The following is a 55,061-nucleotide window of genomic DNA, read 5'->3' on the forward strand; positions in this document are numbered from 1 at the left end:
AGTTCGCCGTGATTTATGCAGAACGCTTCACTGACCCGTATCGCTGAGATAGCATCAATAAGCCTGATAGAACCAACTATCACGCTTCTAACGCCTCAAACACAAAAATACTGACAGTCCCCTGTCCCGTTTCGCCAACCACACCGTCGCCCCCCCACACCCGGCATCCTCTACGACATGCCGCACCACCTCAAACCCATTCACCCCCAACAACTCCCTATACTCCGCCCCCTCCAAACTCCCGTGATACAACGGCCGTCCTTCAAACTCCCCAATCGCCTCACCCAACCCCGGCCCGCTCGTAAAAATCAACACCGCCCCCGGCGCAGCCAACCGCCCGAACTCCCCGAACATCCCCCGCTGATCCTCAGGCGACAAATGAAAAAAGCTATGCCAAGCGATCAACCCATCAAACGGCCCTGCGACCGCCATCCGCCGCATATCCGCAGCAATCCACTGATGCTCAGGAAACGCCGCCTTCGCCCGATTCAATAACGGCACCGACGTATCCACACCCGTAATCAGGCACCCACGCTCAATCAGATATTGAGCAATCGGCACCCCAAACCCACACCCAATATCCAGCACCCGCGGAATCGCCCCCGGCAGCAGCGCCAGAAACGCATCGAGCCACACGCGCTCGATCAGCTCAGACCCACGCAGCCGCACAAACGCGTCGGCATGCTCCCGATAGATCGACACCACGTCATCAGCAGGCGACTTGGACATCTTCAAACTCCCGTAACGGCGACCACAGAAAAACGAGCCTTTTGAATCGAGCGAATCAACCGCAAACGCCCGAATTCCCATGGAAGCACTCCCAAGCCTCCGACTCAATATCCTCAATCACCACCCCATCCTCACCCGCAATGGTGAACTGCTCCTGGCTATCGCCAATACTCGCCGCCCCATCCAACCCCAGCAGCAGCGAATACATCGTGTCCCGCAGCGCCAGATCCAAAACGCCACGCACGCCCTCAAGCTGCGCTGGCGACAACCCCAGCCCCCGCACCTTGGCCGCCACTGCACTCCCGCCATCCGCCGCCATGAACGTCTCCAGCAGCTCACCCCGCAGCGCATTCCAGTTGCCGACAAATTCCTTCGCGTCCATTCGATTCCCTTGATGTATCCCAACCCACGGCCGCATACCCAACCCCGACCGCGATCCAATCAACCAAAAAACAAGGGCCGCATAATCGCGGCCCTTGCATTCCCTACCTTCTAACCCTCATCAAGCCTTACGCACCTGCGCAATCAGCGCATCCAGCTGCTTCAGCATCGAATCCACTTCCTCAGCCGTCACATTCAGTGCGGGCATGAAGCGCAGCAGATTCGGACGCGGCGCATTCAGCAGCAGACCTTCCGGCGCCTGATTGCGCGCAGCTTCGACAATCGCCGGACCATCGTCACGATCCATCACCAGCGCGCGCAGCAGACCCATGCCGCGTTCGCCCTTCATGCCGTACTTGGCCGAGATGGCCAGCAGGCCTTCGGACAGTTGCTTGGCGCGGGCATTGACCGCGTCCATGAAACCCGGCGCGACCAGCGCGTCGAAGACGGCGACGCCGACGGCGGTGGTCAGGGGGTTGCCGTTGTAGGTGCCGCCTTGGTCGCCGTGCTGGAACACGCTGACTTCCTGGCGGGCCAGCAGGGCGGCCAGCGGCACGCCGCCGCCGATGCCCTTGGCCAGCGTCATGATGTCGGGGACGACGTCAAAGTGCTGGTAGGCGAACATCTTGCCGGTGCGGCCCATGCCGGTCTGGACTTCGTCGACGATCAGCAGCAGTTGGTTTTCATCGGCCAGCTTGCGCAGGCCTTGCATGAATTCCTTGGTGGCGGGCAGCACGCCGCCTTCGCCTTGGACGGGTTCCAGCATGATGGCGACGGTCTTGTCGTCGATCAGCTTGCGCACGGATTCCAGGTCGTTCAGTTCGGCCTTGGGGAAACCTTCGACCTGCGGGGCGAACATCTTGTCCCAGCCCGGCTTGCCCGACGCGGACATCGTTGCCAGCGTGCGGCCGTGGAAGCCGTGGTTCATGGTGATGATCTTGTAGGCGCCGTTCTTCTTGACCTGGCCCCACTTGCGCGCGAGCTTGATGGCGCCTTCGTTGGCTTCGCCGCCGCTGTTGGCGAAGAAGACGCGGTCAAAGTCGGACGCGCCGGTCAGGCGCTGAGCCAGCTCGATCGAGGGGATGTTGTAGAACGCCGGCGACGGGTTCATCAGCTTTTGCGACTGTTCGACCAGCGCGCGCTGCATTTCGGGCGCGGAGTGGCCCAGGGTGTTCACCGCCCAGCCCTGCACGAAGTCCAGGTATCGCTTGCCCGCGTGATCCTCCAGCCAGGATCCCTTGCCGCTGACGAACACGAGGTCCGGGCGGGAGGTGATCTCCATGAGGGTGTCGACGTTGAACTGGCTGAATTCCATGGCGGTTCCTGCGGGATGTAAGGACAGGGGATGAGGGAAATTTCGGGGGATTCCCCGGGGGGAAGCGCGAAAAGGCAAATGTAGCACCGACGGGGGGATGCTATCGTGACGCTACCCCTCCGATCTGCCCCGGGCCGGCCTCACAAGGGCTGCCAGCGCGGGCGCTCTATTTTATGCAGGCGATGCGCCCCTCGCGCGCAGTCCGCCGTCGCTTTTTACTGACCAATCATGAAACGTATTCTTTCCAGTCTTGCCGCCGGTCTGGCATTGGCCGCCGCCATGACGCCCGCTCACGCGGAATATCCCGACCGTCCCATCCGCCTGATCGTGCCGTTCCCGCCGGGGCAGGCGACCGACATCTTTGCGCGCGCGCTGGCCGAGAAGCTGGGCGCGGCGGTCAAGCAGCCGATCGTGGTGGAGAACCGCGCGGGCGCGGGCAGCAATATCGGGATGGAGCAGGCCACGCGCGCGGCGCCGGACGGTTACACGCTGGTGATCGCGGGTAGCGCGGCGGCGGTGAATCAGACGCTGTACAAGACCATCAATTACAGCCTGACGAAGGATTTTGCGCCGGTGTCGGGGGTGTTCTCGGTGCCGCTGATGTTCCTGGCGACGCCCGCGTCTGGGATTACGTCGCTGCAGCAGTTGGTGACGCAGGCTCGGGCGAATCCGGGTGAGTTGGCGTATGCCAGCGCGGGGATTGGCGGCACGCAGCATTTGTCGGCCGAGATGTTCAAAGCGGCGGCGGATATTGATATTCGCCATATTCCGTACAAGGGCAGTGGCCCTGCGCAGGCGGATTTTCTGGGGCATCAGGTGCCGCTGATGGTGGACTCGGTGACGGCGGGTTTGCCGCACGTTCAGAGCAAGAAGGCGGTGGCGCTGGCGGTGACGACGGCCAAGCGGCTGCCGCAGTTGCCGAATGTGCCGACCGTGGCGGAATCGGGTTATCCGGGGTTTGAGGCGATTGGCTGGGCGGCGGTGTTGGCGCCTAAGGGGACGCCTGCGGAGATCACCGGGGCGCTTAGCAAGCAGATCGGGCAGGTGTTGAATACGCCGGAGATGCAGAAGTTCTTCCGGGATCGTGGCGCGGAACCGATGCCGTTGACGCCTGAGGCGACTGGGACGTTTATGACGGCCGAGGTCGAGAAGTGGGGCAAGGCGGTGAAGCAGTCGGGCGCGCAGGTGGATTGAGCGCGTTCCTGGATTGACGACGCTGCAAGCCGTCCCTGAATCAGCGGCGGCTTTTTTGTTGCCGGTTACTGGACACCGCCCAGACCGCGCGCCTCGATTGGGTGGTTTTTCTGGATGATCCATCCAGCTTCAGGTGGTTTATCGGGCGCGGGCGCTTGCCTAAGCTCGTAGCTCCATCGACATCTGAAGGAGATTTTCCATGGCGGACCATTCGATCAAGGGCAAGGTCGCGATCATTGCGGGCGGGGCGAAGAATCTGGGCGGGCTGATTGCGCGCGACCTGGCGGAGCAGGGCGCCCGCGCGGTGGCGATCCATTACAACAGCGCAGCGTCGAAGGCTGAAGCCGAGGCGACCGTGGCGGCGGTGCAGGCGGCGGGCGCGAAGGCCGTGGCGTTGCAGGGCGACCTGACGACGGCGGCGGCGGTAGAGAAGCTGTTTGCCGATGCGGTTGCCGCAGTGGGCCGGCCGGATATCGCAATAAATACGGTCGGCAAGGTGCTCAAGAAGCCCTTCACCGAGATCAGCGAAGCCGAGTACGACGAGATGACGGCGGTAAATTCCAAGACGGCGTTTTTCTTTCTGCGCGAGGCGGGCCGGCACGTGAATGACAACGGCAAGGTGTGCACGCTGGTGACGTCGCTGCTGGGCGCCTTCACGCCGTTCTATGCGGCCTACGCGGGCACGAAGGCGCCGGTGGAGCATTACACGCGGGCGGCGGCCAAGGAGTTTGGGGCGCGGGGGATTTCGGTGACGGCGGTGGGGCCGGGTCCGATGGATACGCCGTTCTTCTATCCGGCTGAGGGCGATGATGCCGTGGCGTATCACAAGACCGCGGCGGCGCTGTCGCCGTTCAGCAAGACGGGGCTGACGGATATCGAGGACGTGGTGCCGTTCATCCGCCATCTGGTGAGCGACGGCTGGTGGATCACGGGGCAGACCATCCTTATCAACGGCGGCTATACGACCAAGTAGGCGTCAGACCAGGGAGAGCGGCATGCATATGGCGATGGTGATTGGAGGCGGCGCGGTGCTGTTGGGCGTGTTTCTGCTCTTCGGGAAATTGTGGGGCGGCGATGCGGCGGCGCTGGCGGTGGCGGCCAAGGCGTTCATTCCCGTCTGGCTGGTGGTGTCGCTGGTGAATATGTGGGTGGGCGTTACCCACGCCGGGTACACCGTGCGCGAGGAATTGCCGATTCTGGCGGTCGTGTTTCTGGTGCCGGCGGCGCTGGCTGCTGTGGCGATCTGGCGCAGCGGCTGACGCGGCCGGATCGGATCCCGATCAGCCCCCAATTGCGGCTATGCTTTTCATGCATTGCGCGCGCCCCCGGCATCGGGAAGGCGCGCGCTTCCCGTTGCACCGCCCCCCGCATCATCGCCACAGGCCGCTCATGGACCGATTCGACCAGTACCGCGTGTTTGCGCAGGTTGCCGAGATGGGCAGTTTCATCAAGGCGGCGCACGCGCTGGACGCGCCCCGCGCGTCGGTGTCCGCCGCCATCCAGCAACTGGAAACCCAGCTTGGCGTGCGGCTGCTGCATCGCACGACCCGGCAGGTGCGGTTGACGGCGGACGGCGAACAACTGCTGGAACGGGTGCTGCCGCTGCTGGCCGAAGTGGAAGACATCGACCTGTTGTTCCAAGCCAGCGAGCGGCAGGTGTCGGGCCGATTGAGCATTGACGTGCCGAGCCGCGTGGCACGCCGGCTGATTGCGCCGCAGTTGCCGGGCCTGCTGCGCCGGCATCCACGGCTGCAAGTGGTGCTGAGTTCCACCGACCGCGCCATCGATCTGGTGCAGGAAGGCGTGGACTGCGCGGTGCGCATCGGGGCGCTGCATGACAGCAGTCTGGTGGTGCGGCCGCTGGGCAGCATTGCGCTGATCAATTGCGCCAGCCCGGCTTACCTGCGCGAACACGGCGAGCCGATGCAGCCGGAAGATCTGGCCAGCGGACATTGGGCGGTGGGCTATGCGTCGCCCAAGACCGGGCGCGAATTGCCCTGGGAAACCGTGTCGCCCGATGGCGGCGTGCGCCAGGATCCAGTGCGCAGCCGGGTGGTGGTGAATAACGCCGAAAGCTATATCGCCTGCTGCCTGTCGGGGCTGGGGCTGATCCAGATTCCCCGGTTCGACGTGCAGCATCTGCTGAATGCGGGCGAACTGGTGGAGGTGATGCCGGCCGCGCGAGCGGCGTCCATGCCGGTGTCGCTGCTTTATCCGCACCGCCGCCAGCGGTCGCGCCGGCTGGCGGTGTTTCATGAGTGGTTCGAAGGGTTGATGGCGGGCTACGTGGACGCCTGAAGCCAAACGTCCAAACCGGTGCCTGCGCGCCCGCCTGCGGCGCATCCGCCGCACCATCGCGGGGCGTCTGCACGACCTTTGCCCGACGCCTCCCGGCACACGCGCGTGGCACGGACTTTGCTTTGACTCTCTTTGTATACCGACTTGGTGTGCAACGCATTGACCCAGCCGGGCAGTGCGGGCCCTGGAGAGTTCCTTATGAAACGCAGATCCCTGTTGCTGTCCCTTTGCGCCGCCGCCACGCTGCTGGCCGCTCCTGTGTCGCACGCCGACGCGCTGGACGATATCGTCAAGGCGGGCGTCATCAAGATCGCGGTGCCGCAGGACTTTCCGCCGTTTGGGTCGGTGGGCTCGGACATGAAGCCGCTGGGCTATGACATCGATACGGCACAGCTCATCGCCAAGCAACTGGGCGTGAAGCTGGAACTGGTGCCGGTCACCAGCGCCAACCGCGTGCCGTACCTGCAGACGAAGAAGGTGGACCTGGTGATCTCCAGCATGGGCAAGAATGCCGAGCGCGAGAAGGCCATCGATTTTTCCGACGCGTACGCGCCGTTCTTCAACGGCGTGTTTGGCCCGGCGGACTTGAAGGTCTCGTCCGCCGCGGACTTGGCCGGCAAGACCATTGGCGTCACGCGCGGCGCGGTGGAGGACATCGAGCTGACCAAGATTGCGCCCGAGTCCGCCACGGTAAAGCGCTATGAGGACAACAACGGCACGATCACGGCCTTCCTGTCGGGCCAGGTGCCGATGATCGCAACGGGCAACGTGGTGGCCGCCGCCATCCTGGCGCGCAATCCGCCCAAGAAGCCCGAGACGAAATTCCTGATCAAGAACTCGCCGTGCTACATCGGCCTGAACAAGGACGAACCGAAGCTGCGCGCCCGCGTGAACGACATCCTGGCGGCCGCCAAGCAGGACGGCTCGTTGTCGGCGATCTCGCAGAAATGGCTGGGCGCCGCGCTGCCCAAGGATCTGTAGCCTAAGCGGCGGCCGTCATGGCTTACCAGTACGACTTCGCCTCGGTGTTCGAGTACACGCCGGTGCTGCTCAAAGGCATCGGCGTGACGATCGAACTGATTGCGTTCGGCGCGGTGGCGGGCGTGGCGATCGGCATCGCGTGCGCGTGGGTGCGCACACAGGGGCCGACATGGCTGCGCGCGCCGGTCACCGCGTATGTCGAGCTGATCCGGAACACGCCGTTTCTGATCCAGCTCTTTTTTGTGTTCTTTGGCCTGCCGTCGCTGGGCATCCAGCTTGGCGAGATGCAGGCGGCGTGCCTGGCGATGGCGCTGAACCTGGGCGCCTACAGCACCGAGATCATCCGCGCCGGCATCGACGCCACGCCGCGCGGGCAGTATGAAGCGGGCGCGAGCCTTGCGCTGTCGCGGCTGCAGGTGTTCCGGCACGTCGTGCTGATGCCCGCGCTGATGCGGATCTGGCCGGCGCTGTCTTCGCAGATCGTGATCGTGATGCTGGGATCGGCGGTGTGCTCGCAGATCGCGGCCGAGGACCTGACGTTTGCCGCGAACTTTATTCAGTCGCGCAACTTCCGGGCGTTCGAGGTGTATCTGGTGACGACCGGCATCTATCTGGCGCTGGCGGTGCTGTTGCGCCAGATCCTGCGCATGACCGGGCGGCGGCTGTTCCGCAAGGCGGCACGATGACCGAATTTTCCACCTGGGACATCGTGCGCAATCTGCTGCTGGCGGCGCGCTGGACGATCATTCTATCGCTGGCGGCCTTTGCGGGCGGGGCGTTGATGGGCGTGCTGGCGCTCATGATGCGCACGTCGCGCGTGGCCGCGATGCGGCGCATCAGTTGGGCGTACATCGAACTTTTTCAGGGCACGCCGCTGCTGATGCAGTTGTTCCTGGCGTTCTTCGGCCTGTCGCTGATCGGCGTGGAGGTGCCGCCGTGGCTGGCCGCGGGCGCGGCGCTGACGTTGTGGGCGGGCGCGTTTCTGGCCGAGATCTGGCGTGGCTGCGTGGAGGCCATACCGAAGGGACAGTGGGAAGCGTCGGCCAGCCTGGCGCTGGGCTACGTGCAGCAGATGCGTTATGTGGTGCTGCCGCAGGCGCTGCGCATTGCGGTGGCGCCCACCGTGGGCTTTGCGGTGCAGATCGTCAAGAGCACGGCGCTGACGTCCATCATCGGCTTCACGGAACTGTCGAAGGCGGCCACGGTGATCACCAACGCCACCTTCAGTCCCTTCACCGTCTATGCCTGCGCGGCGCTGATCTATTTCGCGCTGTGCTGGCCCCTGTCGCGCCTCAGCCTCCGGCTGGAAAGGAAGTTGCATGCCCCTCATCGCCCTTGAAGACATCCGCAAGCGGTTCGGCGACAACGAAGTGCTGAAAGGCGTGACGCTGCGCGTCGAGCCCGGCGAAGTGATTGCCATCATCGGCAAGAGCGGCTCGGGCAAGAGCACGCTGCTGCGATGCATCAACGGGCTGGAGCAAATCGACGGCGGCGCGATCATGGTGGCCGATGCGCAGTTGGGCGACGATGAGCTGCGGCTGCGTGCGCTGCGGCTGAAGGTGGGCATGATCTTTCAGCAGTTCAACCTGTTTCCGCACCTGACCGTGGGGCGCAACGTGATGCTGTCGCCCATGGTGGCCAAGCGTGTCCCCGCGCGCGAGGCCGAGGACATGGCCCGAGCGATGCTGACCCGCGTGGGCCTGGCGCACAAGTTCGACGCGTGGCCGGACGAATTGTCGGGCGGGCAGCAGCAGCGCGTGGCGATTGCCCGCGCGCTGGCGATGCAGCCGCTGGCGCTACTGTGCGACGAGATTACGTCGGCGCTGGATCCGGAGCTGGTCAACGAAGTGCTGGCGGTAGTGCGCGAACTGGCGGCCGACGGCATGACGCTGTTAATGGTGACGCATGAGATGCGCTTTGCGCGCGAGGTCTGCGATCGCGTGGTGTTCATGCACCAGGGCCGGGTGCACGAGATCGGCCCGCCCGAGCAACTGTTCACTGCGCCGGCCACGGTGGAGTTGCGGCAGTTCCTGGGGATGACGAACCTGGCGTGAGCCGCAGGTAAAAATGCACCACCTGTCCTGGTGCGCATGCCTCTATCGCGGGTGCGGCGCGGTTCCTATATTGGACTTGTCCGCCGCCGGACTCCGGGTTTCCCCGGCGCGGTTTCACCCCACCTGAAACCTGAGGATCGATGACATGGACAAGGACCGCATCAAGGGCGCCGCCAAGGAAGTGAAGGGCGCGATCAAGGAAACAGCTGGCAAGGTGACGGGCAGCACCCGCACCGAAGCCGAAGGAAAAGTGGAGAAAGTCGAGGGTAAAGTGCAGCGCAATGTGGGCGAAGCGAAGGATCAGGCACGGGACTTGCTGGACAAGTAATTGCGGCTGCCGATCGGCATGACCGCAACGTCCAATGAACGCCCGAAGGAGAAGAAAATGACCCACCGTATTTGGCTTGCACTGATGCTCGCGATTACCGCCGTGACCGCCGGTTGCAACACGATGGAAGGTGCCGGCAAAGACATTGAAAGGGGCGGGGAAAAGATCCAGCAGCAGGCCAAGTAGGCGCTTGCGGGCTGTATCCAAAGGTCGGCGCGTTGACGGCGCGCCGGCCTTTTTTCGTTCCTGCGAATCGCGGGACGGGAGGACTTGAGGGGTGAACGGTCGATCGTGACCGTGCACCGCGCTAGCTAACCGCCCCCTCAGAAGGACCTATTAGCGCGAGAAGCCGCGCGCCGAGATTTCCCAGATGTCCTCGACCACGCCGTCCCGCACCACCACCAGCCCATCATGCAGGTTGAACGTGGGGTCCACGTGTGACGGCACCAGGCGCAGCACCGCGCCCAGGTCGGGCGCCTGCGCCCCCGGCTCCACGCGCACGACGCCGTGCTCATCATTGATGGCGGTGTACGTCAGACCCGGTTCGCCGAAGATGGCGGGCGGGCCGCATTCGGCCGTGGTGGATTTGAGCCCCGCGTCCAGGATCACCCGGTCAGGCGCCGGCTTGCTCATGACCGTGGCCAGCACGAACAGGCTGTTTTCAAACGCCAGCGGGCCGTCCCACTCGTTGGCGCCGTAGTCGCCGTCCATGAAGGCGTAGGAGCCGGCCTGCAATTCGGTATAGACGCCGCTGGCCGCATCGAATTCGGCGCTGCCCGTGCCGCCGCCAGTGATGGTGTCGCAGGCGATGCCGCTCTCGCGCAGCAGTTGCGCATAGGACGCGGCGATGCGCGCCGCCTGGCGGCAGACCTCGGCGCGCTCCTCGCGCGTGCGGTAATGCTGCACCGACCCGTGATAGGCCTGCAGGCCGGCGAAGTTCACGCCCGGCAGGTCGCGCGCCTGCTGCGCCAGCGCCAGCACGAGGGCGTCGTCCGACACCCCGCAGCGGCCCTGGCCGACATCCACTTCCACCAGCACGTCGATCTGCGCCTCCGCCTGCACCATGGCTTGCGACACCTGCGCCAGGTTGTGCGCGTTGTCGACGCACACGCTGACCTTCGCCACGCGCGCAAGTTGCCCCAGCAGCGCCAGCTTGGCGGGGCCGACGACTTCGTTGCTGATGTGGATGTCCTGGATGCCGGCGGCCACGAAAGGCAGGGCTTCGCTGACTTTCTGGCAGCAGATGCCGCGCGCGCCCAGTTCAAGCTGACGCAGGGCGATCTGCGGACACTTGTGCGCCTTGGCGTGCGGCCGCAGCGCGACGTCGTGGCGGTCGGCCCAGGCCTGCATCGCGCGCAGGTTGGCCTCGAAGGGCGTCAGGTCCAGCACGAGGCTGGGCGTATCGACGCTGGCCAAAGGATCGCCCGGTTGAGCGGGCGGGGGCAGCGCAATGCCGCGTATGACTTCCTGGGACATCCTGATGACTCCGTAGTCTGACTGCTTGAGAGGTAACACGCGCATAACCAAAGCGGGACCACCCATAACCAAACGGGCGATTCACCCCCAGGTAAACGATAGCCCCGTAACCATTGGCTACCAGTGGGCGGCATGACAGAATTTCATCATGAAAACGGCCCCCAAGGGGAGGCCCATTTCCGGCGCGGCAACGCTGCCGCGCCGGCGATGACAAGACGACCCAAGTCACCCGACAGACCTGTCAACAAGTACCGGAGAAGCTCGCATGAAACTCAAGCACTGGATCACCGCCCTGACCGTCGCGGTCGCCGCTGTCGGCGCCACCAGCTCGGCTCAGGCCCAGCAGTTTTTCCGCATCGGCACGGGCGGCACGGCGGGCACGTACTACCCGATCGGCGGCATCATCGGCAACGCCGTGTCGCAACCCGGCAAGCTGATCGCCACGGCGGTCGCCTCCAACGGGTCGGTCGCCAACATCAACGGCATCATGGGCGGCTCGTTTGAAGCCGGCTTTACGCAGTCGGACGTGGCGTTCTGGGCCTATAGCGGCACGGGCACGTTCGAAGGCAAGCCCAAGGCGCAGGACCTGCGCCTGATCTCCACGCTGTATCCGGAAAGCATCCACCTGGTGACGCGCAAGGGTTCCGGCATCAAGGGCGTGGCCGACCTGAAGGGCAAGCGCGTGTCGATGGACGAGCCGGGTTCCGGCACGCTGGTCGACGTGCGCCTGATCCTGGGCGCGTACGGCATGACCGACAAGGACGTGAAGGCCGAATACCTGAAGCCCAATCAGGCGGGCGACAAGCTCAAGGACGGCGGCCTGGACGCGTTCTTCTTTGTGGGCGGCGCGCCTGCCGGCGCCATCGCCGAACTGGCCTCCACGGGCAACATCGAACTGGTGTCGCTGGTGGGTCCGGAAATTGATGCACTGCGCGCCAAGCAGGAGTTCTTCACACCGGACGTCATCACCGCCAACACCTACCAGAACATCCCCGAGGTCAAGACGATTTCGGTGAACGCGCAGATGGTGACGTCGGCCAAGATCCCTGAGCAGACCGTGTATGAAGTGACCAAGGCGCTGTACAGCGACGCCACGCGCAAGACGCTGGACGCCGGCCACGCCAAGGGCAAGCTGATCACGCGCGAGAACGCGACCAAGGGCGCGGGCATCCCGTTCCACCCGGGCGCCGAGAAGTTCTACAAGGAAATCGGCCTGCTGAAGTAGGCCCCCCGAGCGCCTGCGGCGCCTGCCATTCGCGCCGCATCTGAGCAGGGCCGCCGTTGTGCGGCCCTGCTTGTTGAATCATCTTGAGAATCACCGCGATGGAAATCGATCACGAGAAAACCCAGAAGCTGGCGGAAAAGTACGATTCGGAAATCCGCTTCCGGCCGCTGGACAAGACTGCCACGTGGATCGTCTCGGGCCTGCTGGTCAGCCTCTCGATCTTTCATTACTACACCGCCGGCTTCGGTCTGCTGCGCGAAGCGACGCACCGCGGCGTGCACCTGGCCTTCGTGCTGAGCCTGATCTTCCTGGTGTTCGGCTTTTCCAAGTCGCATTACCAGCGCGAACCCAAGTCGACCTGGTATGCGCCGGGCGGCATTCCGCTGTACGACTGGATCATCGCGATCGCGCTGGCGCTGTCGGTGCTGTACATCCCGTACATCTTCGAGGACCTGGCGTTCCGCGTGGGCAATCCGCTGCCGCAGGACGTGCTGATGGGCTCGATTCTGCTGATCGGCCTTCTGGAAGCCACGCGGCGCGCGATGGGCTGGCCGCTGCCGATCATCGCGATCGTGTTCATGGCATACGCGATGTTCGGGCCGTACTTCCCCGGTCTGCTCAAGCACGCGGGCAATACGTGGTCGCAGGTCGTCAACCACATGTACCTGACCAGCCAGGGCGTGTACGGCGTGGCGGTGGGCGTGGTGGCGACCTACGTGTTCCACTTCGTGCTGTTCGGCGTGCTGGCCACCCGCATCGGGCTGGGCCAGTTGTTCCTGGATGTGGCCTCGACCGTGGCGGGGCGTTACGCGGGCGGGCCGGCCAAGGTGTCGGTGTTCGGCTCGGCGATGTTCGGCATGATCTCGGGGTCGTCGGTGGCGAACGCCGTGACGGTGGGGTCGCTGACCATCCCGGCGATGATTCGCGTGGGCTATCCGCGGCACTTCGCCGCGGGCGTGGAAGCCGCCAGCAGCACGGGTGGGCAGATCACGCCGCCCATCATGGGCGCGGCCGCGTTTCTGATGATTGAGTTCCTGGGCATTCCGTACCAGCAGATCGCGATCGCGGGCATTTTTCCGGCGTTCCTGTACTTCTTCGGCATGTTCATGCAGGTGCACTTCGAAGCCAAGCGCGAAGGCCTGCGCGGGCTGACCGCCGAGGAAATGCCCAAGCTCAAGCAGTCGTTCAAGATGCGCTGGCCCACGCTGATCCCGCTGGCGATGCTGATCGGCATGCTGGCCAGCGGCCGAACGCCGTATCTGGCGGCCTTCGCGGGCATCACGGGCTGCATCGTGGTGGGCATCCTCAATCCGTACACGCGGCTGCGGTTGCGCGACCTGTACGAAGCGTTTGAAACCGGCGCGAAGTACGCGCTGGCGGTCGGCGCAGCGGCCGGCACGGTGGGCATTGTGATCGGCGTGGTGACGCTCACGGGTGTGGGCTTCAAGATCTCGTACATCGTGATCGCCGCCTCGCAGGCGCTGGCGGCAGGCGCGGCGATCTTCCTGCCCGAGGCGTTGACGGACATGCAGTCGCTGACGCTGATCGCGGCGCTGGTGATGACCGGCATCGTCTGCATCCTGATGGGCTGCGGCGTGCCCACGACCGCCAACTATCTCATCATGGTGGCCGTCGCAGCGCCCACACTCGTGCAGTTGGGCGTGCAGCCCATTGCGGCGCACTTCTTCGTGTTCTATTTCGGCATCCTGGCGGACATCACGCCCCCGGTGGCGCTGGCCGCATACGCGGCGGCGGGCATGGCGGGCAGCGATCCCTTCAAGACCGGGAACACGGCGTTCCGGCTGGGCATCACCAAGCTGATCGTGCCGTTTGTCTTCGTGTTCTCGCCGTCGCTGCTGATTTCGGTGCAGGGGTTCACTTGGTACGAGTTCTTCGTGACCCTTTTCGGCTGCATGGTCGGCCTGGTGTTGTTGTCGGCGGCCTTGTCGCGTTTCATGCTGGTTGGCATGAAGAGCTGGGAGCGGTGGCTGTGCACGATTGGCGCGCTGCTGACCATCATTCCGGGCCTGACCAGCGGCATCATCGGGTTGGTGATCTGCATCCCCGTTTTCATCCGCCAGCTGGCGGGCCTGAAACTGGAGAACGCGCCCAAGGTGGCGTAACGCAGGACAAGTAAAGCAAAAAAAGGGGCGGACCCACGCGGGACCGCCCCTTTTTGCTGAATCAGCCATTTTGTCAGCATTTGGGTGCAAAATAGGCGTCCTTGCGTGCAAGGTGACGTAGTACAACATCCGCCTTTTCCCCGGTTGCCCGGCAAAATAAATCGGCGTAAAGTAAAATTCATGTTTGCTGGTCTGCCGATATGCGGGCCGACTGTGCAAACAGGCACAAACTGCGCCATATGTTCGATATCCTGGTCTATCTGTTCGAGAATTACTACACGCCTCAGGCCTGTCCTGCTGCCGATGTGCTCGCCAAGCGGCTTGCCGCTGCCGGTTTCGAGCACGAGGACATCGACGACGCGCTCGGTTGGCTGTATGGCCTTGCCGAGACCACCGAACGGTGCGTTGACCTGGCCCAGGCGCCCACGTCCGGCACCCGGATCTACACCGATAACGAATACCAACAGCTCGGCACCGAGTCCATCGGCTTCATCGCCTTTCTGGAATCGGCCGGCGTGCTGCCCGCGCCCCTGCGCGAGATCGTCATCGACCGGGGCCTGGCCTCGCCGGAAACGCCCGTGCCGCTCTCCAAGATCAAGATCATTGCCCTCATGGTTCTCTGGAGCCAGGAAGCCGAGATCGACAATCTGGTCCTCGAAGAGCTGCTCGACGAAGAAGGCGGGCGCCTGCTGCATTGAGCACGCGTTCACGCGCCACACTTCCAACCCCTCAGCCCGCGCTTGATCGTGCGGGCTGAAGTCTTGTCTACGTTCCCTTGAATTACGTTGGCCGCTTCGCCCCGAGTCCCAGTGGACCGCTGCATGCGGGCTCGCTGGCGACCGCGCTGGCGAGCTGGCTGGACGCGCGCGCGCAGCGCGGGCGCTGGCTGCTGCGCATCGAGGACGTGGACACGCCGCGCTCGGTGCCGGGCGCCGCGGACGTCATCATGGGGCAGTTGCAGGCGCTGGGGCTTGTCTGGGACGGCGAGATCGTCTGGCAGTCTCAACGCAACGACGCCTACCAGGCGGCGTTTGATGCACTTGCCGCGCGGGGTCTGATCTATGGCTGCGGCTGCACGCGGCGCGAAATTGCCGATTCGGCGCTGCGCGGCCAGACCGCGCCGGGCGCCGATGGCGAAAGACCGTATCCCGGCACCTGCCGTCACGGACTGCCGGCGGGACGCGAGGCCCGCGCCTGGCGGTTGCGCGTGCCTGAAGGGCTGGAGCGCTTCGAGGATCGCTGGCTCGGCGCGCAGGAGCAAGACGTGGCGCAGGCAGTCGGGGATTTTGCGCTGCGGCGGGCCGACGGGCTGTGGGCGTATCAATTAGCCGTGGTGGTGGACGATGCCGCGCAGGGTGTGACTGACGTGGTGCGAGGCGCCGATCTGCTCAGTTCCACGGCGCGCCAGCGCGTGCTGGGGCGCCTGTTGGGATTGCCGCCACTGCGCTACCTGCACGTGCCGTTGATTCTGGACCCGGCCAGCGGTTTGAAACTGTCGAAGCAGAATGGCGCACCGGCGATCGACACCAGCGCACCGCTGCCGGCCCTGCAAGCCGCGTGGGCGGCATTGGGATTTACGCCGCTGCCCGCTGCGGATGTCGCGTCATTCCTTCAGGACGCCACCGCGCGCTGGGCCGAGCGGTTTCCCGGCTGGCCGGCGGCTCTGCGCGACTGATTGCATCCGCGCGAATCCGGGTCAAACCGGCGTCCACCGGAACGCCCGGCACACTTAACGCTGCCTCCGTTCACAACGGCTGCAGATCCGCCCCCAGCATCCGCACCAGCAACGCTTCACCGTCGTCAGCCACGCGCAGCTCGCCAAAACGCGCGACTTCATACCGCGCCGCTTCGCCTTCCGGGAAGAACCACGCGTTGGTCACGATGCGCACGCCATTGCCGCGCACGCGATAGCGCAGCGGCACTTCGGTTTCGGCGTGCGGGTGAACATCGGGCTGGATGCGCACGGGCTGCGCTACGCCGCGCGCGTCCGGTGTCAGCATCACGTAGCCGTCGGGCTCGTACCCCATGACGCCGTCCACGTCGGTACGGTCCCCGCCCAGCCGCAAGCGCGTCACTTCGCGCCCGGCCGCGAAATTCAGGGCCATGTAGTCGCCCTGCATGAGCGAGCGCGGATCGACCGGGGCAAGCTCAAGAATGACCACCTTGCCCGACGCCAGCAGCTTTTCGCGCTCCCAGATGCCAAAGTTGGCCGCCGCCAGCACCAGCGCCAGACCGCCCAGAATGGCCGCGGTGCGCCAGCGCAGGGCTGGGGACACCGGCGGCATCGGGCGTGCCTGCACGGGCGCCTGCGTGCGCATCAGGCGCGGCACCAGCCACACCGCGGCACGCAGGACGAACAGCAGGACCGCCGCGCCACTCAGCCAGAGCGCCTTTTGCAGCAGCGGTAGTTCCAACTGGTAGTAATAGACACCCAGGTACGCCAGCAGGCTGGCCGCGCCGAAGATCATGACGCGCGACTGGTTCAGGCCGAACCCCAGCAACAGCCACGTCAGGGCGAATCCGACGCCCGGACTGGGCAGCCAGAACAGCGCCAGCAGCAGCAGACCGATCGGCACGCCCCAGGTGACGCCGCCGGTCAGCAGGCGGCGGCGCGGCCACAGGACGGCCAGCGCCGCAGCCATGGGCAGCAGCGCGCCCGCCACGATCAGGATGGCGGTCCGCGGCGCCAACTGCCAGATGGCGGGCAATTCAATAACCGAAATGCCGCTCGCCAGCCAGACCATGCCCTGCACGGACAGCAGGAAGGCCCACGCCAGCGGCTGCAGCGCATGGCCGCGCCGCGCGCCCACGCGGTGGCTGACGGTCAGGATGACGGCGGTCGCCCATGCGCCGATCACGCCGATGGGCAGCCACAGGAAGGTGGCCCGGGTCGCGTCGAACCGGATCCAGGCGTCCATCAGGTCTTCCTGCATGAGGTCGGGCGACAGGCCGCGCCAGATCAGCGCCGCGCTGGCCAGGGCGATCAAGAGACCGCTGAGGAATCGCAGGATCACGTCGGGACCCAGCGCATACACGGCAGCCGCCATCAGGAGCACGAAGAAGCTGGCGCTGGCGAACGAGGTCGAGCTGGACAGCCCGAAGATGATGAGGATCTGCCCCGTGAAGGCCATGGCCGTGCCGCATTGCCGCCAGAACGGACCGGCGTCGCTGCGCAGCACCGCCACGCCCGCGGCGCAAAGCACCAGCCCGGCGACCAGCGCGCCGCCTTCGGTGGTGATCAGATTGGAAAACGCGACGAACAGCAGCAGGAGCAGGGTGGCCAGCCAGGCGGACAATCCCAGCAGGCACTGCACGTACCAGGGCGGCTCGGCGCGCGGCACGGCGGCAGGGGCCAATTGCGCAACGGGCGCGCCCGAGTCGGCTGGGTCCACGGCGTTGCCGGCCGACGCGCCGGCGGGTTCGGCGTCTGCGGCGGGCACGGGGACCGGCGCTTCGTTGCTGAGGCCTCGCAACCAGCGGGCGGCGACGACGGCCTCGGCCATGAGCAAGGCGGCCAGCGGCAGCGCCGCCCACACGCCGGGCTCCAGCCGCCAGAGCCATTCGCCGACGACGCGCAGCGACACGCAGATGACGCCGGCGGCCAGCATGGCCAGGATGACGAGATCGCGCCGGCCGCGCTGATAGTAAAGACCCAGGCCCAGCGTGACGACGACCCACGCAATGCCGTTGTAGGTGCCCAGCCCGCCGACGATGGAGTCGCCGAACATCAGGGCCAGGACCAGCACGCTGATCGCGATGGCGGCAAGAATGCGTGGTCCGAAGACGGTGCTGGCGCGCCAGCGGCGCGCGGCCATTTCCCAGCCAAAGAGCATCAGCAGGTTCAGGACGGCCATGAGCAGACTGGGCAGACCCGGACCGCCAAAGATCATCATCCAGGTGAAGACGCGTTCACCCAGCCACAGCGCGGCCGCAAGATTGAGCACCAGCGCCCACAGCAGCCACACCGCCTGACTGCCCGCGGCAAGCGCCCACGGCAGCAGGAGCACTGCCCACCACGCGAACAGTTCCCAGGTATCGGCACCCGTCTGATATGTTTGGCCCAGCAGCGCGAGCAGCGCGCCGAGCAGAATGCCGGCCAGTGCAAGCAGCGCGCCGGGGATGCTGCGCCGCACGCCGGGCCGGGCGCGCAAGCGCAATCCGGACCACGCGGCGGCCAGCGCGCACACGGCCAGAAGACCCTGCACGCCGGCAAAGCGCTGCATTTTTGTCATGTCCTGCCAGTTGGCGGCAACCCAGCAAACGGCAGCGCTGCCCAGCAGCAAAACCCCTAGCCACAAGGTGCTTCGCGACAAAAATTGACGCCAAGCGTGCAGTTCGGATCCCGCTTTGCTTTCAGTGCCGACTTGCATCTGGCGAATCTCCGATCTTATTATCCGCGCTGATACGGCGGGACTACCGCCACTGGATACACATGAATAAAACGCTGATTATTGCCGAGAAGCCCTCGGTGGCCCTTGATATATCACGCGCCTTGGGAGGCTTTGCGCGCGAGGGCGACTATTTTGAAAGCGAACGTTACGTTCTCGCTTCCAGCATCGGCCATTTGCTCAGCTTGGTCGCGCCCAACGATCCGGTCAAGGGAAAGTGGAGCTTCACGCACCTGCCCGTGATTCCGCCTGCCTTCGAATTGGGCCCGACCGACAAGAAGTCCGCCGAACGCCTTAAGCTGCTTGTCCGCCTGGCCAAGCGCAAGGACGTGGACGCCATCATCAACGCCTGTGACGCGGGACGTGAAGGCGAACTGATCTTCCGCTACATCGTTCAATATGCGGGCGTGAAGAAGCCGATTCAGCGCCTTTGGCTGCAGTCGATGACCCAGGCCGCCATCCGCGAGGCCTTCGCCAACCTGCGCGACGATACGCAGATGAAGCCGCTGGAAGCCGCGGCGCGCTCGCGGGCCGAAGCCGACTGGCTGGTCGGCATCAACGGCACGCGCGCCATGACCGCCTTCAACAGCAAGGACGGCGGTTTCTTCAAGACCCCGGTCGGACGGGTGCAGACGCCCACGCTGGCCATCGTGGCCGAACGCGAAGAACGCATCCGCCGCTTTGTGCCGCGCGACTACTGGGAAGTGCGCGCCACCTTCGTCGCGGCCGCCGGTCTTTACGAAGGCCGCTGGATCGACCCGCAGTTCAAGAAAGACGAAAAAGATCCCGAAAAGCGCGAATCGCGCCTGTGGTCGGCCGCCGCCGCGCAAAGCGTAGTCGCCGCCTGCCGCGAGAAGCCGGGCAGCGTGACCGAAGAATCCAAGCCGTCCAGCCAGATGTCGCCGGCCCTGTACGACCTGACGTCGCTGCAGCGCGAGGCCAACGGCCGCTTCGGCTTCTCGGCCAAGACCACGCTGGCGCTGGCGCAGACGCTGTACGAACGCCACAAGGCGCTGACCTACCCGCGTACCGATTCGCGCTACCTGCCCGAGGACTACATCGGCACGGTGCAGGAAACCATGCGCGCGCTGGCCAAGGGCGGTTCCAACGCCGTGGGCGGCCTGGCGCGCCATGCCGACACCGTCGTCAGCCAGCAGTGGGTCAAGCCGAACCGCCGCATCTTCGACAACAAGAAGGTGTCGGATCACTTTGCCATCATCCCCACGCTGCAGATCCCGCACGATCTGAGCGAAGCCGAAGCCAAGCTCTACGACCTGGTGCTCAAGCGCTTCCTGGCGGTGTTCTTCCCCGCCGCGGAGTACCGCGTCACGACGCGCCTGACCGAAGTGCAGGGGCATCGCTTCCGCACGGACGGCAAAGTGCTGGTCAATCCGGGCTGGCTGACCGTCTACGGCAAGGAAGCCCAGGGCGAGGACGCCAATCTGGTGCCCGTGGCGGACGGCGAGACCGTGCGCACGGAAGAAATCGAAGCCGTCGGCCTGTCGACCAAGCCGCCCGCGCGCTTTAACGAAGGCACGCTGCTGTCCGCCATGGAAGGCGCGGGCAAGCTGGTGGACGACGAGGAACTGCGCGAGGCCATGTCCGAGCGCGGCCTGGGCACCCCGGCCACGCGCGCGGCCATCATCGAAGGCCTGCTCAACGAAAGCTACCTGCGCCGCGAAGGCCGCGACCTGGTGCCCACCGCCAAGGCGCGCCAGCTCATGACGCTGCTGTCGGGCCTGGACGTGGCCGAACTGACCTCGCCCGAACTCACCGGCGAATGGGAGCACAAGCTCAAGCAGATCGAGCAGGGCGGTCTGGGCCGCGAGGCCTTCATGCGCGAGATCGCGCAGATGACGCAGGTCATCGTCAAGCGCGCCAAGGAATACGAGCGCGACACGGTGCCGGGCGACTACGCCACGCTGACCACGCCGTGCCCCAAATGCGGCGCGGTGGTCAAGGAAAACTACCGCCGCTACGCCTGCACGGCCTGCGACTTTTCCATCGGCAAGCACCCGGGCGGCCGCACGTTCGAACTGCCCGAAGTCGAGGAACTGCTGGCCAAGCGCGAAATCGGTCCGCTGCAAGGCTTCATCAGCAAGATGGGCCGACCGTTCGCCGCCATCCTGCGCATCAGCGATGAGTACAAGCTGGAATTCGACTTCGGCCAGAACGACGAGGACGACAACGAAGCGGTGGACTTCTCCGGACACACGCCGGTGGGGCCGTGCCCGAAATGCCAGTCGCGCGTGTTCGAGCACGGCATGAGCTACGTCTGCGAAAAGTCCGTCGGCCCCGAGAAGTCGTGCGATTTCCGGTCGGGCAAGGTCATCCTGCAGCAGGAGATCTCGCGCGAGCAGATGGAAAAGCTGCTGACCAACGGCCGCACCGATCTGCTCGATGGCTTTGTCTCCAGCCGCACGAACCGCAAGTTCAAGGCGTTCCTGGTGCGCCAGCCGGACGGCAAGGTCGGGTTCGAGTTTGAGCCCCGCCCCGAGAAGCCGGGCCGCGCGCGCGCGCCGGCCAAGACGGCGACGAAGACCGCCACCAAGACGGCGGCCAAGACGGCTGCGAAGAAGGCGCCCGCCAAGAAGGCAGCGACCAAAACCGCCACCAAAACGGCAACCAAAACCGCCGCCAAGAAGGCCGTGAAAAAGGCTGCACCCAAGAAGACCGCGGCGTAATCTGCGCCGCGTCGCTCGACCGAACGCCCGGGAAACCGGGCGTTTTCCATTGTTGGGCAGCAATCGCTGGGGTATTGTTGACGCCAAACAGCTGCAACCCAGACACTTCGAGGACGACATGACCCGTAGCTCCGACTTCACCACCCGCCGCCGCGTGCTGGCTGCTGCGTCCGCCTTTGCCGGCATCAGCCTGCTCAATGGGCGCGTCGTTTTCGCGCAGCCCAAGCTCGGCAAGGTCGTGTACGGCCAGGGCAGCATCGACCCCTTTTTCGCGGCCGGCTATGTGGCGCTGAAGAAGGGCTTTTTCGGAGAAGGCGGCCTGGAGGTCGAGTACCTGAATTCGCAAAGCGGTCCGCGCACCAACCAGTTGCTGGCCGCCGGCCAGATCGTGTTCGGCGCCACGGCGGCCACCGCCGCGCCCGCACTGACCATCGCGGGCAAGCCCGCCGCGCTGGTGTTCGGCTTTGACCGCAAGCTGACGTACGCCAACGTGATCGTGCGCCGCGAAGACTTTGAAAGCGGCAAGATCAAGTCGCTAAAGGACCTGGCGGGCAAGCGCGTCGGCGCGACGCAGCCGCAGTCCAGCACGTGGCTGATGGCGCTGTACCTGATGCAGAAGGCCGGCGTGGCCGACAAGGTCGACATCCGCCCGCTGGGCGATCTGGCGACCATGCTGGGCGCGCTCAAGACCGGATCGGTCGCCGCCAGCATGGCCACCATGTCGATGATGGAACAGGCGCGCCAGGAAGGTTGGGGCGTGCCTATTTTCGACGCCACCACGGAAGCGTCGTGGAACGAGTTCATGGGCGGCGACGTGCCCGGCATCGCGGCGTTGACGCTGCAGGACACCATCCAGAAGCGGCCCGAGGTCGTGCAGGCCTTCGTGACCGCGATGGTCAAGGCGCAGGACTTCATCACGGCGAACAGCGCGGCCGCGATTACGGACGTGATCTACGACGATTACCTGAGCGCCTTCCCACGCCCCGCCATCGAGAAGACGCTGGGTGTCTACAAGGAGACGGTGTTCCTGAAGGACAACATCATCACCGAGGACGCGTACAACCGCATGACGGCCATCATGGGCGACGGCCGCCAGTTCTCGAATGAAGAAATCAAGACCGTGCCCTACGCCAAGTGCGTGAACATGAGCTTCGTGCGGAAAGCCCGGGGCCTTTGATGATTACGCTGGACAAGGTAGGCAAGGCGTACCAGTCGCGCCAGGGCACGACGCACGCCGTCGGCGAGGTCAGCCTGATGATCAACGAAGGCGAATTCGTGTCCATCGTCGGGCCGTCCGGCTGCGGCAAGAGCACGCTGCTGAACATGATGGCGGGCTTTCTGCGTCCCACCACCGGCACCATCAAGGTGGACGGGCGCGTGGTGGACGGGCAGGTGCCGCCGGCGCTGGGCTACATTTTTCAGAAGGACACGCTGCTGCCGTGGTTCAGCGTCAGGAAGAACGTGGCGCTGGGGTTGAAGTTTCAGGGCGTGCCCGCCGACCGGATCGCCAAGCGTGTCGCCGAGTTGCTGGAACTTGGCCACCTGAGCGCCTTTGCCGACGCCTTTCCGCACCAGTTGTCCGGCGGCATGCGGCGGCGCGTGGCGCTCTTGATGAGCCTGGCCGTCGAGCCTCGCATCCTGCTGCTGGACGAGCCCTTCGGCGCGCTGGACACGCACACCAAGACGCACCTGCATCGCGAGCTGATGGAGATCTGGCGCAAGCTGGGCCAGACGATTGTGATGGTCACGCACGACCTGGACGAGGCCATCCTGCTGTCCGATCGCGTGGTGGTGCTGTCCGGCCCGCCCAGCCGCGTGCTGCTGGACGAGCGCATCCAGATCCCGCATCCGCGCGACGTCTTCACCCTGCGCGAAACGCCGCAGTTCGTCTCCCACGTGCAAAGCCTCTGGAGCGTGCTGGGCCAGCAGTTCCGCGCCGCCGCCTGAACCGATACGCGTCATGACCTCGATTGATACCGCTGATACCCTGCAGGACCAGCTACGCCTGGACCGCCGCGCCGCCGTCGCGCGCCGCGTGCGCATCACCTTGTGGCAGGTCCTGATCCTTGCCGTCATCCTGGGCTCGTGGGAGACGCTGACGCGCATCCCGTGGTTTGCGCAGAACACGCTGTTCGATCCGTTTTTCATCAGCCAGCCCTCGCGCGTGGCCGTGCGGTTGTGGGAATGGCTGCAGCCCGGGCCGCGCTCGGTCTGGCCGCATTTGTGGCTGACGCTGCAGGCCACGCTTGTCGGATTGGTGGTGGGCGTGGGCAGCGGCTTCGTGGTGGGCATGACGCTCAGCCGCAGCCGCTTTCTGGCCGACGTGTTCAACCCGTTCATCGTGGCGTTCAACTCCATGCCGCGGATCGCGTTCGTGCCGCTCATCACCATGTTCTTCGGGCTGGGGCTGGCGTCCAAGGTGGTCACGTCGTGGTTCGTCGTGTTCTTTCTGGTGTTCTTCAACACCTACAAGGGCGGGCGCAGCGTAGAACGCGAGCTTGTCGATTTCTGCCGCACGCTGGGCGGCTCGCCGCGCCAGATCCTGTGGCGCGTGCGCATTCCGACGGCGGCGGCCTGGACGTTTGCCGCGCTGCCCAACGCCATCAGCTTCGCGCTGATCGGCGTGGTGCTGGCGGAATTCGTGGGCTCCACCACGGGCATGGGCTATCTGATGATCACCGCGCTGGCGACGCTGAACGCCACCGACATGTTCGCGGCGGTGACGCTGCTGTCCATTGTCGGCATCGCGCTGGTTTACTGTGTGACGTGGATTGAACGGCGGCTCTTGCACTGGGCGCCGGAATTCCGGGAATGAGCGAGGCCCGATTGATGAAGACACTTCCGTATCTGCGCAATTTCGACCTGACGGGACAGGTGGCGCTGGTGACCGGCTCGGCCCGCGGGCTGGGCTTTTGTATTGCGCGGGCGCTGGCCGGCTGTGGTGCGCGCGTGCTGATCAATGGGCGCAATGTTGAAGCGGTCAACGCGGCGGTGGGTGAGCTGACCGGCGCGGGGCTGGACGCGCATCCGCTGCCGTTTGACGTGAGCAACGACGCGGCGATGGCAGAGGCGTTCGAACGCATCGACAGCGAGCACGAGCGCCTGGACATCCTGGTGAACAACGTGGGCGCGCGCAATCGCAAGACGCTGCGCGACACCAGCCCAGCCGAAATCCGCGAGCTGATCGACACCGATCTGGTAGCTGGCATGCTGCTGGCCAAGTTCGCGGCCGAGCGCATGATGCGCCAGGGCGGCGGGCGGCTGATCGCGATTACGTCAGTGGTAGGCGAGCTGGCGCGCGCGGGCGACGCGGTGTATCCCGCGGCCAAGCAAGGGCTGACCGGCATGGTGCGCGCGCTGGCGGCGGAGTTCGGCCCGCACTACATCACCAGCAACGCCATCGCGCCGGGGACGTTTGCCACGGAAACCAATGCGGAGATGGTCGCGGACCCGCAGTTCGGCCCGCGCGTGGCCGCGCGCAATCCGACGGGGCGGTGGGGAGAGCCGGAGGAAATTGCGGGGGCCGCCGTGTTCCTGGCTTCGCCTGCGGCGTCGTATGTGAACGGCCACGTGCTGGTGGTGGACGGCGGGTTGTCGATTCAGTTTTGAGACGGCGCGGGTGTCAGCGGCTGCAAGGCGTCTGACACCCACTCCGGCAACGTCTCAGGTCGTCTCGTCCTGATACCAGACGCCTTCGGCCAGCATCATCTTCTGGTGGCCATGCCCCGCCGGCATCATCGGGAAGCAGTTTTCCTGCGCCGTGACCGCCACGTCCAGGAAGTACGGACCGTCATGCGCCAGGCACTCAGCCAGCGCCGCATCCAGCTTGGCAGGATCATCCACCCGTGCCGCGCCCCAGCCGAACGCCCGGGCCAGCGCCACGAAATCCGGCAATGACGCGTTGTAGCTGTGGCTGTAGCGGCCGCCATGGATCAGTTCCTGCCACTGCCGCACCATGCCCATGTAGCCGTTATTGCACAGCACGACCTTGACGGGTGTCTCGTGCTGCATGGCGGTGGACAGTTCCTGGATGTTCATCAGCACCGACGCGTCGCCGCTGACGCAGACGACCGTCTTGTCCGGATGCGCGACCTGCGCGCCGATGGCGGCGGGCACGCCGTAACCCATGGTGCCGGCGCCGCCGGACGTCAACCAACGGTTCGGCCGGTCAAAGCGCAGGTATTGCGCCGCCCACATCTGATGCTGGCCCACGTCCGTGGAGACGATGGCATCGCGGTCGGCCAGCGCGGCGTTCAGGCGCGACATCAGGTGCTGGGGCAGGATGGCGTCGGGCGCGGGCGTGAAGCCCAGGCAGTCCTGCGCGCGCCAGGCGTCGATGCGCTTGAACCAGGGCGCCAGGCGCGCGGGCTCGAGCGGCGTGTCGCCCAGCTCGGCGCGCAGCGCGCGCACCAGCGGCAGGCAGTCGCCGACCAGCGCCACGTCCACGCGCACGACCTTGTTGATCGAGGCGGGGTCGATGTCGATATGGATCTTGCGGGCGTGCGGGCAGAATTCCGACAGCTTGCCCGTGATGCGGTCGTCAAAGCGCGCGCCGATGCAGACGACGAGATCCGAGTTGTGCATGGCAAGGTTGGCCTCGACCGTGCCGTGCATGCCCAGCATGCCCACGAACTGCGGGTCGGACGCGGGGAAGGCGCCCAGGCCCATCAGCGTCAGCGTGCAGGGCGCGCCGGTGTGGCGCACCAGGTCGGTGAATGCCTCGCAGGCCTCGGGGCCGGCATTCACCAGGCCACCGCCGCCGTAAAAGATGGGCCGCTTGGCCTGCGCGATCAGCGCGGCGGCGCGGCGCACGGCCGACTGCGGCAGCTTGGCCGCCAGCTTGCCGGACTGGCGGCGCGCGCGCAGCGCGGCCAGCTTGTGCTGCGACGGCGCGTCAAGGCCATCGCTGTCGCGCGGCACGGCAAGCTGCACGTCCTTGGGAAAATCCACCAGCACCGGGCCGGGGCGGCCCTGGCGCGTCAGTTCAAACGCACGGGCCGTCACGCTGGCCACGTCGTCCACCGCGCGGATCTGGGTGTTCCACTTGGTGACGGAACGCGAGATGCCGATGGCGTCGCATTCCTGGAAGGCGTCGGTGCCGATCGCCGCCGTGGCCACCTGGCCGCTGATGCACAGCACCGGGATCGAATCGCACATGGCGTCCAAGAGGCCCGAGGTCGTGTTCGCCATACCGGGGCCGGACGTCACGAACACCACGCCCGTGCGGCCGGTAGTGCGGGCGTAGCCCTCGGCAGCATGGACGGCGGCCTGCTCGTGGCGCACCAGCACGTGGCGCAGCCGCGGCTCGGCGTACAGGGCGTCGTACAGGGGCAGGACCGCCCCGCCCGGATACCCGAAGACCGTATCGACACCGTGCGCAATCAGCGTGTCGAGCAGAATTTTCGCCCCGTTTTCAGGGGCGGCTTCGGTGGCGATTTCGGTGGCGGCCAGGGCGGCGGCGGCGGTGGGGTGCAGGCGATCGTTCATGCTATTCATCTTATTGGTAGATTCGAAGAATTTTTATCTTCTTTTCCACGGATAACAGGCGAACGGAGTAAATTCATCTTTGATTTGGAGGAATCAAAGAAAATGAACCTCGACAAGTTCGACTTGGCCATTTTGAAGGTGCTGCAGGACAACGCGCGCGCCAGCCTGAACGACATCGGCGCGGCGGTCGGTTTGTCGTCCACGCCGTGCTGGAACCGCATCAAGCGCATGGAAAGCGCCGGGGTGATTCGCGGTTACACGGTGGACATCGATCCGGCCAGCCTGGGCTTCATGGACACGGTCATCGTCCACGTGACGCTGGAAAGCCACAGCGAAGAGACACTGTACGAATTCGGGCGCGCGCTGGCTCAAATACCGGAGGTGCTGGAGGCGTTTCTGGTGTCGGGCGACTATGACTATTACATCCGCATCGCCGTGCGCGACACGCGGGACTACGAGCGCCTGCTGCGCGAACAGCTCTACCGCATCCCCGGGATCCGGCACAGCAAGTCCTGCTTCGTGCTGCGCCGGTTGAAGGAAACCAAGCTGCCGCTGACGGGGCCGGGGCCTGGGCCGGCGGCGTAGGGCAGCGCCATTGGCATAGGGCAGCGTCAGTGGCGTAGGGCGGCGCCAGTCGCGATGGGCGGCCCCATCGCCACGGCCGGCATTCCAACGTCCTCAGCGCAGCACGTAATCCACGGGCACTGCCGGCTCCGGCAGCGGCCGCACGCCCAGCCCTTCGAGCAGATCGATCTCGATCACACGGGCCAGCGCCGACAGCGGCAGGTCGTTTTCGTCCGCGCCGAAGGGATCTTCCAGCTCGTCGCCCAACGCGTCCAGGCCGAAGAACGTATAGGCGACGATGGTCACCGCGAGCGGCGTCAGGAACTCCAGCGTGCCCACCAGACCGAAGGGCAGCAGCAGGCAGAACAGCCATGCGGTGCGATGCAGCAGCAGCGAGTAGGCGAACGGACAGGGCGTGAACTTGATGCGTTCGCAGGCCGCCTGGATCGCGGCGCACTGCGCGACGCGCTGGGTCAGCCCCTGATACAGGATGTCGGTCAGTTCCCCGCGCCGCAGGCAGGCCGCGAGATCCCGGTTGATGGACAAGAGCAGCGCATCGGGCACGTTGCGGCAGCCGGCCAGCGAATCCAGTTCGTCCTGCTGCACCCACGGACGCACGGCCTCGACCATGTCCTGTCCGCGCAGCCGCGCCGCCAGCCCGTAGCCGAAACCGATGCAGCGCCGCACCAGCCGTTCCTGCACCGGATTGGCGGTGCTGGCCGCCAGCAGCACCGCGCTTTCACGCGCCAGGCTGCGCGCCTGCACGACGAGGTCGCCCCATTGCTTGCGGGCTTCCCACCAGCGGTCATAGCAGACGTTGTTGCGAAAGCCCATGAAGACGGACAGGGCCAGGCCGAAGAGCGAGAAGGGCACCGCGGTCAGATGCGCGGGCGAGAAGAACTGGCGGTGGTACATCCACACCACCACGCAGGAGAGCACCGTGATGACGATGATCCTGCTGAGGATGCGCGGAATGATGGAACCGCGCAGTACAAAGAACAAAGCCAGCGCGGAGGGCCGCGGACGGACGATCATGATGAATATCAAGCAAGGGACAAGGCGGCGCCAACTATACGCCTGTCATCGCGCAAAAAAGCCGCCGATATAATTCTGTTTCGTCTCACCGCCACCCTCGAGCCTCAATGACCACCGAAGACACTCCGATCAAGCCCTGGTATGCCGTCCGCCGCTCCAAGCTGCACGGCAACGGCGTCTTCGCCGCCCGCAAGATCCCTGCAGGCACGCGCATCATCGAGTACGGCGGCGCGCGCATCAGCGCCAAGGAAGCCGACCGCCGCCATCCCACGAATCCGGACGATCCCTTCCACACGTTCTTCTTTGCGCTCAGCTCCGGCCGCGTGATCGACGGTGGCGACGAAGGCAACGATGCGCGCTGGATCAACCATTCCTGCCAGCCCAACTGCGAGGCGCAGGAAGGCAAGCACGGCAAGCGCGTCTACATCGTGGCGCTGCAGGACATTCCGCGCGGCACGGAACTGTCCTACGACTACGGTCTGGTCCTGGACGGCCGCATCACGAAGGCGCTGAAGGAAGGCTACAAGTGCCTCTGCGGCACGCCGCCTTGCCGCGGCACGATGCTGGCGCTCCCCAAGAAAAAGGCGAAGAAGGCCGACGCGGACAAGGCCACCAAGACCGATGCCGGCAAGGCCAGGAAAGCCAACGCCGCCAAGACCGCGAAAACTGAAGCATCGGAGGCCGCCAAAGCCGCGTGACGGAAAAAGGGGCCCGTCGCCCCATTTCCCAAGACCCCAACCGCAATAAGCATATTCAGCCCCGCGCTGCGGACAGGCGTACAATCGACCGGTCGTTAACACGACATGCAGTACGTCTTCAGGGCGGGGTGCAATTCCCCACCGGCGGTATGCCATGCAATGTGGCGAGCCCGCGAGCGCCCGGCCAAGCTTTGGCCGGGGTCAGCAGATCTGGTGAGATGCCAGGGCCGACGGTCATAGTCCGGATGAGAGAAGATGTGCCGGCACATACACGGCTGCGCCGGGCGCGTTTGCGCCTTGCCTGGCCGTATTGCGTTCGGCTGTCGATTAGCCCTGAAACGTTTTTCGCCCCATCCTTTTGCGAGAGCGTTTCAATGTCCAACGTTGCCTTCACCCAGCAGTCCCCCATCCCCAGCCTGGCTTCGCAGCCCTTTGCCGTGCGCCTGTCGCGCGCGTTGCATCATCTGCGCCTGGGCCGTCCCGTCATCCTCATGGACGACTTTGACCGCGAGAACGAAGCGGACCTGATCGTCGCGGCCGACAAGCTGACCGTGCCCGTCATGGCGCAGCTCATCCGCGACGGCAGCGGCATCGTCTGCCTGTGCCTGCCCGGCGACACGCTGGATCGCCTGGAGTTGCCGCCGATGGTCCAGCGCAACCAGAGCCGCTTTGCCACGGCCTTCACCGTGTCGATCGAGGCGCGCGAAGGCGTGAGCACCGGCGTGTCCGCCGTCGACCGCGTCACCACGATCCGCGCCGCCATCTCGCCGTCGGCGCAGCCCGACGACATCGTCAGCCCCGGCCACGTGTTCCCGCTGCGCGCGCAACCGGGCGGCGTGCTGACGCGCCGCGGCCACACTGAAGGTTCGGTGGACCTGGCCGTGCTGGCCGGCATGCGCCCGGCGGGCGTGCTGTGCGAACTGATGAATGCCGACGGCACGATGATGCGCGGCGCGGCGCTGGATCGCTACGCCGCCGAGCACGGGCTGGTGGCGCTGACGATCGCTGAACTGGCCGACCACCTGCAAAAGCTCAAGGACGGCCAAGCCGAAGCGATCGACGACGAAGTGCTGGAGATGGCGGCGACGGTCTGAACGCACTCGTCGAACGCACCCGCGGCTGCGCCGGCCGCGGGCGGCGTCGACAGGGTGCGTTATTGAACGAGCATTTGAACGAGTGCGCGCGCCCCGATCGCGGGCATGAGCGGATGGCATAATTCGCGCGAAGCGATGCAGGTCCATGGCCGCCTGGTGGCCACGGCGCCCGACCACGATCGGCCGGCCTGTCATCGCGTGCCGCCAATTCAATGAGCCATTGCTCACGTTTGATTCTCGCCCTTTGCCTCACTCATGACCGTCATTCCCCAGCCCCGGAAATCACCGCGCCAACTCAGATCGCAGCAAACCGTCGACACCATTCTCCAGGCCACGGCTCAGGTTCTGGCCTCACACGGGTATGCCGGCACCAATACGAATCTGATCGCGGAAACGGCGGGCGTGAGCGTGGGTTCGCTCTATCAATACTTTCCCAACAAGAACGCGCTGATCGCCGCGCTGCATGACCGGCACGACAACCAGATGCTGGACGTGATCGACGACGTGCTGAACGGCAACCCGGCAGCCACGCTGCGCGAGCGCGTGGGCGCGATCGTGCAGGCGATGCTGCACGCGCATCTGCTGGAGCCCGCGCTGCACCGCGTACTGGAAAGGGAGTTTCCGCTGTTCGACCAGCCGCACGAGCACAGCCGTGCGGACCAGGACATCCACCGCCGCATGCGGCATCTGCTGGAGTTGCACCGCGCAGAAGTCGCGCAGCAAGACCGGGATCTGGCTACCTACGTGGTGTTGCGGATCATGGAGTCGCTGGTGCACGCGGCCGCGCTCGAGCCGCCCGCGGGCTTCACGCCCAAGCAGTTGGAAGGCGCGGTGGTCGATGCGGTCATGGGATACCTGGGCGCGTCTGGAAACGCCGCGCCGGGCAAGATGAGCAAGGCAGTCAAAGCGGCCCCGAAGGCGGCCAGGACGGTCAGCGCAAACAAGCCGGCCAAAGCCATCAAGACAGCCAGCGCCGCCAAAAAGGCGAAGCCGGCGCGCGCTTAGCTGCCAGACTCAGGCGCCGGACTCAGACGCCGGACTCAAGCGCCGCGCGCCATCCTGGCCAGGCAGTCCGCCGGGCCGCCCGTCACGATGCGCGCGCTGCACGCCAACATCAGGTTCAGATTCAGCCCGAAGTCCTCGACGGTATGGCCTTGCGCGTCGACCATGCGCGAGGCGCCGTCGTCCGCCGCCGCCCCCACCGCCACCTGATCGATCAGCGTGCCGGCCTGGGCGGTGTAGCCCCACACGGGCTTGCCGCAGGCGATCGCGTAGCCCACTTCAAAGGCCGTGCCCGAATCAGGCTCGGCGCCGCGAAACGGATTCAGGTTTGCCATCACCATGTCGGCGCGACGGATCAGCGCGACGTTCGCGCGGTAGATCCATTCTGCAAGCGCCTGCCCGGCAAGTTCCGGCGGCGCGGCGTTGTCCAGCGGGAACAGGCCCTCGAAACCGTAGGTGGCGCACAAGGTCTTGAGCCGTTCCCCGTGTGCCACGGCATCGGGCAGAAAGACATCGAAACCCGCCAGGTACACACTGCGCATGGCCCTTACTCCGGATCGGCGACGTTGAAGGCTTCGCCGGTGGCGAAGAAGGAGCCGCCGGCCAGGTAGTGCACCGACCGGCGCTCGTCGTCCGGAAAGTGCCAGCGGTTGCCGGAAAACACGTCCGGCGCCGCCCACGCGGCCACGACCTCGCCGATGAAGAGATCGTAGGCCTGCTGGTTGTGCGGTTCGGAAATGACCTTGCATTCCAGCCAGCCCAGGCAACCCTCGATAAGCGGTGCGCCGATCTTGCTGGCGGGAAACGTCGTCAGGCCGCTGGCATGGAACTTGTCGTCGTCGCGCCCGGACTGCGAACCCACGACCATCGTGGCGCGCGCTTGCGCCCGCGACGGAATGCACAGCGCGAACTCGCCCGACGCTTCGATGAGTTCGCGCGTCCAGGTGTTCTTGTCGACCACGACCAGCATCTTGGGCGGACTGAAGTCCAGCGGCATGGCCCACGCCGCGGCCATCACATTGCGGGCATCGCCGTGCGCGCTGGTGACCAGCACGGTCGGGCCGTGGTTCAGAAGGAGATAGGCGCGGGGCAGGTCAACGGGTTCGATCATGGACACCTAGAACATGCCGTTCTTGTTGGCGGGATTCTCGGGGATTTCCTGGCTGACGTCCCAGTGTTCGACGATCTTGCCGTCCTGGACGCGGAAGATGTCGACCACGGCCTGGCCGCGGTCTTCCGGCGAATCGCGCCACAGGTTGTGGATCATGACGAGATCGCCCTCGGCGATGACGCGCTTGATCTCGACGATGGCCTGCGGATGCTGCTCGAAGTAGCGCGGGAAAAAGTCGACCATCGGCCCGACGCCGTCCTGCATGTACGGATTGTGCTGCGTGTAGTTCGGGCCGACATACAGGCGGACCGCCTCGTCGACGTCGCGGTCCTGGAACATCATGCGGAAGAACGCAACGGCGATTTCCTTGTTCGATTGCGGCGCGGCGGCAAGCGCCGGCGCAGTTGCCACGCAACTGGCGGCGACCAGCAGGCAGGCGGCCAAGGATTTCCACTTCTTACGCATACAGGACTACTCAGATGACGCCGATCGGCGGCCTGCCAGTTTACAAACAAACGCGTCCGAGGATCAGTATCCGACGGTATAACGGCGGCGCGAATGCTGGGGCGTCTCGATCTCGTCGGCCAGGGCGATCGCGTAGTCTTCCATCGAAATCCAGCTCTTGCCGTCGTCGTCGGCCAGCAGATGGTCGTCGCCCACGCGGAACGTGCCAGTGCGCTCGCCGGGTTCGAACATGGCCGAAGGCGACAGGAACGTCCAGTTCAGCACCTTTTCCTGACGCAGGGTGTCCAGGAACACGACGCCCGCGCGGGCTTCGGGCTTGTAGGCATCGGGGAATTCTGGGGTATCGATCAGCATCTTGCCGGGTGCGACCAGCAGGCTGCCGGCGCCGCCCACCACCAGCAGACGCGGCACGCCGGCGTTCTTGACGGCGGCCAGCAGCGGCTTGGCGTCGGCGGACACGAAGCGCGTGGCGCTGATGACGGCGTCGTGGCCGGCCAGGATGGGGGTCAGGCCTTCGGGATCGGTGGCGTCGCCCTGGCGGACGGTCAGGCCCGGCTGCTCGTTCACTTCGCCTTGGGTGCGGGCGATGCCCGTCACTTGATGGCCGCGCTTGAGCAATTCGTCTGCCACGCGCGAACCCACGCGCCCGGTAATGCCGATCAATGCGATTTTCATGGTCTTGCTCCAGGAAGGAATGGGCCGGAACCAAGTGCCGCACGATTGCGGCGGAACAGGCTCCGGCTCAAGGCAAAGCCATACTATTCGGTCAAATGCGAACGAAAAACCCGTCAAACAGGAAGAGTTCTTTGCAATCCATGCACCAATGCGGTGGATGGCGGCGGGCGGCTGGGAATTGACCGGGCGTGCACGCAGCAGCGCCACGCCTGATCAGTGTGCGCCCGGCGGCCCCGCTTGAACAGGGGCCGCCCCCGCGATCAGCGGGCGGCGCGTTGCGCCTGATACACCTGCAGATGCGAATAGGCCACACGCAGGTAAGTCGCGTCCACGCCCAGCGTGCGGGCGCGGCGGACCATGTCGCCGACGATGTGGTCGGCCTCGACGGGCAGGCCCTGGCGCAGGTCGCGGAACATGGAGGCCGTCATGGGCTGGGTGCGGTCCGACAGCAGCTTGCGCACGGTGGCGTCCGCCTCGGGCCGCACGGTGTGACCGGAGGCTGCGGCCACCGCCTGCGATTCCTGCAGCAGACCGAGCAGGATGTCGACGCCGTCGTCGGTGGACGCGATCTCGCCGACCGAGCCGCGCATCAGGCAGGTGGCTGCGGCCAGCGTCGTCAGCATGACGTACTTTTCCCAGATGTCCTGATAGATGTTTTCGCTGAGGCGGCTGACGTATTCGCCGCCCACCAGCGCCTGCTCCAGCGCCACGCAGCGCTCGCTGCGGGCGGGGCCGGCGCGTTCGCCGAACACCAGGTTGGCGTGCTTGCCCAGGTGGACGACCTCGCCTTCGGGGCCGAGCGTGGCGTTGATCTGGCACAGGCCGCCCAGCACGCGATGCGGTTCGAACTCGCGGTCCAGCACGTCGTACTGAAGCACGCCGTTCATGATGGGCAGTACGGCGGTGTCCGGTCCCACGGCGGGGCGGATAGCCTCGATGGCGCTGTCCAGGTCGTAGGCCTTGCAGGACAGCACGACGACGTCATAGCTTTCCTGCAGCGTCTGCTGCGTAACCAGTTTGGGGTGCAGCGTGGCATCGCCCAGCGGGCTCTGGATGCGCAAACCGTGTTCGCGGATGCGCGCGGCGCGCGGCTCGCGCACCAGGAACGTCACGTCCGCGCCGGCCTGCGCCGCGCGACCGCCAAAGTATCCGCCGGTGCCGCCGGCGCCCAAGAACAACAACCGCATGCCTGTCTCCTGTTGGCTGCCCGCGTCACGCGCGGGCCGATGCGGGCATTATGCGCCCGGGCCACGCCGCCGCGCACTGGCGGCGGCCGATGGATCATGCGCTGGACGCTTCAGGCTTGCGGTTCGACGCTCAAGGCCTGTCATCCGACGCCTCAAGCCTGCTGTTCGCGTTCCGCCCAGGCCTCGTAGCCGCCGCGCAATGCCCAGATCTTGCGGTAGCCGGCCGCGCGCAGCCGCGAGGCGAGCAGGGCAGCCGACACCTCATTCGGGCACGCGCAATAGACCACGATGTCGGAATCGATCGCGCCGGGGTCCAGCGCTGGCAATGGCTGCTTCAGGTCCACAGCCACTGCGCCCGGAATGCGCGCGGCATCGCGCTGCGCCTCGGGCCGCACGTCGAAGACCAGCGCCTCGCGGCCGTCCTGGCGCCATTGCATCAATTCGTCGACCGATAGCCGTGGAATGACGCGCAGGCTGCGCAGCAGGATCTTGCGCCGCAGAAAGCGCGCCACGATGTAGAGCGCCAGCACGGCCGCCAACACCGCCAGCCCCATCGGGCCGTAGGTGCCCAGGATGTCCAGCACGTCGTTGATGACGCTGTGGAAGAGCCCGCCGAGCAGCAGCGCCGAGCCCACCCAGATCAGCGCGCCAGCCAGGTCATAGAGGAAGAAGCGGCGGTAAGGCGTGTTGGTCAGCCCGGCCATGACGGTGGACAGCGCGCCCGCGCCCGGCAGGAACTTGCACACCAGCAGCGCGCGCACGCCGATGCGCAGGTACAGCCGCTGCGTCTGCCGGATGCACGAGTCCTGCGACAACGACAGCTTGCAGACCACGCCCAGCAGACGCGACCCGTAGCGCCTTCCCGCCCAGTACCACAGGCTGTCGGCGATGAGGCACGCGGCCGTGGCGGCCAGCAGCGGCACGAGCCAGCCGGCGGCGCCGGCCAGCGCGCCGGCGGCGATCATCATGGGGTAGGCGGGCACCGGCAGACCGGCTTGCTCGATGAGGACGTTGGCGAACACGAGCCACCCGCCGTACTGTTCGAGCAGCAATTGAATATCTTGCATTGGGGTTTCCAGCTTGCCGCGCGCGGCGCGGGCGCGGCTCATGCGCGCAATTTTAGGCGCGCGGCCTCGCGCCTGGGGCATAGACCCTGCCGTCCGCGCGGCAACACTGCGTTCCATTGCAGTGCGTCGCACGACCCGCCGGTGTCCATCCATCGGGACACCACGCACCAAACTGGTGCCACGCTTCCCCGCGAGGGTGCCTATAATCCTGCCCGGCCATCAGGTTTCCCCGCCTCGTCGCGGGAACGCCCCGTGGCATACATATTGCTTCGCCAGGACAGGCTGAGAACTCGACCATTTGGCCGGGTGCGCCGCCTGGCGCTCCCATCCGATGACCGATCCCACGCCCCCGTTCACGCACGATCTGCCCGGCACGACTGCCGGCGGCAGCGGCCTCCGTGCGGCGGGCGGCATCCCCCCATCCCTCCATTTCCTGTCCTTCCCCGCGTAGGAGTCACCTGCATGAAATCCCTTTCCCTTTCGTCCGCCGGCGGCATCGCCCGCCGCGGCCTGCTCAAGCTGGCCTTCGCTGCCGCCGGCGCGCTGCTGTTCTCGGGCGCGGCCCTGGCGCAGGCGCCCGCCAAGATCAAGGTCGCCGCCGTCTACACGGTGCCGGTCGAGCAGCAATGGGTGTCGCGCATCCACATCGCGCTGTCCGCCGCGCGCGACCGCGGCGAGATCGACTACACGTTCTCGGAAAACGTCACCAACGCCGACTACGAGCGCGTGCTGCGCCAGTACGCCGAGCAGGGCAACAAGCTGATCGTGGGCGAAGCCTTCGCGGTTGAAGCCGCGGCCCGCAAGGTCGCCAAGGACTATCCGCAGACCGCCTTCCTGATGGGTTCGTCGGGCAAGCCGCAGCAGCCCAACTTCTCGGTGTTCGACAACTACATCCAGGAACCGGCCTACCTGACCGGCATGATCGCCGGCGGCATGAGCAAGACCGGCAAGATCGGCCTGGTGGGCGGCTACCCCATCCCCGAAGTGAACCGCCTGATGAACGCGTTCATGGAAGGCGTCAAGGAAGTGAACCCGAAGGCCGAGTTCACCGTGACCTTCATCGGCTCGTGGTTCGATCCCCCGAAGGCCAAGGAAGCCGCCTTCGCGATGATCGACAAGGGCGCGGACGTGCTGTACGCCGAGCGCTTTGGCGTGTCGGACGCCGCCAAGGAACGCGGCAAGCTGGCCATCGGCAACGTGATCGACACGCAGCCGCAGTACCCCGAGACGGTGGTGGCCTCGGCGCTGTGGAGCATGATCCCGACCATCGAAGAAGCCCTCAAGCAGGTGAAGGCCGGCGCGTTCAAGGCCGATGACTTCGGCCAGTATTCGCTGATGAAGCACAAGGGCTCGTCGCTCGCGCCGCTGGGCACCTTCGAGCAGAAGATCCCCGCCGACCTGATCGCCAAGGTCCAGGCCAAGGAAAAAGCCATCCTGGACGGCAGCTTCACCGTGAAGGTCAACGACAAAGAACCCAAGTCCTCGGCACGATGAACCAAGCGCCTCTCGCCCTGCAACTGACGGGGATCACCAAACGCTTCGGCAGCCTCACGGCCAACGACGATGTCTCGCTGACGCTCCGCCAGGGCGAAGTGTTGGCTTTGCTGGGCGAGAACGGCGCCGGCAAATCGACCCTGGTGTCGATCCTGTTCGGCCACTATGTGGCCGACGCCGGCAGTATCGAAGTCTTCGGCAAACCCTTGCCCGCGGGCCGGCCCGACGCCGCGCTGGCGGCGGGTGTCGGCATGGTGCATCAGCACTTCACGCTGGCCGACAACCTCACCGTGCTGGACAACATCATGGTGGGCACCGAATCGCTCTGGAAGCTGGCCTCGGGCCGCGGCCAGGCGCGCAAGCGCCTCGTGGAACTCGGCCAGCGCTTCGGCCTGGGCGTGGATCCGGACGCGCGCGTCGGCACGCTGTCAGTCGGTGAAAAGCAGCGCGTCGAGATCCTAAAGGCGCTGTACCGCGGCGCCCGCGTGCTGATTCTGGACGAACCCACCGCGGTCCTCACGCCGCAGGAAGTGCAGGATCTGTTCGCGACGCTGCGCGGCTTTGTCGACGAAGGCCTGGCGGTCATCTTCATTTCGCACAAGCTGGACGAAGTGATGGCCGTGTCGCGCCGCGTGGCGGTGCTGCGGCAGGGCAAGCTGGTGGCGGAACGCGACACCGCGGGCACCAATCCCGCGGAACTGGCCGAACTGATGGTGGGCCGCAAGGTGGTCATGCCGCGCGCCGAGGCCGCGACTGCCGCCGAGCAGGCTGCGCCCGTGGTCACCTTGTCCCAGGTCACCGTGCGCGACAGCCGCGACGGCGCGCCGCGCCTGGACAGCCTGGACCTCGTGGTCCACACGCATGAAATCGTGGCCATCGCCGGCGTGGCCGGCAACGGCCAGCAGGCGCTGGTGTCGGTGCTGACCGGCCTGCGCCAGCCCTCGGACGGCACGATCCGGCTGGGTCCGGAACACGCCGCCGCGCCCACGACGCCCGCCGGCTGGACGGCCGCGCGCGTGGGCCGCATTCCGGAAGACCGCCACGGCGAAGGCATGATCGGCGACAGCCCCTTGTGGGAAAACGCCATCGTCGAAGATCTGAAGGACAAGCGCTTTGCGCGCCACGGCCTGATCCGCGCCCGCGCCGGCAAGGCCTACGCGGCCTCGCTGGCCAAGCAGTTCGACGTGCGCGCCGCCTCGCTGGACGTGCGCACGCGCAGCCTGTCGGGCGGCAACATGCAGAAGCTGATCCTGGGCCGCACGCTGGCGCGCGAGCCGCGCTTTATCGTGGCCGACCAGCCGACGTGGGGCCTGGACATCGGCGCGGTCGCCTACGTGCGCGAGCAGCTGCTGGCCGCCCGCGCGCGCGGCGCCGGCGTGCTGCTGGTGTCCGAGGACCTGGAAGAGATCTTCGCGCTGGCCGACCGCATCGCCGTGCTGTGCGGCGGCAAGCTGGTCGCGATCAAGCCGGTGGCCGAGTGGACGCCCGCCACCGTCGGCCTGGCCATGACGGGAACCCGGGCATGACGGTCTGCACCGTTTCGCCTGGCTTTCTTCACTATTGAGCATCACATGAAACTGATCCTGGAACGCCGCCCCGAGCCCAGCCGCCTTGCGCTGGCGCTGGCGCCGATTGCGGCCATCCTCTTCACGCTGGCGGTCTGCACGCTGCTGGTGGCCTGGGCCGGCGCCCCCGTCGGCCGCACCTACGCGCTGCTGTTCGAAGGCGCATTCGGCACGCGCTTTGCGCTGTCCGAAACCCTGACGCGCGCCACGCCGCTGATGCTGACCGGCCTGGCCTGTGCCGTGGCGTTCCGCGCGCGCTTCTACAACATCGGCGCCGAAGGGCAGCTATATCTGGGCGCGCTGGCGGCGGTGGCCGTGGGCGGCCTGCACGGCGGCACGGGCTTTGACCTGCCGGTGCCGGTGCTGTTCGGCGGCATGATGCTGGCGGCCGCGCTGGCCGGCGCCTTGCTGCTGCTGATTCCGGCCATCATGAAAACCCGCCTTGGTGTCGACGAGGTCGTGACCACGCTGCTCGGCAACTTCATCGTGCTGCTGTTCGTGTCGATGATGCTGGACGGCCCGATGAAGGACCCGATGGCGATGGGCTGGCCGCAGTCGGTGGCGCTGAACGGCGACCTGGAACTGGGCAAGCTCATCGAACGCACACGCGCCCACACGGGCCTCTTGTGGGCCGCGGGCCTGGCGCTGGGCCTGTGGCTGCTGAACCGCTACACGGTCTTCGGCTTTCAGATGCGCGCGGTGGGCGCCAACGCCCACGCCTCGCGCTTTCTGGGCCTGCCGGTGAACCGCGTGATGCTCGGCACCGCCATGCTGTCCGGCGCGCTGGCGGGTCTGGCCGGCGCCATCGAAGTGGCGGGCCGCACCAGCTACGTCACGCTGGATATGTCACCCGGCTACGGCTACACGGGTGTCGTCGTCGCCATGCTGGCCGGCCTGCATCCGCTGGGCGTGATCCTGGCCAGCATCTTCGTGGCCGGCATGCTGGTGGGCGCCGACAGCATGAGCCGCGCCATCGCCGTGCCCAACTACATCGCCGACGTCATCGTCGCCACCTCGTTGCTCGCCATGCTGGTCGCGACGCTATTCGCGCAGTACCGCCTGCGCCGCAACAAGGCTTGAGGAGCACGCCATGGAATGGATGGATCTGATGAGTTCCTCGGCCTTCTGGGTGGCCGTGCTGCGCCTGGCCACGCCGCTGATACTGGGCACGCTGGGCGTGCTGCTGTGCGAACGCGCCGGCGTGCTGAACCTGGGCATCGAAGGCATCATGGTGGCCGGCGCCTTCACCGGCTGGCTGGTCGTCTACCTGGGCGCGCCGCTGTACGTGGGCGTGCTGGCGGCCGCGCTGGCCGGCGCCGTGTTCGGCCTGCTGCACGCCGTGCTGACGGTGCCGCTGGGCCTGTCGCAGCACGTGTCGGGCCTGGGGGTGACGCTGCTGGCCACCAGCGTGAGTTATTTCGCGTACCGGGTCACGTTCCCCAGCGTGTCCACGCCGCCGACCATCACGCCGTTTGCCGAAATGAAGTTCCTGGACGGCATTCCGCTGATCGGCCCCGTGCTGGCCGGGCAGACGCCGATGACGCTGATCGCGCTGGCCGCGGTGCCGATTCTTGCGTGGGTGCTGAATCGCACGCCGGTAGGCCTGGCCGTGCGCATGGTGGGCGAGAACCCCGCCGCCGCCGAAGGCCAGGGTCTGTCCGTGACGCGCCTGCGTATCGGCGCTATCGTGGCCGGATCGGCGCTGATGGGCGTGGCCGGCAGCTTCCTGACGCTGGCCGCGTTCAACGCGTTCTTCTTCAACATGGTCAACGGCCGCGGCTGGGTCTGCGTGGCGCTGGTGGTGTTTGCGTCGTGGCGGCCGGGCAAGGCGCTGCTGGGCGCGCTGATCTTCGCCTTCTTCGATGCGCTGCAGTTGCGCCTGCAGCAGGGCGGCGCGGCGCTGCCGGGCCTGCCCGAACTGCCGTATCAGGTGTACCTGATGCTGCCCTATATCCTGTCCATCCTGGCCCTGGTGTTCATGGCGCGCCGCGCCGCCTACCCGCAGGCCCTGATGAAGCCCTACCGCAAGGGCGAACGCTAAACCGCTGAGAACAACATGCTCGATCTGATCATCAAGAACTGCACGCTGCCCGACGGCCGCACGAACATCGACATCGGCGTGGCCGACGGCCGCATCACCGCGCTGGAACCGGCGCTGAAGGCCGAAGCCGCGCAGACCGTGGACGCCGCCGGCCAGCTGGTGACCTCGCCCTTTGTCGACGCGCACTTCCACATGGATTCCACGCTGTCCTTCGGACTGCCGCGCGTGAACCAGTCGGGCACGCTGCTCGAGGGCATCGCGCTGTGGGGCGAACTGAAACCGCTCCTGACGCAGGAAGCGCTGGTGGAACGCGCACTGGCCTATTGCGACTGGGCCGTGGCGCGCGGGCTGCTGGCGATCCGCTCGCACGTGGACGTCTGTGATCCGCGCCTCCTGGCGACCGAAGCGCTGCTGCACGTGCGCGAGAAGGTCAAACCCTACCTGGACCTGCAACTCGTTGCCTTCCCGCAGGACGGCGTGCTGCGCGCGCCCGGCGCGCTGGACAACCTGAAGCGCGCGCTGGACATGGGCGTGGACGTGGTGGGCGGCATTCCGCACTTTGAACGCACCATGCAGGACGGCGCCGAATCCGTGCGCATCCTGTGTGAACTGGCGGCCGAACGCGGCCTGCGCGTGGACATGCACTGCGACGAAAGCGACGATCCGCTGTCACGCCACATCGAGACGCTGGCGTACCACACGCAGCGGCTTGGCCTGCACGGCCGCGTGACGGGTTCGCACCTGACGTCCATGCACTCGATGGACAACTACTACGTGTCCAAGCTGATCCCGCTGATTCGCGAGGCAGGCGTCTCCGCGATTGCCAATCCGCTCATCAACATCACGCTTCAGGGCCGCCACGACACGTACCCCAAGCGCCGCGGCATGACGCGCGTGCCGGAACTGATGGCGGCGGGCGTGCCGGTCGCCTTCGGCCACGACTGCGTGATGGACCCGTGGTACAGCCTGGGTTCCGGCGACATGCTGGAAGTTGCGCACATGGGCCTGCACGTCGGCCAGATGACGGGACAGGACGCCATGTGCGCCTGTTTCGAAGCGGTCACCACCACGCCTGCCAGGATTCTTGGCCTGGACGAGACGGGCCTGGAAGTCGGCAAGCGCGCCGACCTGGTGCTGCTGCAGGCGCGCGACGCCGTGGAGGCCTTGCGCCTGCGCGCCACGCGCCTGATGGTGCTGCGCGCCGGCAAGGTGGTGGCGACCACGCCGCCGGCCACCGCCACGCTGAACCTGCCGGGCCGTCCCGGCGAAGTCAGCTTTCAGACGTCGGCCCGCTGACATACGCCGGCCGCGCAGCGGCCGTCACGATGATCTCCACCAGCAGATCAGGCGAGGCCAGCTTGGCCTCGCACGTGGCGCGGGTGGGCATTGCCTTCGGCAGCGCCCATTCCGCCCACACCGCATTCATGCCGGCAAAGTCGCGCTCGATGTCCTTGAGCCAGATCTGTACCGTCAACAGGCGCGACTTGTCCGTGCCCGCCTGCTTCAGATAGCCGTCGATCTTGGCCAGCACGTCGCGCGTCTGCGCGGCGATGCCGCCTTCCGCATTCGAGGTCACGCCCGCCACATACACGGTGTCGCCGTGAATCACGATGCGGGACAGGCGCTCGTTCGTTTCCTTGCGCACGATATCGTTCATTGGTGTTGCTCCTTGGTGGATGAACCGGATGCCAGGCCGGCATCCGAGAAACGTTCGATCCGGAATGGGGTGATCGGCAGGTCCGTCGCGCCGGTCGTGATCAGGTCGGCCATGATGCGGCCGACGATGGGCCCGAGCTCAAAGCCGTGCGCTGAAAACCCGAACGCGTGAAAGGCCGTCTCGTGCCGGCTGCTGCGGCCGATCACGGGAATCTCGTCGGGCATGGCCGCTTCGATTCCCGCCCAGCCCCGGTTCACGATCGCATCGCGCATGTGCGGAAACAGGTCGACCACCGTGCGCGCGCCTTCGGCCAGCGAGCGGAAATCCAGCTCGGTCCATTCGGCGTCGCGGTCCACCCACGCACGCCGGCCGCCGCCGATCAGAACGGTGCCGTTGGTGCGCTGCTTGAACGACAGCGCGCGGCCTGTGCCCAGCACCACGGGATCCAGAAAGTGGTCCATGCGCAGCGTGACAAGCATCATGGGACTGATAGGCAATAGCGGCACCGGCTCGCCCCATTGCGCGGCGATCCGGTCGGCCCACGCGCCCGCACAGTTCAGCACCTGCGGCGCGGTGTACACGCCGGCGTCCGTCTCCACACGCCATTGGCCGTCGTGCCGCGCCACGCTCTGCACGCGCACGCCTTCGAGAAACTGCGCGCCAAGACTAGCGGCCTTCATGCGAAAGGCAAGGGTGGTGCGGTAGGGATCGGCCGCCGCGTCCTCGCGCGCGATCAGGCCGCCTTGCACCGTCGGCGCAATCGCAGGAATCAGGTCCAGCAGGTCCTCGCGCGTTATCCACTGTTCGTGGGTGTAGCCGTGGTCCGTCATGGTCTTGAGCCGCGCGCGCAGCGTCTCGGCATCCGCCTCGTTCTCGGCCACACGCACCTGCCCGTGCTGCTCGAAGCCGCAGTCGTCGTCCACCAGCTCGCCGATGCGATACCAAAGCTCGCGCGAGGCCAGCGCCAGCGGCACCTCGGCCAGATGGCGCGACAGCGTGCGCACACCGCCCGCGTTGACGCCGGAGGCATGGCGCCCCACATAGTTCTTCTCGATGACCAGCGCGCGCACGCCGGCGCGCGCCAGATGCAGCGCGGCCGAGCTGCCGTGCAGCCCGCCGCCGATGATGATGACTTCAGCCGCCCGCGTTTGAACGGTCATGGCGTCCACCCGTCATTTCTTCAGGCGGACGACGGCCTGACGCGAATCGTCGGTCTGCGGCAAGGAGGCCAGTTCGCCCAGCGTGAGCGGCTTGGTCGGGAAACGCAGCCGGTAGTAGCCCACTTCCTCGGTCGGCACGCCGCGTTCCTCGGCAATGATCTCGGCCACCGTCAGGCCGCAAAAGCGGCCCTGGCACGGCCCCATGCCACAGCGCAGGAAGGCCTTCATCTGGTTCGGCCCGCTGCAGCCGAGCTTGACGGTCTCGCGCACCTGCGCGGCGGTGACTTCCTCGCAGCGGCACACGATGGTGTCGCCGGTGGGGCGCCGGAACGCTTCAGGGGCCTTGTAGAGCGTGTCGAAGAACTCGCGGCCCCGCACGGCCCGCGCCAGCGCCTCGCGCGGCACGGCGGCCTCGCTGTCGCGCTTGCGCGCGTCGATGCGGCCCAGCAGATGCGCGGCCTGCAACGCGGCCAGCCGGCCACGGTGCTCGGCCGCCACCGCGCCCGCGATGCCCGCGCCGTCGCCAGCCATGCCGATGCCGTCCACCGCCGTTGTGCCCCACTCGTCGACCTCCGGCTCCCAACAGTCCAGCGCGTCGTTCCAGCGATGCGCCACGCCCACGGCGCGCGACAGGTTCACGTTGGGCACCACGCCCTGATGCAGCATCAGCTGATCGGCGGGCAGCGTCTTGGTGACGCCGCCGGCCGTGTAGCGCACGCTTTGCAGCTTGCCGTCGCCCAGCGCTTCCAGCGCGGTCACGCCCTTGACGATGGGCACGGCGGCCTTGACCGCGCGCAGCAGCTTCAGCCCCTTGCCCAGGTACGGCGAGCGCAGAAATCCCCAGACCTTGGGCAGCGCCTGGCCCAGGCGGCCGGGCGGCGTGGTTTCCAGCAGCGCGTCCACCTTCACGCCTGCATTCAGGTATTGCCAGGCCACCAGGTACAGCAGCGGTCCGCAACCGGCCAGCACAGTGCGATCGGACGGCACCACCCCAGAAGACTTCAAGAGGATCTGCGCGGCGCCCGCCGTGATGACGCCCGGCAGCGTCCAGCCCGGAATCGGAAACGGCCGCTCCTGCGCGCCGGTGGCCAGCAGCAGGCGGCGCGCGTGCACGATGCGCGCTTCGCCCGCGACCGAATACGCCACCTCGAAGCCTTCCGCTGATTCGGGCGCGGTGCGCTGGGCCACGGCCCACACCGTCGCGCCCGGCACGTAGCGCGCGCCGGACTGCTGAAACGGCGGCACCAGCGTGGCGCCGTGCCAGTAGTCTTCGCCCAGGATGCCGCGATCGGTGACCGGCGTGGTGGTGATGGCGCGGTAGATCTGGCCGCCCGGCGCGGGCTGCTCGTCCAGCAGCACGGTGTTCACGCCCAGGTTCGCGGCCAGCGTTGCGGCGGCGAGACCTGCCGGGCCTGCGCCCACCACCAGCAAATCGCATTGCGTCGTGTCGATCATGCCTGCACCTTGCGCGCACCCAACTGGCGCTCGATCTTCATTCCATCCCGCACGGGCGTCATGCAGCCCTGCTGGTTCGCTTGCCCATCGATGGTGACCAGGCAGTCGTAGCAGACGCCCATCATGCAGTACGGCCCGCGCGGCACCTCGTTGACCGCCGTATCGCGACAGGCCTGCACGCCACCCGCAAACAAGGCGGCAGCGACGCTGTCGCCCTGACGGCACAGCATCTCGGCCCCATTCACCGTTACCCGCACCGGCGCGCCCTGCGCCTGCCGCTGCGCCTCGTCAAGCCGCTTGAACATGAAACCTCCGGGTCGAGAAGGGCGCCATGTCGTCGGCCAGGCTGCCGGCGGCGATCATGGGCGCCAGATTGAGCGCGTGTGCGGCGGCAAGCGTCACGCCGCTGTGACAGGTGGCGACGAACGCCCCCGGACACGTTTCGGATTGCTGATAGATCGGAAAGCCGTCCTTGGACATGACGCGCAGCGCCGCCCAGCTGCGCACCACGCGCACATCGCGCAGCGCGGGCAACGTGCGCACCGCGCGGTCGGCCAGCGTGCCGAGGATCGGCAGGCCCACCAGGTTGTCCACATAGCCGGCCTCTTCCTGCGAATCGCCGATCAGCCAGGTGCCTTCATCGGTCTGGCGCAGCGTGGACAAGGGGGTTTCCAGCATGCGGCGTGTGCGCTCCAGCACGACGATCTGGCCGCGCTGCGGACGCACCGGCACGTCCAGTCCCACCTGTTCGCCCAGCTGCTTGTTGGACAGCCCCGAGGCCAGCACCACCTTGTGCGCGCGCACCGTGCCGCTGGGGGTCGCGATATCGAACACGCCGTCACGCAGCCGGATACTCTGCGCCGGCCGCTGCGGCAGGTAATCCACAACCCGCTGTGCAAAACTCATGTGCAACGCGCGCAGGAGCTTCAGCGGATTCGCAATGCCGTCCACCGGCGTCCACGTCGCGCCGCGCACTTCCGGGCCGATGCCCGGCACCAGATCCGCGACTTCGGCGCGGTCCAGCATCTTCCAGTCGTACTGCGCCATGCCCGGCTGCGCGAGCAGCGTGGTCATGAAGCGCGTGCGCGCCTCGACCTCTTCGTCGCTCAAGAGCGCATGCAGGCCGCCGCGCTGCTCCAGATGCACGTCGACCCCGGTCTCTTCCTGCAGCAGGGCAGCAAGTTGCGGCCAACCCTTGGCCGAGGTCATGGTCCACGCGCCGTAGCGCGGCAGCCCCATCCCCTTGCTCTGCACCCACACCAGCCCGAAGTTCCCGCGCGAGGCCCGGTAGGCCACGTCACCCTCGTCCAGCACGGCCACGTGGTCCAGTTCGCGCCGCAGCCCGTAGGCCACGGCCGACCCGACCAACCCGCCCCCGATCACCACCGCATCGTAGATGCCGCGGTGCACGGGCGCGCGCGGCGCCAGTTCTTTCTCGTCCGTCATCAGCGTCCCTTTCCTACAAACAGCTTCTCCAGACCGACGGCGCGGTCCAGGATGAATATGGCAATGATGGTTACGTAGATCAGCACCGCCGACACCGCTGTGACCAGCGGGTCGATGGTGTCTTCGATATGCAGGAAGATGCGCACCGGCAAGGTTGTCGTCGACGGCGAGGCGATGAAGATCGACATCGTCAGCTCATCGAAGCTGGTGATGAACGCGATCACCCAGCCGCTCACCACGCCCGGCAACAGCAGCGGCAGCACCACGCGCCGGAAGGCCGTCCAGTTGGACGCGCCCAGCGATTGCGCCGCCCGCTCCAGCGCCGGGTCGATGCCCGCCGCCGACGCCAGCACCAGCCGCAGCGCGTACGGCATGACCAGGATCACGTGCGCCACCACCAGGCCGAAATACGTGCCGGCCAGGTCCACGGTCGTGAAGAACTTCAGGAACGCCAGGCCCAGCACGACGTGCGGAATCATCAGCGGCGACAGAAAGAACGCCACCAGTGCCTCGCGACCGGGGAAGCGGTTGCGCGCGATGGCCAGCGCGCTGGGCACGGCCAGTGCAATGGCAAGCGTGGCCGACAGCGTGCCCAGGCTCAGGCTGAACCAGAACGCATCCACAAAGCGCGGGTTGTCCAGGATGGCGCGGAACCAGCGCAGCGACAGCCCGCCGGACGGCAGCGAGATGAAGCCTTCGGACGTGAACGCCACCGCGCACACCATGACGATGGGCGCCAGGATGAAGAGAATGAACAGCGTGTGGAAGACGAGGCCGATGGGGCCGTTGCGAAATTGCATGTCAGCCTCCGGCCTGGTTGAACACCGCGCCGTAGCGGCGCTCGATGATGCGGTTGGCGGACAGCAGCACCACCACGGTCGCCACCAGCAGCACCACGGCCAGCGCCGCGCCCAGCGGCCAATTCAGCGTGTTCAGGAATTCGTCGTACGCGGCGGTGGCCACGTTCTTTAAGCGGCGTCCGCCGATGATCGCGGGCGTGGCAAAGGAGCTGGCTGCCATCGCGAACACCATGATCGCGCCGGACAGAATGCCGGGCATCACCTGCGGCACGATCACGCGCCGGATCACGGTGAACTGGCTGGCGCCCAGCGACAGCGCGGCGGCCTCGGTGGCCGGGTTGATCCGCTGCAAGGACGCCCACACCGAGATCACCATGAAGGGCACCAGCACGTGCGTGAGCGCAATGCCCACGCCCAGGTTGCTGTACATGAGGTCGATGGGCGTTGAGATCAGCCCGATGCCCATCAACGCCTTGTTGATCAGACCGGTCGAGCCGAACAGCAGCGCCCAGCCCAGCGTGCGGACCACCACCGAGATCAGCAGCGGCCCCAGCACCACCATCAGGAACAGGCCCTTCCACGGATTGGCCATGCGCGACAGCACGTAGGCTTCGGCCGTGCCCAGCACTAGGCACGCGACCGTCACGGCCGCGGCAACGCCGAACGTGCGCGCGTAGATCTCGTAGTAGTAGCCGTCCGAGAAGATTTCGATGTAGTTCTTCCAGGTAAAGGTGGCCTGCATGCCGCCATAAAACTGGAAGTCGAAGAAGCTGATCAGGAACACCAGCGCCATCGGCACCACGAGGAACGTGGCGTACACCACCAGCGCCGGCGCGCTGAGCACCCACGGATTGGTGCGCGCGGTCATGACGCTTTACCTTGCGGCGCAGCGGCCGGATCGACGGTGCACATGTCCTGCGCGCGCCAGCGCAGATGCACGGGCTCGCCTTCGGCCGGCACCGGCACCCCGTCGTTCTGACGGATCACCATGACTTCGCCAACCGACGTTTCCACCTGGCACAGCCAGTGATTGCCCTGAAACACGCGCGTCTTCATGCGGCCGGGCAATGCACAGGCCGCGGGTTCGGAAAACAGGATCTTTTCGGGGCGCACGATCACGGCGCCTTGCGGCACGGGCGCGCCTTCCAGACCGATATGCGCCTCGCCGATGCGGGCGCGCATCTCGCCTTCGTACTGCTCGGCCTGCGGGGTGAAGACGTTGGCCTTGCCCAGAAAGCCGCCGACGAAATGGCTGGCGGGGCCTTCGTATGCGGCGAACGGTTCGGCCACCTGTTCGACGCGTCCCTGGTTCATCACAACGATGCGGTCCGACAGCGCCAGCGCCTCGGACTGGTCGTGCGTGACGAGGATGGTGGTGGTGCCGACGGTGCGCTGGATGCTGCGCAGTTCAAGCTGCATTTCTTCGCGCAGCTTGGCGTCCAGGTTGGAGAGCGGTTCGTCCAGCAGCAGCACGCTGGGACGGATGACCAGCGCGCGTGCCAGCGCGACGCGCTGCTGCTGGCCGCCCGACATCTGCGCCGGATGCCGGTCGGCCAGATGCGCCAGGCCCACGAGCTTGAGCGCGTCGGCCACGCGGGCCAGCCGCTCCTCTTTCTTGACGCGTTGCATCTCCAGGCCGAACGACACGTTCTCGGCCGCGGTCATGTGCGGAAAGAGCGCGTAGTTCTGGAACACCATGCCCAGCCCGCGCTTGTTGGCCGGGACCTTGCTGACGTCCTTGCCGTTCAGCACGATGCTGCCGCCGGACGGCTCGACAAAGCCCGCGATCATCTGCAGCGTGGTGGTCTTGCCGCAGCCGGACGGGCCAAGCAACGAGATGAACTCGCCTTGCTTCACGGACAGGCTCAGGTTTTCAACGGCAGTGGTGTCGCCGTAGCGCTTGCTCAGGCGGTCCAGCACGAGATAGGTCATGAAAGCTCCCGGTGGGCGGCGCCAGCGCCGCCCTTAAGCACACGCAGTCAGCGCTCGATTTCCCGCGTCCAGCGCTTGTTCCAGTCGTCCCGGTTCTGGTTGACGGTGTCCCAGTCGATCACGATGAGATCGGCGGCGCGCTTGCCGATGGGCAGCGGCACGCGGGGATCGTCAGCCACCTTGGCTTTCTTGTTAACCGGCCCATAGCCGTAAGCCGAGGCGAGCTTCTCCTGAACCTCAGGCGACACCAGGTATTCCACGAACGCCTGCGCCTTCGGATTGGCGTTGGACTTGGCGATCGGACACACGGACGAGAGCAGTGCGTAAGCGCCTTCCTGCGGGTAGACGAAGCCGACGGGGAAGCCGGTGTCGGCAAACGCCTTGACGCGGCCGCTGCCCCAGACCGCGATGGTGGCCTGGCCGCTGGAGAAGAGTTCGGTCATCTTGCCGGGCGAGGGCTCATAGACCAGCACGTTGGGACCCACTTCGTTCTTGAACGTGGTGAAACCAGGGTCGATCTTCTTTTCGCCGCCGCCGCCTTCGCGCGCATATTCCACCAGCGTGTGCAGGCCGTAGGTGTTGTTGAGCGGCGGGATGACGAGTTGCTTCTTGTACTTGGGATCCTTCAGGTCCTTCCACGACGTGGGCGGCGCCCATTTCTTCTCGTCGAAGACCTTCTTGTTGTACATGATGCCGGTGGCGACGATGCCGATGGCAACCGCCTTGTCGTCCTTGTAGCGCGCCGTGGTGTAGATGTCGTCGGCGGGCAGGTTCTTGATGGGTTCGCAAAAGCCCAGCGCAATGGCCTGGTACATGGGACCGTCGTCGATGATGGCGACGTCGATCTGCTGGTTGCTCTTCTGCGCCTGCAGGCGCGCAACGGTGTTGGTGGAGTTGCCGGCGACGTAATCCAGCTCGACACCGTGCTGTTTGGCGAAGGGCGGAAAGATGTCCTTGCGCATGATGTCTTCGAACGAGCCGCCGTAGCCGGCGACCACCAGTTTCTGCTGCGCCTGTGCGTTTGCGCCCAGCCCGGCTGCTACCGCCGCGGCCGCGAGCACTGCAAGTACCTTGCTCATGAGAACCCCCGAATTTTGGAAGAGAACTGCAAGAACCGACTGATTTGTTGCCCGGCGACTTCATGTCCGCCGTACAATTTGTCCGTACATGAATGTCCGGACAAATAATGGATCCGGCAAGACTGCCTTGTCAATCGGTTATTGTCCGGACAAACCCTATAAAACCAATCAAGGAGGCTCCCCTCATGACCCGATCTTCCGAGCGCGCTGCCAGTTCCGGCGGGGAGCGGGAAGCGCGCGGCCGGCCTGGCGCGGCGCTCCCGGCCGACGTGGCGGGCGGACCGCGCTACAAGAGCATTTATCAATCGCTGTCGCAGGACATCAGCTCGGGGCGCTACCCCGTGATGACGCTGCTGCCGACGGAACACGAGCTGTGCGAACAGTTCGGCGCCAGCCGTCACACGATCCGCGAAGCCATCCGCATGCTGACCGTTGCCGGCGTGGTGTCGCGCCGTCCGGGCGTGGGCACGCGCGTGGAAACGGCGCGCGCCACCACGCGTTTCACGCAGCGCATCTCGCAGTTCCCCGACCTGCTGCAGTACGCCCGCAACGCGGCGCTGCTGGTGCAGGACGTGCGCACCGTCAAGCTCACCAAGCGGCTGGCTGAAACGCTGGGCTGCGAGGCCGGCCAGCAGTGGCTGCACATCAACTCCATCAAGACTCTGGACGATCCCGACGTCGCCGCCGCCTGCACGCTCATTTACGCGGACCCGGCGCATTCCGACGTGCGAGTGGACGTGAAGTCGCGGATCTCGCTGCTGCGCCTGATCGAGGACCACTTTGGCGACCGCATCACCGAGGTCAACCAGGAGTTCTCCGCCACGCCCATCGGCGCGGCGATCGCAAAGCAACTCCAGGTCGACACGGGCACACCGGGCTTCGTCATCACGCGCCGCTACTACGGCGATGGCGGCGTGCTGCTGCTTGCCACCATAACCACGTTTCCGCACGACAAGATGAAGTACTCGATGACGCTCAACGTCAGTTGATGCGCAGCGCGGCTCACGCGGACAAGCCATAGTCCGCGCGCGCCGCGTCGGCGCTGATCTTGCCGTCCGCCAGATCCTGCGCCACGCGCGCCCGCGGCCGCGCCGAAGGCGCGCCATAGCCACCGCCGCCAGGCGTTTCGATGCGCACGCTCTCACCGGCTTCGAGCGCAATGTTCGCGGTCTTGGAGAACAGCTCCTCTTGTTGCGGCGTGCCGAAATTGCGGATCAGCCGCGCGCGTCGTCCGTCGCGTCCGCCGTCCACGCCCGCCGCCACGCCGACGGTGTGGCTGTCCGAGCGGGCCGAGAACACGATGCCCGGTCCCACGGCGCGGATCTGCTTGGCGATGGCCATGCCGCCGCGCGTGCGGCCCGCACCGCCCGAGTCCTGGATCATCGCGTACTCGTCCATCAGCAGCGGATACTCGTTCTCCAGCGCTTCGACGGGTAGATTCGACGTGTTGGTCATGTGCACGTGCACCGCGTCCATGCCGTCCGCATCGAAGCGCGCGCCCGCGCCGCCGCCCAGCGTTTCCAGATACACGAAATGGCCCGCGCGCTCGCGCCAGCGGCCCGAGAACACGATGGCGGGGCAGCAGTCGTTACTGGACGCCATGGTCTTTTCGGGCGGCAGCAGGCCGCGGAACGCGCCGAAGATGGCGCCGGCCACCTTCTGTGCGGTGATGGACCGCGCACCCACCGCGGCCGGGTGTTCGGGATTGGTAATGGTGCCCACCGGCGCCGACAACGTGATGGGGTCGAACAACCCCGCATTGGGTGCGAGGTCCGGATCCAGCAGCGCTTTGACCGCGTAGTACACGCAGGCGCGCAACGCGTTGAAGGGCAGGTTCATGGCGCCGCGCGCCTGTTTGCCCGACCCTTCGAAGTCGAAGTGCAGGTTGTCCGCGCTGACCGTCAGCGTCACCTGGATGGGGACCGGGTCACCGCCCATGCCGTCGTCGTCCAGATCGCTGCGGAACGTATAGCTGCCGGCGCGCAATTCCGCGATGCGGTTCAAGAGGCGTTTGCGCGTGTACGCGATGACGTCGTCCACCGACCGCAGCACCGCCTCCAGTCCCATCTGGCGGATCAAGCCCTGCACGGCGGCCGCGCCTCGGCGGTTGGTGGCCATCTGCACGCGCAGGTCGAGCACGCGCTCTTCCGGGTCGCGAGTGTTGGCGCAGATGAGGCGCAGCAGGTCTTCGTCGGTCTCGCCCGCGCGGGCGATGCGGCAGGCGGGGATGCGGATTCCTTCCTCGAAGATCGATTTCAGGCCCCCGGCGATCGAGCCGGGCACCGCACCGCCCACGTCGGAATGGTGCGCGATGTTGGCCGCGAAGAAGCGCAACACGCCGTCCCAAAACACCGGCGTGATGATGTTGATGTCGGGCAGGTGGCTGCCGTCCGCCAGATACGGGTCATTGCAGATATACACATCGCCGTCGCGGATCTGGTCAGCCGGGAACGTGCGCAGGATGGCGCGCATGGCGCCGTCCAGCGAGCCCAGGTGCAGCGGAATCTGCGTGCCCTGCGCGACCAGCCGTCCGGCAGCGTCGAACAGCGCCACCGAGCAATCCTTACGCTCTTTGATGTTGGTCGAGAACGATGCGCGCACCAGCGTGTTGTTCATGTCCTCGGTGATGGACAGCAGGCGGTTGCAGAAGACCTCCATGCCGATGGGATCCGCCAGCGTGGGCGTGGCGTCCGCGGCGCGGGATTGAACGGAATCAGGCTTGGTCATGCGAGCCTCCTTGCAGGCGGATGATCAGGTTGCCGTACTCATCGACGCTGGCCTCGTGGCCCACGCCCACCACCGTGGTCGAGCTCATTTCCTCGAGCAGCGCGGGTCCCGTGAAGCGCGCGCCGGTCGGCACGCGGTCACGGTCATAGACGGGCGTTTCACGCCAGCCATGCGCCGGACCGAAGTAAGCCTTGCGCTGGCCCCGCGCCGCGTCCTCCAACGTGCCGCCCACGTGTCTTGGCGCAAGCGGCGCCTTCACCACCTGTCCCACGGCCTGCATGCGGCAGTTGATGATCTGCACCTTGCGGTCGTCGACGGTGTAGCCGTACTCCCGCTCATGCGCCTCGGCGAAGCGGCGCGCGAATTCCGCATAGCCGCCCGCACCGGTGTCGTCCAGGCTGACCTGCACTTCAAAGTTTTGGCCCTCGTAGCGCGCGTCGATGGCGCTGTGGCACACGCGCAGCGACGGATCGACGCGTTCGGATGCCAGCCAGTCCTGGGCCTGCGTGCGCAGACCGTCGAAGATCGTGGAGATCGCGGGCCAGCTGTCCGCATCGGCCAGCGAGATCTCGCTTTGCACGAAGTCGAAAGAGATATCCGTGAGCAGGATGCCGCGCGCGCACATCGTGCCCGGCTCCTGCGGCACGATGACGACGGGGATGCCGCATTCCTCGGCCACTTCCACCGCATGCAGTGGGCCTGCGCCACCGTACGCATACAACGCGAAGCGCGAGAGGTCGTAGCCGCGTTCGGTGGACACCGCACGGATCGCACGGCTCATGTTGGCCGCCGCAATGCGCAGGATGCCCTCGGCGGCCGCCTCCATGTCCAGCCCCAGCGGTTCGGCGACGCGGCTGCGGATGACCTCGCGCGCGGCATCTGCGTACACCGGCATGCGGCCGTTCAGAAGCGCGGCGGGATTGAGCCGTTGCAGCGCGATTTCGGCGTCCGTGATGGTCGGCTCCTGGCCGCCGCGGCCGTAGCCCACGGGACCGGGCACCGCGCCCGCGCTATGCGGCCCGACCTTCAGCGCGCCAGCGTCGTCCAGCCAGGCGATGCTGCCGCCGCCCGCGCCGATGACGTGGATGTCGACCATGGGTGTCTTGACCGGATACCCGGCGACGTGGCGGTGCGACGTGAAGAGCGGACGGCCCTCGCATACCAGCGAGACGTCCGTGCTGGTGCCGCCCACGTCGAACGTCACCAGGTTCAGGCTGCCGATGGCGCGTCCCACGGCGGCTGCGCCGACGACGCCCGCCGCCGGACCCGACAGGCAGGTGCGGACCGGATATTGGCGCACGGTGGCGATCGACATCAGGCCGCCGTTGGAATGAATGGTGTGCGGCTCATGGCCGATGTCCAGTTCCCGCACGCGGTTCAGGAAGCGTTCCAGATAGCGCGCCATCTTGGGCCCGACCGCGGCGTTGAGCACGGTGGTGGACAGGCGCTCGTATTCGCGGAACTCGGGCAGCACGTCGGATGACTGGCTGATGTAGGCGTCGGGCATTTCTTCCAGCACGATCTGCGCCGCGCGGCGCTCATGCGCAGGGTTGCGGTAGGCGTGCAGGAAGCAGATCGTGACGGCCTCGATGCCGGCCTTGGCAAAACGGCGCGCGGCATCGCGCACTTGCGCCTCGTCCAGCGCCGTCAGCACGTCGCCCGCTGCGTTCACCCGCTCGTCGACTTCGGCGCGGAACTCACGCGGCACCGCCACGGGCGGTTTGCCGACGCTGTAGTCGTACAGGTGCGGACGCGTCTGGCGGCCGATCTCCAGCACATCGCGAAAGCCGCGCGTGGTGATGAGCCCGACGCGCGCGCCCTTGCGTTCGATGATGAGGTTGGTGGCCACCGTGGTGCCGTGGCCCACGTGCGAGACCTGCGATGGCGCGACCCCGTGATCCGCGAGCATCTGGCCGATGCCCGTGGCGATGGCCTCGGAGGGATCGTGCGGCGTGGAAGGCACTTTGTGAAAGTGCACCACGCCGGCGTCCTCGTCGATCATCGTGAAATCGGTAAACGTGCCTCCGACGTCTATCCCTATGCGATACATATCGATTGTTCCAATAAAGAAGGTCAGTCCAGACGAATGCCGGCCTTCTTCACGACCTGGCACCACTTGTTGATTTCGTCCTTGATCATTGCGC

Annotated in this window: 54 protein-coding genes and 1 riboswitch (1 of these 55 running past the window's edge); of the genes, 29 read left to right on the forward strand and 25 right to left on the reverse strand. The window is 66.3% G+C overall.

The genetic code is table 11. The annotated features are described in order from the left end of the window. Positions 1 to 87: 87 nt before the first annotated feature. The 3 genes from MHZ91_RS25630 to MHZ91_RS25640 all read right to left on the reverse strand — a co-directional run bounded on the left by MHZ91_RS25630 (position 88) and on the right by MHZ91_RS25640 (position 2,425). On the reverse strand, positions 88 to 729 hold the full coding sequence (locus MHZ91_RS25630; protein WP_239216297.1) for a class I SAM-dependent methyltransferase: 642 nt from the start codon (positions 727 to 729) through the stop codon (positions 88 to 90). Between the two features lie 55 nt (positions 730 to 784). Continuing rightward, positions 785 to 1,111 carry a hypothetical protein gene (locus MHZ91_RS25635; RefSeq protein ID WP_239216299.1) on the reverse strand — a complete coding sequence of 109 codons (327 nt, stop codon included), beginning with the start codon at positions 1,109 to 1,111 and terminating at the stop codon, positions 785 to 787. Positions 1,112 to 1,231: 120 nt separating this feature from the next. After that, positions 1,232 to 2,425 carry an acetylornithine transaminase gene (locus tag MHZ91_RS25640; protein ID WP_218342422.1) on the reverse strand — a complete coding sequence of 398 codons (1,194 nt, stop codon included), beginning with the start codon at positions 2,423 to 2,425 and terminating at the stop codon, positions 1,232 to 1,234. A gap of 228 nt (positions 2,426 to 2,653) precedes the next feature. Here MHZ91_RS25640 and MHZ91_RS25645 point away from each other — a divergent pair, with 228 nt between their 5' ends. From MHZ91_RS25645 to MHZ91_RS25690, 10 genes are all read left to right on the forward strand, one after another. Then, positions 2,654 to 3,619 carry a tripartite tricarboxylate transporter substrate binding protein gene (locus tag MHZ91_RS25645; protein ID WP_239216301.1) on the forward strand — a complete coding sequence of 322 codons (966 nt, stop codon included), beginning with the start codon at positions 2,654 to 2,656 and terminating at the stop codon, positions 3,617 to 3,619. A gap of 199 nt (positions 3,620 to 3,818) precedes the next feature. Beyond that, positions 3,819 to 4,592: an SDR family oxidoreductase gene (locus MHZ91_RS25650; protein ID WP_105236850.1), complete on the forward strand. Its 774-nt coding sequence runs from the start codon at positions 3,819 to 3,821 to the stop codon at positions 4,590 to 4,592. 22 nt (positions 4,593 to 4,614) lie between these two features. Beyond that, on the forward strand, positions 4,615 to 4,878 hold the full coding sequence (locus tag MHZ91_RS25655; protein ID WP_239216303.1) for a hypothetical protein: 264 nt from the start codon (positions 4,615 to 4,617) through the stop codon (positions 4,876 to 4,878). Between the two features lie 130 nt (positions 4,879 to 5,008). After that, on the forward strand, positions 5,009 to 5,917 hold the full coding sequence (locus MHZ91_RS25660) for a LysR family transcriptional regulator (protein ID WP_239216305.1): 909 nt from the start codon (positions 5,009 to 5,011) through the stop codon (positions 5,915 to 5,917). Positions 5,918 to 6,115: 198 nt separating this feature from the next. After that, positions 6,116 to 6,898: a transporter substrate-binding domain-containing protein gene (locus MHZ91_RS25665; RefSeq protein WP_175185516.1), complete on the forward strand. Its 783-nt coding sequence runs from the start codon at positions 6,116 to 6,118 to the stop codon at positions 6,896 to 6,898. Positions 6,899 to 6,915: 17 nt separating this feature from the next. Next, positions 6,916 to 7,584, forward strand: coding sequence for an amino acid ABC transporter permease (locus MHZ91_RS25670; protein WP_105236846.1), 669 nt, complete (start codon positions 6,916 to 6,918; stop codon positions 7,582 to 7,584). Next, a complete protein-coding gene (locus MHZ91_RS25675) occupies positions 7,581 to 8,237 on the forward strand; it encodes an amino acid ABC transporter permease (protein WP_239216307.1) in 657 nt (218 codons plus the stop codon). Before MHZ91_RS25670 ends, MHZ91_RS25675 begins: the two co-directional genes overlap by 4 nt. Next, a complete protein-coding gene (locus MHZ91_RS25680; RefSeq protein WP_239216309.1) occupies positions 8,218 to 8,952 on the forward strand; it encodes an amino acid ABC transporter ATP-binding protein in 735 nt (244 codons plus the stop codon). Before MHZ91_RS25675 ends, MHZ91_RS25680 begins: the two co-directional genes overlap by 20 nt. A 145-nt stretch (positions 8,953 to 9,097) precedes the next feature. Next, positions 9,098 to 9,280, forward strand: a complete 183-nt coding sequence (locus tag MHZ91_RS25685; RefSeq protein WP_239216311.1) for a CsbD family protein — start codon at positions 9,098 to 9,100, stop codon at positions 9,278 to 9,280. A 57-nt stretch (positions 9,281 to 9,337) separates the two neighbouring features. Then, a complete protein-coding gene (locus MHZ91_RS25690) occupies positions 9,338 to 9,466 on the forward strand; it encodes an entericidin A/B family lipoprotein (protein ID WP_056327784.1) in 129 nt (42 codons plus the stop codon). Between the two features lie 150 nt (positions 9,467 to 9,616). Here the strand turns inward: MHZ91_RS25690 and MHZ91_RS25695 are convergent, their stop codons facing one another. Further along, a complete protein-coding gene (locus tag MHZ91_RS25695) occupies positions 9,617 to 10,756 on the reverse strand; it encodes a DSD1 family PLP-dependent enzyme (protein ID WP_239216313.1) in 1,140 nt (379 codons plus the stop codon). Between the two features lie 265 nt (positions 10,757 to 11,021). On the opposite strand from MHZ91_RS25695, the gene MHZ91_RS25700 reads away from it, so the two are divergent. The 4 genes from MHZ91_RS25700 to gluQRS all read left to right on the forward strand — a co-directional run bounded on the left by MHZ91_RS25700 (position 11,022) and on the right by gluQRS (position 15,779). Next, entirely contained in the window at positions 11,022 to 11,981 is a 960-nt protein-coding gene (locus MHZ91_RS25700; RefSeq protein WP_175125813.1) for a TAXI family TRAP transporter solute-binding subunit, read from the forward strand. A gap of 98 nt (positions 11,982 to 12,079) precedes the next feature. Next, complete coding sequence (locus MHZ91_RS25705) at positions 12,080 to 14,104, forward strand: TRAP transporter permease (RefSeq protein WP_239216315.1); 2,025 nt, start codon at positions 12,080 to 12,082, stop codon at positions 14,102 to 14,104. Between the two features lie 239 nt (positions 14,105 to 14,343). Then, positions 14,344 to 14,802 (forward strand): DUF494 family protein, encoded by a 459-nt coding sequence (locus MHZ91_RS25710; protein ID WP_056565848.1) that lies wholly within the window; start codon positions 14,344 to 14,346, stop codon positions 14,800 to 14,802. Positions 14,803 to 14,879: 77 nt separating this feature from the next. Then, positions 14,880 to 15,779: a tRNA glutamyl-Q(34) synthetase GluQRS gene (gluQRS, locus tag MHZ91_RS25715; RefSeq protein ID WP_239216317.1), complete on the forward strand. Its 900-nt coding sequence runs from the start codon at positions 14,880 to 14,882 to the stop codon at positions 15,777 to 15,779. A 70-nt stretch (positions 15,780 to 15,849) separates the two neighbouring features. Here gluQRS and MHZ91_RS25720 read toward each other — a convergent pair whose 3' ends face one another. Then, entirely contained in the window at positions 15,850 to 18,474 is a 2,625-nt protein-coding gene (locus tag MHZ91_RS25720; protein ID WP_239216319.1) for a GDYXXLXY domain-containing protein, read from the reverse strand. A 62-nt stretch (positions 18,475 to 18,536) separates the two neighbouring features. On the opposite strand from MHZ91_RS25720, the gene MHZ91_RS25725 reads away from it, so the two are divergent. The 5 genes from MHZ91_RS25725 to MHZ91_RS25745 all read left to right on the forward strand — a co-directional run bounded on the left by MHZ91_RS25725 (position 18,537) and on the right by MHZ91_RS25745 (position 24,785). After that, positions 18,537 to 21,176, forward strand: a complete 2,640-nt coding sequence (locus tag MHZ91_RS25725; RefSeq protein ID WP_239216320.1) for a DNA topoisomerase III — start codon at positions 18,537 to 18,539, stop codon at positions 21,174 to 21,176. 118 nt (positions 21,177 to 21,294) lie between these two features. After that, positions 21,295 to 22,353, forward strand: a complete 1,059-nt coding sequence (locus MHZ91_RS25730) for an ABC transporter substrate-binding protein (RefSeq protein ID WP_239216321.1) — start codon at positions 21,295 to 21,297, stop codon at positions 22,351 to 22,353. After that, complete coding sequence (locus MHZ91_RS25735) at positions 22,353 to 23,123, forward strand: ABC transporter ATP-binding protein (RefSeq protein WP_239216322.1); 771 nt, start codon at positions 22,353 to 22,355, stop codon at positions 23,121 to 23,123. The genes MHZ91_RS25730 and MHZ91_RS25735 overlap by 1 nt, the downstream gene beginning before the upstream one ends. 13 nt (positions 23,124 to 23,136) lie before the next feature. Beyond that, the gene (locus MHZ91_RS25740) at positions 23,137 to 23,991 is read left to right on the forward strand and encodes an ABC transporter permease (RefSeq protein WP_191578354.1); all 855 of its coding nucleotides are present in this window, start codon (positions 23,137 to 23,139) and stop codon (positions 23,989 to 23,991) included. A 14-nt stretch (positions 23,992 to 24,005) separates the two neighbouring features. Continuing rightward, the gene (locus tag MHZ91_RS25745) at positions 24,006 to 24,785 is read left to right on the forward strand and encodes an SDR family oxidoreductase (RefSeq protein WP_175125824.1); all 780 of its coding nucleotides are present in this window, start codon (positions 24,006 to 24,008) and stop codon (positions 24,783 to 24,785) included. 54 nt (positions 24,786 to 24,839) lie between these two features. Here the strand turns inward: MHZ91_RS25745 and ilvB are convergent, their stop codons facing one another. Next, positions 24,840 to 26,672: a biosynthetic-type acetolactate synthase large subunit gene (gene ilvB / locus MHZ91_RS25750; RefSeq protein ID WP_239216323.1), complete on the reverse strand. Its 1,833-nt coding sequence runs from the start codon at positions 26,670 to 26,672 to the stop codon at positions 24,840 to 24,842. 93 nt (positions 26,673 to 26,765) lie between these two features. On the opposite strand from ilvB, the gene MHZ91_RS25755 reads away from it, so the two are divergent. Next, complete coding sequence (locus MHZ91_RS25755; protein WP_218342436.1) at positions 26,766 to 27,248, forward strand: Lrp/AsnC family transcriptional regulator; 483 nt, start codon at positions 26,766 to 26,768, stop codon at positions 27,246 to 27,248. Positions 27,249 to 27,341: 93 nt separating this feature from the next. On the opposite strand, the gene MHZ91_RS25760 is transcribed toward MHZ91_RS25755, so the two are convergent. Further along, complete coding sequence (locus MHZ91_RS25760; RefSeq protein ID WP_175136983.1) at positions 27,342 to 28,262, reverse strand: bestrophin family protein; 921 nt, start codon at positions 28,260 to 28,262, stop codon at positions 27,342 to 27,344. Between the two features lie 107 nt (positions 28,263 to 28,369). Here MHZ91_RS25760 and MHZ91_RS25765 point away from each other — a divergent pair, with 107 nt between their 5' ends. From MHZ91_RS25765 to MHZ91_RS25775, 3 genes are all read left to right on the forward strand, one after another. Continuing rightward, positions 28,370 to 28,960, forward strand: coding sequence for an SET domain-containing protein (locus tag MHZ91_RS25765; RefSeq protein ID WP_239216324.1), 591 nt, complete (start codon positions 28,370 to 28,372; stop codon positions 28,958 to 28,960). Positions 28,961 to 29,070: 110 nt separating this feature from the next. Next, a riboswitch (FMN riboswitch) is annotated at positions 29,071 to 29,221 on the forward strand. 113 nt (positions 29,222 to 29,334) lie between these two features. Further along, positions 29,335 to 30,054: a 3,4-dihydroxy-2-butanone-4-phosphate synthase gene (gene ribB, locus MHZ91_RS25770; protein ID WP_056565879.1), complete on the forward strand. Its 720-nt coding sequence runs from the start codon at positions 29,335 to 29,337 to the stop codon at positions 30,052 to 30,054. A gap of 255 nt (positions 30,055 to 30,309) precedes the next feature. Then, complete coding sequence (locus tag MHZ91_RS25775; RefSeq protein WP_239216325.1) at positions 30,310 to 31,059, forward strand: TetR/AcrR family transcriptional regulator; 750 nt, start codon at positions 30,310 to 30,312, stop codon at positions 31,057 to 31,059. A gap of 35 nt (positions 31,060 to 31,094) precedes the next feature. Here the strand turns inward: MHZ91_RS25775 and MHZ91_RS25780 are convergent, their stop codons facing one another. From MHZ91_RS25780 to MHZ91_RS25805, 6 genes are all read right to left on the reverse strand, one after another. Then, entirely contained in the window at positions 31,095 to 31,598 is a 504-nt protein-coding gene (locus tag MHZ91_RS25780; protein ID WP_239216326.1) for a nucleoside 2-deoxyribosyltransferase, read from the reverse strand. 5 nt (positions 31,599 to 31,603) lie between these two features. Then, positions 31,604 to 32,173, reverse strand: coding sequence for a flavin reductase family protein (locus tag MHZ91_RS25785; RefSeq protein WP_239216327.1), 570 nt, complete (start codon positions 32,171 to 32,173; stop codon positions 31,604 to 31,606). Further along, positions 32,174 to 32,632 carry a nuclear transport factor 2 family protein gene (locus tag MHZ91_RS25790; RefSeq protein ID WP_175125834.1) on the reverse strand — a complete coding sequence of 153 codons (459 nt, stop codon included), beginning with the start codon at positions 32,630 to 32,632 and terminating at the stop codon, positions 32,174 to 32,176. A gap of 63 nt (positions 32,633 to 32,695) precedes the next feature. Next, positions 32,696 to 33,307, reverse strand: coding sequence for an NAD(P)-dependent oxidoreductase (locus tag MHZ91_RS25795; RefSeq protein ID WP_175125835.1), 612 nt, complete (start codon positions 33,305 to 33,307; stop codon positions 32,696 to 32,698). A gap of 260 nt (positions 33,308 to 33,567) precedes the next feature. Further along, on the reverse strand, positions 33,568 to 34,494 hold the full coding sequence (panE, locus tag MHZ91_RS25800) for a 2-dehydropantoate 2-reductase (protein WP_239216329.1): 927 nt from the start codon (positions 34,492 to 34,494) through the stop codon (positions 33,568 to 33,570). 152 nt (positions 34,495 to 34,646) lie between these two features. Then, the gene (locus MHZ91_RS25805) at positions 34,647 to 35,561 is read right to left on the reverse strand and encodes a DedA family protein/thiosulfate sulfurtransferase GlpE (RefSeq protein WP_175136979.1); all 915 of its coding nucleotides are present in this window, start codon (positions 35,559 to 35,561) and stop codon (positions 34,647 to 34,649) included. A 462-nt stretch (positions 35,562 to 36,023) separates the two neighbouring features. On the opposite strand from MHZ91_RS25805, the gene MHZ91_RS25810 reads away from it, so the two are divergent. From MHZ91_RS25810 to MHZ91_RS25830, 5 genes are read left to right on the forward strand one after another with little or no spacing between them, the layout of a single operon-like run. Beyond that, entirely contained in the window at positions 36,024 to 37,055 is a 1,032-nt protein-coding gene (locus MHZ91_RS25810; protein ID WP_239216331.1) for a BMP family protein, read from the forward strand. After that, the gene (locus MHZ91_RS25815) at positions 37,052 to 38,581 is read left to right on the forward strand and encodes an ABC transporter ATP-binding protein (RefSeq protein ID WP_175185493.1); all 1,530 of its coding nucleotides are present in this window, start codon (positions 37,052 to 37,054) and stop codon (positions 38,579 to 38,581) included. Before MHZ91_RS25810 ends, MHZ91_RS25815 begins: the two co-directional genes overlap by 4 nt. Positions 38,582 to 38,626: 45 nt before the next feature. Beyond that, positions 38,627 to 39,700 (forward strand): ABC transporter permease, encoded by a 1,074-nt coding sequence (locus MHZ91_RS25820; RefSeq protein ID WP_239216333.1) that lies wholly within the window; start codon positions 38,627 to 38,629, stop codon positions 39,698 to 39,700. A 10-nt stretch (positions 39,701 to 39,710) separates the two neighbouring features. Beyond that, positions 39,711 to 40,661, forward strand: coding sequence for an ABC transporter permease (locus tag MHZ91_RS25825; RefSeq protein ID WP_056565907.1), 951 nt, complete (start codon positions 39,711 to 39,713; stop codon positions 40,659 to 40,661). Positions 40,662 to 40,676: 15 nt separating this feature from the next. Then, positions 40,677 to 41,957 (forward strand): amidohydrolase family protein, encoded by a 1,281-nt coding sequence (locus tag MHZ91_RS25830; protein ID WP_239216335.1) that lies wholly within the window; start codon positions 40,677 to 40,679, stop codon positions 41,955 to 41,957. On the opposite strand, the gene MHZ91_RS25835 is transcribed toward MHZ91_RS25830, so the two are convergent. The 9 genes from MHZ91_RS25835 to MHZ91_RS25875 are packed head-to-tail and all read right to left on the reverse strand — an operon-like array spanning position 41,932 to position 50,190. Beyond that, positions 41,932 to 42,318, reverse strand: coding sequence for a RidA family protein (locus tag MHZ91_RS25835; RefSeq protein WP_175136975.1), 387 nt, complete (start codon positions 42,316 to 42,318; stop codon positions 41,932 to 41,934). The genes MHZ91_RS25830 and MHZ91_RS25835 overlap by 26 nt on opposite strands. Continuing rightward, entirely contained in the window at positions 42,315 to 43,478 is a 1,164-nt protein-coding gene (locus tag MHZ91_RS25840; protein ID WP_175125842.1) for an FAD-binding oxidoreductase, read from the reverse strand. The genes MHZ91_RS25835 and MHZ91_RS25840 overlap by 4 nt, the downstream gene beginning before the upstream one ends. Before the next feature lie 12 nt (positions 43,479 to 43,490). Then, a complete protein-coding gene (locus tag MHZ91_RS25845; RefSeq protein ID WP_239216337.1) occupies positions 43,491 to 44,933 on the reverse strand; it encodes an NAD(P)/FAD-dependent oxidoreductase in 1,443 nt (480 codons plus the stop codon). Continuing rightward, entirely contained in the window at positions 44,930 to 45,238 is a 309-nt protein-coding gene (locus MHZ91_RS25850; RefSeq protein WP_239216339.1) for a (2Fe-2S)-binding protein, read from the reverse strand. The genes MHZ91_RS25845 and MHZ91_RS25850 overlap by 4 nt, the downstream gene beginning before the upstream one ends. Next, complete coding sequence (locus tag MHZ91_RS25855; RefSeq protein WP_239216341.1) at positions 45,222 to 46,379, reverse strand: FAD-binding oxidoreductase; 1,158 nt, start codon at positions 46,377 to 46,379, stop codon at positions 45,222 to 45,224. The genes MHZ91_RS25850 and MHZ91_RS25855 overlap by 17 nt, the downstream gene beginning before the upstream one ends. Continuing rightward, the gene (locus tag MHZ91_RS25860) at positions 46,379 to 47,179 is read right to left on the reverse strand and encodes an ABC transporter permease (protein ID WP_239216343.1); all 801 of its coding nucleotides are present in this window, start codon (positions 47,177 to 47,179) and stop codon (positions 46,379 to 46,381) included. Before MHZ91_RS25860 ends, MHZ91_RS25855 begins: the two co-directional genes overlap by 1 nt. 1 nt (position 47,180) lies before the next feature. Continuing rightward, positions 47,181 to 48,047: an ABC transporter permease gene (locus MHZ91_RS25865; protein WP_105236817.1), complete on the reverse strand. Its 867-nt coding sequence runs from the start codon at positions 48,045 to 48,047 to the stop codon at positions 47,181 to 47,183. Then, entirely contained in the window at positions 48,044 to 49,111 is a 1,068-nt protein-coding gene (locus MHZ91_RS25870) for an ABC transporter ATP-binding protein (RefSeq protein ID WP_239216345.1), read from the reverse strand. The genes MHZ91_RS25865 and MHZ91_RS25870 overlap by 4 nt, the downstream gene beginning before the upstream one ends. Before the next feature lie 47 nt (positions 49,112 to 49,158). After that, positions 49,159 to 50,190, reverse strand: a complete 1,032-nt coding sequence (locus tag MHZ91_RS25875) for an ABC transporter substrate-binding protein (RefSeq protein WP_056565933.1) — start codon at positions 50,188 to 50,190, stop codon at positions 49,159 to 49,161. A gap of 185 nt (positions 50,191 to 50,375) precedes the next feature. Between MHZ91_RS25875 and MHZ91_RS25880 the strand changes: the two genes are divergently transcribed. Then, positions 50,376 to 51,179 (forward strand): GntR family transcriptional regulator, encoded by an 804-nt coding sequence (locus MHZ91_RS25880; protein ID WP_175125847.1) that lies wholly within the window; start codon positions 50,376 to 50,378, stop codon positions 51,177 to 51,179. A 13-nt stretch (positions 51,180 to 51,192) separates the two neighbouring features. Here MHZ91_RS25880 and MHZ91_RS25885 read toward each other — a convergent pair whose 3' ends face one another. The 3 genes in view from MHZ91_RS25885 to MHZ91_RS25895 are tightly spaced (at most 23 nt apart) and all read right to left on the reverse strand, a layout consistent with a single transcriptional unit that may run on beyond the window. Then, positions 51,193 to 52,917, reverse strand: coding sequence for a hydantoinase B/oxoprolinase family protein (locus MHZ91_RS25885; protein ID WP_239216347.1), 1,725 nt, complete (start codon positions 52,915 to 52,917; stop codon positions 51,193 to 51,195). Beyond that, entirely contained in the window at positions 52,904 to 54,967 is a 2,064-nt protein-coding gene (locus MHZ91_RS25890) for a hydantoinase/oxoprolinase family protein (RefSeq protein WP_239216349.1), read from the reverse strand. The genes MHZ91_RS25885 and MHZ91_RS25890 overlap by 14 nt, the downstream gene beginning before the upstream one ends. Positions 54,968 to 54,990: 23 nt before the next feature. Beyond that, positions 54,991 to 55,061, reverse strand: partial view of a tripartite tricarboxylate transporter substrate binding protein gene (locus MHZ91_RS25895; protein WP_239216350.1) — the final stretch only. The gene runs 910 nt beyond the window's last position; only the last 71 of its 981 coding nucleotides appear in the window; its start codon lies off the right edge, out of view — the gene reads right to left on this strand; the stop codon is at positions 54,991 to 54,993.

Source organism: Achromobacter sp. ACRQX (assembly GCF_022346505.1).
GTDB classification, from domain to species: Bacteria; Pseudomonadota; Gammaproteobacteria; order Burkholderiales; family Burkholderiaceae_B; genus Achromobacter; species Achromobacter animicus.

Excerpts from the sequence above, each read along its gene's own strand:
- MHZ91_RS25850 (WP_239216339.1), bottom strand. The coding sequence starts at position 45,238 with ATGTTCAAGCGGCTTGACGAGGCGCAGCGGCAGGCGCAGGGCGCGCCG.
- MHZ91_RS25635 (WP_239216299.1), bottom strand. The coding sequence starts at position 1,111 with ATGGACGCGAAGGAATTTGTCGGCAACTGGAATGCGCTGCGGGGTGAG.
- MHZ91_RS25685 (WP_239216311.1), top strand. The coding sequence starts at position 9,098 with ATGGACAAGGACCGCATCAAGGGCGCCGCCAAGGAAGTGAAGGGCGCG.
- MHZ91_RS25870 (WP_239216345.1), bottom strand. The coding sequence starts at position 49,111 with ATGACCTATCTCGTGCTGGACCGCCTGAGCAAGCGCTACGGCGACACC.
- MHZ91_RS25855 (WP_239216341.1), bottom strand. The coding sequence starts at position 46,379 with ATGACGGACGAGAAAGAACTGGCGCCGCGCGCGCCCGTGCACCGCGGC.
- MHZ91_RS25795 (WP_175125835.1), bottom strand. The coding sequence starts at position 33,307 with ATGAAAATCGCATTGATCGGCATTACCGGGCGCGTGGGTTCGCGCGTG.
- MHZ91_RS25865 (WP_105236817.1), bottom strand. The coding sequence starts at position 48,047 with ATGACCGCGCGCACCAATCCGTGGGTGCTCAGCGCGCCGGCGCTGGTG.
- MHZ91_RS25680 (WP_239216309.1), top strand. The coding sequence starts at position 8,218 with ATGCCCCTCATCGCCCTTGAAGACATCCGCAAGCGGTTCGGCGACAAC.
- MHZ91_RS25675 (WP_239216307.1), top strand. The coding sequence starts at position 7,581 with ATGACCGAATTTTCCACCTGGGACATCGTGCGCAATCTGCTGCTGGCG.
- MHZ91_RS25705 (WP_239216315.1), top strand. The coding sequence starts at position 12,080 with ATGGAAATCGATCACGAGAAAACCCAGAAGCTGGCGGAAAAGTACGAT.
- MHZ91_RS25765 (WP_239216324.1), top strand. The coding sequence starts at position 28,370 with ATGACCACCGAAGACACTCCGATCAAGCCCTGGTATGCCGTCCGCCGC.
- MHZ91_RS25775 (WP_239216325.1), top strand. The coding sequence starts at position 30,310 with ATGACCGTCATTCCCCAGCCCCGGAAATCACCGCGCCAACTCAGATCG.
- MHZ91_RS25815 (WP_175185493.1), top strand. The coding sequence starts at position 37,052 with ATGAACCAAGCGCCTCTCGCCCTGCAACTGACGGGGATCACCAAACGC.
- MHZ91_RS25755 (WP_218342436.1), top strand. The coding sequence starts at position 26,766 with ATGAACCTCGACAAGTTCGACTTGGCCATTTTGAAGGTGCTGCAGGAC.
- MHZ91_RS25735 (WP_239216322.1), top strand. The coding sequence starts at position 22,353 with ATGATTACGCTGGACAAGGTAGGCAAGGCGTACCAGTCGCGCCAGGGC.
- MHZ91_RS25720 (WP_239216319.1), bottom strand. The coding sequence starts at position 18,474 with ATGCAAGTCGGCACTGAAAGCAAAGCGGGATCCGAACTGCACGCTTGG.
- MHZ91_RS25710 (WP_056565848.1), top strand. The coding sequence starts at position 14,344 with ATGTTCGATATCCTGGTCTATCTGTTCGAGAATTACTACACGCCTCAG.
- MHZ91_RS25840 (WP_175125842.1), bottom strand. The coding sequence starts at position 43,478 with ATGACCGTTCAAACGCGGGCGGCTGAAGTCATCATCATCGGCGGCGGG.
- MHZ91_RS25650 (WP_105236850.1), top strand. The coding sequence starts at position 3,819 with ATGGCGGACCATTCGATCAAGGGCAAGGTCGCGATCATTGCGGGCGGG.
- MHZ91_RS25730 (WP_239216321.1), top strand. The coding sequence starts at position 21,295 with ATGACCCGTAGCTCCGACTTCACCACCCGCCGCCGCGTGCTGGCTGCT.
- MHZ91_RS25885 (WP_239216347.1), bottom strand. The coding sequence starts at position 52,917 with ATGACCAAGCCTGATTCCGTTCAATCCCGCGCCGCGGACGCCACGCCC.
- MHZ91_RS25760 (WP_175136983.1), bottom strand. The coding sequence starts at position 28,262 with ATGATCGTCCGTCCGCGGCCCTCCGCGCTGGCTTTGTTCTTTGTACTG.
- MHZ91_RS25805 (WP_175136979.1), bottom strand. The coding sequence starts at position 35,561 with ATGCAAGATATTCAATTGCTGCTCGAACAGTACGGCGGGTGGCTCGTG.
- MHZ91_RS25725 (WP_239216320.1), top strand. The coding sequence starts at position 18,537 with ATGAATAAAACGCTGATTATTGCCGAGAAGCCCTCGGTGGCCCTTGAT.
- MHZ91_RS25890 (WP_239216349.1), bottom strand. The coding sequence starts at position 54,967 with ATGTATCGCATAGGGATAGACGTCGGAGGCACGTTTACCGATTTCACG.
- MHZ91_RS25645 (WP_239216301.1), top strand. The coding sequence starts at position 2,654 with ATGAAACGTATTCTTTCCAGTCTTGCCGCCGGTCTGGCATTGGCCGCC.
- ribB (WP_056565879.1), top strand. The coding sequence starts at position 29,335 with ATGTCCAACGTTGCCTTCACCCAGCAGTCCCCCATCCCCAGCCTGGCT.
- MHZ91_RS25845 (WP_239216337.1), bottom strand. The coding sequence starts at position 44,933 with ATGATCGACACGACGCAATGCGATTTGCTGGTGGTGGGCGCAGGCCCG.
- ilvB (WP_239216323.1), bottom strand. The coding sequence starts at position 26,672 with ATGAATAGCATGAACGATCGCCTGCACCCCACCGCCGCCGCCGCCCTG.
- MHZ91_RS25700 (WP_175125813.1), top strand. The coding sequence starts at position 11,022 with ATGAAACTCAAGCACTGGATCACCGCCCTGACCGTCGCGGTCGCCGCT.
- MHZ91_RS25780 (WP_239216326.1), bottom strand. The coding sequence starts at position 31,598 with ATGCGCAGTGTGTACCTGGCGGGTTTCGATGTCTTTCTGCCCGATGCC.
- MHZ91_RS25875 (WP_056565933.1), bottom strand. The coding sequence starts at position 50,190 with ATGAGCAAGGTACTTGCAGTGCTCGCGGCCGCGGCGGTAGCAGCCGGG.
- MHZ91_RS25810 (WP_239216331.1), top strand. The coding sequence starts at position 36,024 with ATGAAATCCCTTTCCCTTTCGTCCGCCGGCGGCATCGCCCGCCGCGGC.
- MHZ91_RS25695 (WP_239216313.1), bottom strand. The coding sequence starts at position 10,756 with ATGTCCCAGGAAGTCATACGCGGCATTGCGCTGCCCCCGCCCGCTCAA.
- panE (WP_239216329.1), bottom strand. The coding sequence starts at position 34,494 with ATGCGGTTGTTGTTCTTGGGCGCCGGCGGCACCGGCGGATACTTTGGC.
- MHZ91_RS25835 (WP_175136975.1), bottom strand. The coding sequence starts at position 42,318 with ATGAACGATATCGTGCGCAAGGAAACGAACGAGCGCCTGTCCCGCATC.
- MHZ91_RS25790 (WP_175125834.1), bottom strand. The coding sequence starts at position 32,632 with ATGCGTAAGAAGTGGAAATCCTTGGCCGCCTGCCTGCTGGTCGCCGCC.
- MHZ91_RS25740 (WP_191578354.1), top strand. The coding sequence starts at position 23,137 with ATGACCTCGATTGATACCGCTGATACCCTGCAGGACCAGCTACGCCTG.
- MHZ91_RS25690 (WP_056327784.1), top strand. The coding sequence starts at position 9,338 with ATGACCCACCGTATTTGGCTTGCACTGATGCTCGCGATTACCGCCGTG.
- MHZ91_RS25660 (WP_239216305.1), top strand. The coding sequence starts at position 5,009 with ATGGACCGATTCGACCAGTACCGCGTGTTTGCGCAGGTTGCCGAGATG.
- MHZ91_RS25820 (WP_239216333.1), top strand. The coding sequence starts at position 38,627 with ATGAAACTGATCCTGGAACGCCGCCCCGAGCCCAGCCGCCTTGCGCTG.
- MHZ91_RS25665 (WP_175185516.1), top strand. The coding sequence starts at position 6,116 with ATGAAACGCAGATCCCTGTTGCTGTCCCTTTGCGCCGCCGCCACGCTG.
- MHZ91_RS25655 (WP_239216303.1), top strand. The coding sequence starts at position 4,615 with ATGCATATGGCGATGGTGATTGGAGGCGGCGCGGTGCTGTTGGGCGTG.
- MHZ91_RS25880 (WP_175125847.1), top strand. The coding sequence starts at position 50,376 with ATGACCCGATCTTCCGAGCGCGCTGCCAGTTCCGGCGGGGAGCGGGAA.
- MHZ91_RS25830 (WP_239216335.1), top strand. The coding sequence starts at position 40,677 with ATGCTCGATCTGATCATCAAGAACTGCACGCTGCCCGACGGCCGCACG.
- MHZ91_RS25630 (WP_239216297.1), bottom strand. The coding sequence starts at position 729 with ATGTCCAAGTCGCCTGCTGATGACGTGGTGTCGATCTATCGGGAGCAT.
- MHZ91_RS25640 (WP_218342422.1), bottom strand. The coding sequence starts at position 2,425 with ATGGAATTCAGCCAGTTCAACGTCGACACCCTCATGGAGATCACCTCC.
- MHZ91_RS25825 (WP_056565907.1), top strand. The coding sequence starts at position 39,711 with ATGGAATGGATGGATCTGATGAGTTCCTCGGCCTTCTGGGTGGCCGTG.
- MHZ91_RS25670 (WP_105236846.1), top strand. The coding sequence starts at position 6,916 with ATGGCTTACCAGTACGACTTCGCCTCGGTGTTCGAGTACACGCCGGTG.
- MHZ91_RS25860 (WP_239216343.1), bottom strand. The coding sequence starts at position 47,179 with ATGCAATTTCGCAACGGCCCCATCGGCCTCGTCTTCCACACGCTGTTC.
- MHZ91_RS25745 (WP_175125824.1), top strand. The coding sequence starts at position 24,006 with ATGAAGACACTTCCGTATCTGCGCAATTTCGACCTGACGGGACAGGTG.